The following is a 56,863-nucleotide window of genomic DNA, read 5'->3' as shown; positions in this document are numbered from 1 at the left end:
GTCAGTCAAACCGTCAGCCGGATTCAGAATGACTTTATCATCCTTTGAAAGCCCCTCTTTTATCTCCGTAAGCTGATTTGCGGTATCGCCGACTTTAACTTTCACGCGTTTGGCCTTCCCGTCTTTTACCGTAAAGACCCAGTGCTCATCTCCGTCTTTTTTGACTGCGGAGGACGGCAGCGTATCGGCTTTCCGTTTGTCGGTTTCAATGTTCATAATTAATTTAAATCCCGGTTTGCCTTCCGGAAGGTTTCCGATCAGCTTAACCTGAAACGGATACTGGACGGCTTGTTCCGTGCTTTCCCCCGAAGCAGCGCTTGACTTTTGATCAGGAACGAGGCCGACAGCCGCCACTCTCCCTTTCCACGTTTTACCTGGAATGGCGTCTGAGGTAATTGTAACGCTTTGGCCCTTTTTCACTTTCAGCGTGTCGTATTCGGACAAATTGCCGGCAACGATCAGGTGTTCCGGGTCTCCTATATGTATAACCGGTTCTTGAATATCCGATTTTTTAGAAGCCGCTTCTTGATTTACCGAGATTACCGTCCCGTCCATCTCACTCTTAACATTGAGATTCGCCACCTGATTTTCAAGAGACTGCTTTTGCAAATCAGATTGCTTTAATTCGATTTCCGCCGTTTTTTGCTGAAGCTGCAGATCAGTCCGTTCGGATTCAATTTGTTTTTTGGCTTCCGCTTCTCCCACTTGTTTTGCCAGATCTTGTTCCTTGCTGTTTAATGCTCTGAGTTTTTCTTCAACTTGTTCGATTTGCATCCGTTTTGATTGTTCTGTCAACTCATTTTGTTCTTTATCAAGATTGAGCTGCTCATTTGTATACGTGACTAACGACGACCCTTTTTTTACTTTGTCGCCTTCTTTTACTTTCACTTTATCAAGAGTTCCTTTATCCGCTTCATAAAAAACATACTGTTCTTTAGAGAATTTAAGTGTTCCCGGAACCATAACCGTAGAGGAGATTTCTCTGTTTTCCATGGTTCCGGTTTCGATTTTTTTCCCGGCGCTGCCGCCCGCGGGAGCGGCAGACTTATAAATATTGATACCGATGAATACTGCAACAATTACGGCGATGCCGATTCCGATCCAAATTTTTTTCATGTTATACACCTGCTGTCACTGAACTTAACAGTCCTCCGACTGCCGAAACTAAAAGCATAATAACAAACAGGACAATCGCGGAAGTCCAGGCCGCTTTTTTCGAAATGCCGCCTGTATAGCGAAGTCCCAAAGCGAGCAGAATATAGCTCCAGATGCTGAAAATGTCGAACGCGCTTAAAAAGACCGCGACGCCGTCTCCGGCCGGTATGACACTCGCCAAAGATGTTACGGCATACAATGAGCCCGCACCGGTAAAATAAGTAACAAGACCGTTAATAACTAAGCCGATATTGGTAATAAATGCCGTAAACAGACTGAGTGAGAGCATTTTTTTGTAAGTTGTCACGCCGCCTGAAATTTTAACGCACAGCCAGTAAATGAGCGGAACGATAAACAGAGCGATAATGCCCCCGAAGATTCCTCCGAACATCGAGCCGAATTTAGCGAAGGTTTTGGTCATTTCAATCTGATCATCCGTCAAACCGTCAAGAGATGAGCTGTTCAGCACTTCTTCATAATTCATCCCAAGCCCGCGCAAAATACTGCCGGCCGCGATAAGAATGATGACAATCAGGAGAGGAATGCCGATGACCGGCTTTTCTTTTAATCTTTTAAACTGCACAACAGGACTTGTAATGACGCCGAAAATTGACGGCTTTTCCGTTACTGCCGTATTGCTTTTTTCCAGGTTTGGTTCCATATTGCTGATGCCTCCTATGTATTATTCTGTTTATACGTACGCTTTAGGCTGAGAGAAGTTTCAATTTTTTTGCCGTTTGCGTATTTATGCTAAATTGTAACACAAATTCTCAGCTTTACGTTCCATAATTATGTAAAAAAAAGCATTGTCAGATCCGTGCGACGGGATGCTCAAAGCCTTGTGAAGGCACTGTCTTCAGCCTATTCATGCAGTCAAAACCAGCTCAATCGCAAATCCCTTTAAATCCCATTTAAATATTCTCTGGAATTCAGCGCCTATATACAAAAAAGCCGGATGGCAATGATGCACATCCGGCTCTTTTTTCACCCTCCGCTTACAGGAGGGATAAAGGCAATGGTATCACCTTCTGTTACGATGCTGTTGTCTTTTACATATGTTTCATTGATTGCGATCATGGCATTGTCAATCGTCTGAAGTCCGTACCGTTCCTTTAACAGTGTTTTTACAGCAGACGCCGCCGTCTCTTTTTCGTCAAGTTCAATGACCGGTGTTCCCGCCTGCTCCGCAAGCCCGGCAAACAATAATACTTTAATCATCGCGATTCCCCTTTATGCAAATCCGGTTTTCCGTTCGGATAGGGCGTTGTTTCCAGCTGATCGCCTATCCATTCTTCGCCGTCTTCCCAGATTTCTTTTTTCCATATCGGCACAATCTGTTTTATCCGTTCAATTGCATATTCATTCGCCTCATATGCCGCCTTTCTGTGCGGTGAAGACACGGCGATTACGACCGCTGCTTCTCCGATATCAAGGACGCCGACACGGTGAGTGATTGCAGCTTCGGCTCCTTCCCATTTCGCGCTGATTTCATCGCCGATTTGAGAAAGCATTTGAACAGCCATCGGTTCATACGCTTCATATTCGAGACGCACCGTCCGCCGTCCGGCAGTCCACTCTCTGACCGTGCCGATAAACGTTGTGATGGCGCCGGCTTCACGCTTTTCAACTTTTTTTACGATATTTTCCGCAATGATAGGTTCCCTTGTAATTTGAAAACGTTCCATTTATGCAGATTCCCCTTTCAGCTGCGAAAGCACAAACATCATGGCAGCCGGATCGTCCGCATGGAATACGGGCATGCCTGCATCTGCCGGCATATGCTCCGTATTTCTGCTGACAACCGCGATCACGCGCTCCAAATGCTTCAGCTTTTGCCAATCTTCGCTGTCTTTGATCATAATGATTTTCGGATGCGGCGCATGTTTAAATCCCTCTATGAGAAGACCGTCAATTCCCAGACATTCATACAGACTGATCAAACCCGCCAGATCCCATTTTTTTCGCGCCGTAAGCTGCAGGACGCCGTCCCCTTCTACTGCCGTAACCGCGGCTCCGGCTTTTGAAAAACGCTCCGAGTCTTTTCCGTCAGAAAAAGGTTCCGGTTCTCCGCCGTGTCCGTGATGTTTTAAACATCCAATATCGCACTCTTTCGGCGCCGCTTTCAGCACACGTTCAATAAACGTTGTTTTACCGCTGTTTTGAAAACCTACGATCTGGACGATCGGGAAAGAATTGACCACGGCCATTCACTTCCATTCTCATCACGGATGAGGAGCACGTGAACCGTCCGGCCCGCTTCATATCCCCTCGTTCCTCCCGGCAGAAGGATAAACGCGTTTGCTTCGGCTAGAGATGTGACTGAGCTTGATTTGTCGAGACCGACCGGTGACGCCATCATCTTTCCGTCCTTATGATAAACAAATGCCCTCACAAATCTCGTAAACGGATTCGGTTTCGGAAAGTCGTTTGTTAACACGGCTTCCGCCCATCCGGAATGAGGTTTTTCATTCAGAAGCCACGTCTGAATCATCGGTTTGACAAACAGGGTGAATCCGACATAACATGCGGACGGATTGCCTGAAAGGCCGAACAGCAGCATGTCATCGGCCCGGGCGACAGTTGTCACGCTTCCCGGGCGCATTGCCACTTTGTTAAAAAGAACTTCCGCTCCGAGCTTATTATAAATGTCTGGAAGAAAATCAAAATCGCCGACTGACACGCCGCCGGTCGTGATCAGAAAATCAACTTTTTTCATAGCTTCCTTCACCGCATCATAGCTGTCATCAAAATCATCGGAGATTTTCCCTAAGTTCAGCGGCACCGCGCCCGCTTCAATGACCTGGGCATACACCATCGCAGCGTTGCTGTTGCGGATTTTCCCCGGCTCAAGCGGATCGCTGACATGAAGAAGCTCGGTCCCCGTTGCGATAATGCCGACAACCGGCTTTCTGACCACGGGAACGGAAGCATAGCCGAAGGTTGCTAAAAGAGCGGTTACGCCCGGCGTGATTTTCGTCCCTTTTTTTAATAGCGAGCTGCCCTTTTTCGTATCTTCTCCTTGATATGAAATATTATCGCCCGCATGGAAAGGGCGTTTCACTGACATGTAATTCGTCCCGTTTTCAGAAAACGTTTTTGTCAGCTCAAGCATCACTACGGCATCCGCGCCTTTTGGAATCTGCGCCCCCGTCATAATGCGGACCGCTTCATAAGGGCCGAGTTTTTTTTCCGATACGGCGCCGGCTCCGATATGGTCAATGACTTCAAAGGTGACGGCATTGTCACGGGAAGCCGTTTTTGAATCGCTCGCCCTGATGGCAAACCCGTCATACGGGGAACGGTTAAAGGCCGGCACATCATGATCCGCCTTAACATCCTCCGCCAAATAGCGGTGGAGACTGTCCTCAAGCGCCACCCATTCGGTATCCCCCTGTTTTTTATACCGGCTCACCCGGCGGACTGCTTCGTCCACCTGAATCGGCGTTCTTTTTTCAAGCATAGCAATATCTCCCCTTCCTACAGTCCGATCACCCTGGCCAGAACTGAATTTGCTTCTTTTATATCGTTTGTACCGTGAATCAAAGCCCGTCCGTCCTGAAAAATAACGATTCTGAAGCGCTCATACGCCATGTGCAGCAGAAATTCATTTACTTCCACTTTACCGATCTGCTTCAGACGTTTGACAAGCTCTTCTTTATCCAGCCTCTTTAAGGCTTCCGATCTGATTTGAACGGTGTCTCTCCCGCACAGCACGCTTGCTTTCGGCCTGTTTTCAGGCTGCAGATACGGATATACGGGCTCCGCGCCGCAGGAAGGGCAATGATCCCGTTTGATCTGATCCACATTTATGCTCATATTGGTGTTATTCCACACGTCAAACGTGAAAAAGCGCCGATTTACCGCCGCATGATTTCCTGTCAGCAATTTCAGCGCCTCAGCCTGCTGATAAGCAGAGACGATATGAACCGCCGGAGGTATGATACCTGCTGTATCACATGTCGCTCCGCCCACGGGCATTTGCTCAAACAGGCAGGATAAACACGGCGTAACCCCCGGAATAATCGTCATGCACATTCCCTGACTGCTGACACAGGCCCCGTAAATCCAAGGTGTTTTCGTTTTCAGCGCCAGATCATTGATGACCATTCTCGTTTCAAAATTATCTGTCGCATCCACGATGCAATCCGCTTGTTCGATCAGCGGTTCGAGCGTTTCCGCCGTACCTTCCGCCGCGTAAGCATCGATATGTATATCACTGTTTACCGCCAAAAGACGCGCCTTGGCCGCCATTGCTTTCGGCAGGCGCTGTCTCGCGTCTTCTTCTGTATACAGCTGCTGTCTTTGTAAATTGCTCCATTCCACATAATCCCGGTCAATAATCGCCATACGGCCCGCTCCGGCTCTTGCCAGGCCCTCTGCCGCGGCTGTTCCGAGAGCTCCGGCTCCGACAATCAGGACACTGCTGTCAGCCAGCGCCTGCTGCCCTTTTTCCCCTATCGGCTTAAATCTTGTCTGCCGCGAATAGCGCTCTTCCATCTGTGTTGTCCCCTTGCATTTTTATTTCCATCATACCATGTTTCTTCCCGATCAGTCCTGATTTGAAGACTCGACATGCGCCAAAAGTCTGGTGTAATCGTCCTGTGTGTTGATATTAGCGAACTCCTCCGGACCGGCGCCGATGTCTTCAGCCTGCACATAACAGACAGACAGCCGTTTCAGCGTGTCTGTCATTTTCAGTTTGTTTTGTGTCAGCTGATCAAAAAGCACATCCTGCACCCGTTTATGGTAAACCGCCAAGAGGGGCTGCTCTCTGTTTTTACAAACCGGTATGACAGCGTCCAGATTTCCCGTCAGCTTCATTTCAAGCGCAGCCATCGTTTTTCTTGTCACGAGCGGCGTGTCACAGGATATGACCGTATATGTTTCGCCTTCCGTTTGTTTCATTGCCGTATATATGCCGGCAAGCGGGCCCATTTCCCGAAACCGCGGCTCATCGGCCAAAACATGCCGCTCTCTGTTTGATAAGAACTTTTTTATATGCTCAGGGCGGCTGATAATTACCGTTTCTCCGCCGCCGAAGGCTTTTTTCGCCTGTTCATAAAACATGCCGCCCTTCCACTTTGCAAAAGCTTTCGGTTCTCCGAATCTTCGGGAAGCTCCCCCTGCTAATATTACATTCACCCGTTTCATGTCATCTCTCTCCCATTCTATATAAAAGCATAGCAAACGCCTCAGCCGAAATACAATATTACGGTGCTTGTCTGTTTAATTAAGAGGAATAGCCGTTGATCCTTTCCCATATTGTAGTGTTAACATCATGAGGGAGATGGTTCTTATGAAAATATCCGGTCCGTTTTTCCACGACACTTCTCAAGAGAACCTTTACTTGAAATCCGAACTTTCCAGATGCAGAAAATTAATTTCAGAATTTGAAGCAAGCTACTTCCATCAAAAAAATAATAAGCTTCAGGAAGAAAACGCCAATATTAAAGAGCGGCTTCACAAGCTTTCTGACGAATTGGAAGCCATGGCTCAAAAACACAAACAGACAAGTGACACGGAACGTTCTTTGCATGAAATCAGAGCCGGGCTGCTCGATAAAATCGTCATTCTGCAAGAACTGCTTCAGCAGGAAACGTTTCGGCGGAAAAATGAGATGGAAGAAAAGCACCGTCTGCATCTTACAAATGTAAAATTTGAAGAAGAAAATAAAAACTTACATACCCGCATCCGCTCACTTGAGACCGCCATTCAAACTGAACGGACTTCTCACGAAGATATGAAACAGCGTTATCATGCCGCTGCAGACGAAAATACCCGGCTCCAAACACAAATGATAGAAAAAGAATACCAGCTTAAACATATTAAAATAGAAATTAATCATATGAGAGATCGAATACTAGAAACAAAAGAACGGCTTGTAGAAATAGAAAAAACGAAAGAAAAGTTATTTCAAGAAACCATTCTTTCGTATAAACGGCAGCTGGACGAAAGTGATGCTTGGATTGCCGGCCATTTTGCTGATATTGACAGCCGCACGGCGGAACCGGCGGAACAAGCTCTGGAAATCCCTTCTGTTTCCAAAGAGACTGTTCAGGCAGAAGACTTGCTTAAAGCCGTTACCGAACAAGTCATCTCCCTGCAAAAACAATTTGTACAATCAGAGTCCCGCGATCAGTCGTTTGATGAAAAACTGGATGCGTTGAAAGAACGTGCTGACGGCGAAAAGCCTTTCCAAAAATATGTCGTCAAGCTTGAAAAAAAGCCTGGAAAAGAGGCGTCACTTCCGCAGAATAAGCGGGAAAGCGCAAAAAAACTGCTTGAGTAACGCAAGCAGTTTTTACTGTTTTATTCAGCAGCCGTATCATTTGCCGTTTCTGCTGTTTCCTGAGAAATTTCTCCCTCAAGAATATATTGGCCGCGGTATGGTTTTTTCACTTCCGGATACATTTTAATTAAGCTTTGCATAAATGTTGTCATATTAGGAATTTCAAGGCCGCTTTCCTTTTCAATTTCCTTTTGCAGTTCGGAACTTTTAATCGCTGCATTGTGGCGTTTCAATGTTTTAATCGCTGCTTCGCGCAGTTTTGCCGCTTTTGATCCCGGTCTCGCCGTCCCTCTTCTTCTTCTTGTAGAACCGTCTGGAATGCCGGCAGGAAGAGACGTAATAGACTGCATCTGCGGCTGGGAGGATTGAGGCTGTGCCTGCGGCTTTTGATAGCTTCTCATTTCCTGTGCTGCAAGCTCTGCAAGCACCGGGAGAGAGTCACTTTTTTTCTCCGGACGAAACTCTTTTTTTGTATCGGACAGGCTGCCTGTATTGTCTAATTCTCTCAGTTTTGCATATATTTTATCACGTTCTATTTGATATTCACGAATGACTTTTACCTCTGCTTCGTTCAATTGTTCTAAACGTAAGCGCAGCGCTTCTCTTTCATTAAACATGTGTAAAACCCCCTGTCAAAAATTTAAACGCTTTTATTAAGATATTAGATTACAAAAGTAATTTTATCAACTATTATTTTATCATTTTACTATTTTATTTACTCTATGAAAAATTGCTTATTTTCTGAAAATGGTACTTTATATACAAAAATCCCTTATCATATAGGGGATTCTGGACAAAGTTCCAATTTATTCAACCATTTCAAAATATAACTTGAAATTACTTGTTTAATGAAAATTAGCGTGATATCTACAATTTTCGACTATAATATGTAAAAGATAATGATATCGATAAAACAAGCGGTACAGCGTGTTTACGGCTGTTTCTCTTATTTTAAAGCCGCACATGCCATATTGGAATTTTTTATCCAATAGGCACAAAAAAACCCTGTTACCTAAACGGCAAAGGGTTTGCAGAACCGAGACAATAGTCCGACGGAGATTGTCCCGATTACTCAGAAGCCTGCTCCGTTTCTGAAAGTACTCGGCTGACACGTTTTTCAAGCATTTTCATCCCGCCTCCTCCCGCTTGAAAATGGCGGAGCTGTCCGGTTTTATCGAAAAGGTAATAAGCCGGCACATATTCATTTTCACATGCTTCAGTCAGCGTATAATCGCTGTCGACGTAAATCGGCTGAGAGATATCGTGTTCAGCCGCTGTTTTCTTGATTTTCTCAAGGTCAAGATCGTCTTCGGAACGGGGCATGTGAACGGCCACCACATTCAGCTGATCTTTATATTTATCACGAAATTCGTTCATCTCAGGCATCGCTTCTTTACACATGCGGCAGCTGGCGGACCAGAAGTGAATCAGTGCCGGCTTTCCGCCGACCAGCTGTTCCTTCGTGACTTCTCTGTTAATCCATGCTTTAGCGCCTGTCAATTCAGGCATTTGCTGACGTAATTTCATCTTATTTCCCTCCTTATGAAAAAGGTTTTTTGCCGGGGCTTTCAGTTCCGCCGGGCAACGTTCTCCTGTTTTCCCTCCAAAGGATATGATTTGGCTGAATCACCATGTTAAAATGAGTGTGGCGATTCCTTAGTTCATATCTTCACAAAAATGATGATATTGAAACCGGGCAATATGAACAAATCATAAATGAAATAACTGGTTTCTATTAAAAGGTTTATCTTATTTTAAAAACGGGTATATCACTTTTAGCTTTTTCTGCAATAGACTTGAAAGGAAGACACACTATGATTGATTTAAAACACTTTGACTGGGCCGGGCTTCTCACATCTGCCGGGATTTTCATCATAAAGCTGGCTCTCATTATTTTAGCGTACTTTATTTTCCGGACGGCAGGAAAAAAGCTGATCAAGCATCTGTTTCAGAAATTCGAGCAACAAAACAACCTCTCCACAGGCCGCGCTTATACTTTGCGAAGCCTCGCGCTTAATGTATATGGATACATCCTGATTTTCGTTTTTATCGTAATGATTTTGGATTTATTTCACTACAATCCGAGCGCTCTCATTGCCGGCGCCGGCGTGGTCGGTCTCGCAGTCGGCTTCGGGGCTCAGGGGCTTGTCAGTGACATCGTCACCGGATTTTTTATCCTTTTGGAAAAACAGATCGACGTCGGCGATTATATTACGGTTGCCGGCTACAGCGGCATTGTCGAGCAGGTCGGTCTCCGTACGACGCAAATCCGGAGCTTTGACGGCACGCTTCACTATCTTCCCAACCGGGGCATTACGAATGTGAGCAACCATTCCCGCGGAACGATGCAGGCGCTTGTCGATATTAAAGTGCCGCTTGAAAAAAATCTTGATGAAACCATTCAAATCCTGCAAACCGCGTGTGACAAAGCAGCCGCTGAGCTCCCGCAGATTAAGGAAGGGCCAGACGTCATCGGGGTTCAGGATTTAAGCTCGTCAGAAATGGTGATCAGAATCATTGCCAAAACAGAAAATATGGAGCAATGGCGGGTTGAACGCGTACTGCGGAGAGAAATGAAAATCGCGCTCGACCGTTTTAAAAACGCCGCTTCCGCCGAATAGAAAAACCGAAGCGTAAGCTTCGGTTTTTTCTTTTTAATGAAATTTTTTTTCCACTTCGCTGCAGATTTCGTCGGCGGTCATTCCGGAAGCCGTAATGACGGGAGCCTGAGTTGACGTATCGGCAATTCCTTGGACATTGCTGTCAAGTCCGGTTACGACACAGCAGTCACAATTCTTCGCATCCTCAGGAGTCTTCATCATCACTACGTCATATCCCTTTTGTTTTAACGCCTGTTCTACATCCGATAAAGATTGTTCAATTCCAATTTTTTTCGTCATATTGAACACCTCCGTTATGTAGAATGCTCAATTTTTGTTAGATTATTCTTCTTTTCGGATTTAATTGGCATACTTCGAAAAATATCCGACCATGACATTTACCGCGGTTTCCATCGCATCTTCATCCGGGTTCAGCTTGGCGTGATGAAGCCCGTGGGATGAATCGGCCCCCAGCCAGAACATAAAGCCGGGATATTTTTTCAGCATATATCCGAAATCTTCTCCGGTCATCGCTTCTTTCGCCGTTCTCACTTCAGCAAGCTGATGATCGCTGACAAATTGCATAAATTCTTCGGTCAGGCCGCTTGTATTATAAACTTGATGATAAATGGACGGATACGTGACTTTTCCTTTGCATCGGAAGCCGATTTCAATTCCTTTGACAAGCTCTTCAATCCGCTTTTTCACCATACGCATTGATTCCTCGGAAAGCGTCCGGATAGTTCCCTCCAGATGAGCATGCTCTGCGATGATATTTTGCGCCGTGCCCCCCGTAATCGTTCCGACAGTTATCACAGCGCTGTCAAGCGGATCCGTATTTCTGGATATGACCGTTTGCAGCTGCGTGACAAGCGTGCTCGCGGCGACGACCATGTCGTCTGCTGTATGCGGATATGCCGCATGCCCGCCTTTCCCCTCAAGATCGATGACGAGTTCGCTCGTATTGGCAAACAGCAATCCGCTTTTGGTGGAAATTGTGCCTACAGGAAGCTCAGGTGCTATATGGAGAGCGGTAATCAAATCCGGCGTCCATTTTTTCAGCACATCGCTTTCAAGCATCGGTTCCGCTCCGCCCGGTCCTTCTTCAGCCGGCTGGAATAAAAAGAGCAGATCATGTTTGACGGGATGATGGACAAAATGATCAATAATGCCGAGCGCGATGGTCATGTGCATATCGTGGCCGCATGCGTGCATAAAACCGGGGTGTTCAGATGCAAACGGAAGCCCCGTCTGCTCTTCAATCGACAGAGCGTCTATATCCGCTCTGTAGGCGAGCATTTTTTCCGGAGCCGTGCCGTTGACTTTGACAAAGATGCCGGTTCTCCAAGTTTCGATTTCAATTCTTTCCTCCGGATATTGGTTCAATAGATTCAGCAGGTACTGTTGGGTTTTATATTCCTGAAAGCCGATCTCCGGAATGCGGTGCAGATCTCTTCGGATGGCAATGAGCCGCTCTTTTTCCATATGTATTCCTCCTTGAGATAAGAATAAGGCGTGGATTTTATCATCCACGCCCATTCTATCAAACCATTCCTTACAGCTGGCGTAATTCCTGTTTGATTTCTGTTTTGCCTTTTGTTTTTTCATCAATATCTTTGATTTTTTTCGCAGGTGTTCCCGCTACAACGGTATATGGCTCGACGTCATTTACAACGATGGCTCCGGCAGCGACAACCGCGCCTTTACCGATTGTTACGCCTTCAAGCACAACCGCATTTGCGCCAATCACAACGTCGTCTTCCACGACTACAGGCTTAGCGCTAGGCGGCTCAATAACGCCCGCTAATACAGAACCCGCTCCGATGTGGCAGTTTTTGCCGACAGTCGCACGTCCGCCGAGAACAACGTTCATATCAATCATCGTACCTTCGCCGATGACTGAACCGATATTAATAGACGCACCCATCATGATAACGGCATTGTCGCCGATTTCGACTTGGTCGCGGATAATAGCGCCGGGCTCGATTCTCGCTTTAACATCTTTTAAATCAAGCATCGGGATCGCAGAGTTGCGGCGGTCATTTTCAATGACGTAATCCTCAATTTTGTCTTTGTTTTCTTCGATTGCGCTTTTAATTTCAGCCCACTCGCCAAAAACGACGCCGGATTGGCCGTTCAGGAATGTTTTAGCGGAATCGCCAAAGCTGATTCCTTCAAGATCGCCTTTTACATACACTTTTACAGGCGTTGATTTTGTACTATTTTGAATAAATGAAATAATTTCATTTGCATCCATCATTTTCATATGTATTGTCCTCCTCTGATTTTCTACCTCATTACTGTAACAAAGGAAGGATACAAAGACAAGAAAAAAAGGAACAAGCCTTTATTCTGCCGGCTGGCTGCACAGCGCGGCAAACTGTCTTCCGAATTCCCGGAGCTCTTCTTCCTCACTGCCCTCAGGGTTGTTTTCAATTTTGACCGACGGCAGCACCACCCGCCCGCCGCGGGTTTTGATTACTTTTTCCAATTCGTCAACCGCCCCGCAAAAAAACTCATAGGACGTATCTCCGGAACCGAACAAAGCAAATGTTTTTCCCGTAAACTCCAGGTTTTCCATATCTTCAGCAATATCGAGCATTTCATCAGGAAGATCCCCGTCTCCCCACGTATATGTGCCTAATAAAATATACTCGTAATCATTAAAAAGTTCGGCATGAAGATCCATCGCTTCATATCTGTCTACGGATGCTTGTGCTTCGATCAGCCCTTTTTCAATTAAATCCGCCATCGCCTCGGTGTTTCCTGACATTGTAGCGTAAACAAGCAATACATTCCCCATCTTCGTCTCTCCTTTATGCATAAAAACTAATGTGCGAGCCGTACCGCCTCATACGGTCTGACAAACTTACTTTCGTAAAGGCCCGCGCAAAAAAAGTTTTCTTCCCGGTTGGCCACCCGCCATCCGTGACCGCGGATCGTATCAAACCACTTTAATTCACCGGCGGCGAGATCAGCTTGATAAATACGCGAAAATCCGTTTTCGTCCTGTGACGATGTGACATAAATAATCCCGTTATCCTCAGAAACGTCGAGAAATGATTTTTCCCGTACGGCGGGCCCGGCTGTAATGGCAAACTCCTCTTGCGTCCGCACGTTTCGGACGGCAACCTCGCCCCGTTCTCCCTTTGCCGCGCCCTTTACTGCAATGAGCCAGTCATTCTGATACATCATCATTGAAGCCGTCATGCGCTGCCTTTCGCGGCTTATACGCCGGATGCGTTCTTCCTTCAGATCATACGCCCAAATGCCGCCATGATTCATATGAATCCGGGTGCCGATATAAATCGTCTGACCGTGTAAACAAAGCGAACGGATGACAGGCGGCTCCTTTAATTGTGAAAAGGGCTTAGCCACATGCCAAGTGACGCCGAAATCATCAGATAAGTAGAGGCAGTATGTGCCGTGGGCACAGACAAACCCGTTATTCCGCCCGGCAACGGCCCATACGGAGGCGCTGGTCGGAAACCGGGACGCCGTCCAAGTCTTTCCCTGATCGGCTGATCTGAGGACGGCGCCTTTTTCTCCAGCCGCGAATATGTAGGGCCCTATGTAAGTCAGCACATGAATTCTGCTTTTCACTTGGAACAGTCTTTTCCAGCCTTCTTCCGCCGAAAAATGAAAAATACCTTCGCCTTTCACTGCGACAAAAAATCCCGAAGATACTGATGCCATGACAGCCGTCGCGCCTTTATGAAACATGGCACCGGTCTCCGTGGTGAGCGGCCCATGCAAGAAAACCGCGGACAAATTCTTTGCAGCATTCTTGATCTTCAGCCGTCTCGGGCGCCAGCTCAATTTTCAGCGTTTCCGGATATAAATTGGCTCCGGCCTGTTCAAACGCATCGCAAAACAGCGTGACCGCTTCGCAAAACTTCGGGTAGGCGTGATCGCCTGAACCGAAACAGGCCGTTTTCAGTCCGTTGAGCTGGCTGTGCAGAATATCTTCGTAAAAATCTTCCGCTTCGTAAGGAAGATCACCGTCCCCCCATGTGTACGTGCCGACAAAAACATAATCATACGCTTCGAGAGAATCCGCATCTGCTTCGTCCATGTCGAGACAGTCAACTGCTATCTGATGCCCGCTCAGTGTTTCTTTTATAATGCCGGCAATATCCTCTGTATTCCCCGACATGCTTGCGTATATCATTAATGCTTTCTGCATATGATCACCTCGTAATTGATAATGATTTTCATTAACATATATAACACTTTAAATGATAATGATTTTCATTGTCAATAAAAAATAAAAAAAAGACAGCATGATTGCTGTCTTTCTAAAATGGGCGTTCCTGCTTCAGCATATCTTTAATGACAGAAACAAAAGCCTGCACTTGTTTTAATTCAAATGCCGGCTCATATCCGAGCAGCCATGTGTCACGGCCGATCGGATGGTCCTTTGTATCAAGCAGGGGCATTTTATTTACTTTGTCTTCCTCTTCCAAGGTGACTGACGGCAGAATGGCATAACCGATCCCGTGCAGCGCCATCTGCTTGCACGTTTCAATCTGATCGACAAGGATGGTCTGTTTCGGCGAGGTTTTGAATTTTTGATGCCACCAATGCTGAATTTCCTGAAAATATGTACTGTCACTTTTGAATTGGATAAACGGCCGATCGGTATGGGCTATATCATCAATACAGGAAATTTCCGTATCAACCAAATATAAATGATCGGTCATTAAATAATCTTTCCGGCCTTTCCATTCAGGATTTCCCCGGATAATGCCGATATGTACCTGATCTTCATACAGACTTTTCAGCATTTCGCTGCTCCACCCTGTAATGAGAGAGACCTTTGCATTCGGATAACGCTCCACATATGTTTTTAACACTTTCGGAAGCCAGTGCTGCCCGATAATGGAGGCGACGGCAAGCTTTAATGTGCCGTGAATCTCACCCTCAAGTTCATCAATGTTTTCTCTGATTCTTTCTTGCCGATCCGTGACGTCATTTGCAAATTGTATGATTTTTTCTCCTGCCGGCGTTACCGTAAGTCCTTTTTGAGATCTTAGAAAGATCTTTGTTCCCCAGGCTTTTTCAATGGTCTGCAATCGCTGGGACAGAGCCGGCTGTGACACGAATAACCGTTCGGCAGCCTTCCTCATGTTTAATTCCTCAGCTAAAACTACGAGCATATGAAGCTCTTGAAGCTGCATGTCGTCCTCCTTTTCAATGCCTTTCGTATTTCTTATCTACCATTCTAATAAAATAAAGGCTGCCGAGGCAAGCGCCACTCATATGTATGCGTTTTCTTTTTCCGGCATGCAAAAGAACAAATAGGCTGATCGTGCGAGCCTACTTATTCAATGATCTGATATGACTGCTCAACTGTTTTAACACGACTCTTCTCGTGAAAATGCCTTCAAAGACGCCTTCATCATTTTCAACGCAGACAAAGCCGTTGTTAATGACCATGCTGAACCCTTTGATAATCGGATCATTGATGTGGAGACGGGGAATGTCTTTCAGCATGACTTCCTCAACCGTAATTTGGTCCAGCTTCTCAAACTCGATCCGTTCAAGTCCGAAAATGCTGTTCATAATCATATTTGTCCCGATCAAACCGTGCAGACGGTACGAAGCGTCGAGGACGGGAATGGCGGTATAGCCGGTTTTCGTCAGCACTAATAGAGCATGTTCAAGGTTGTTTCCGACTTGAACGTGCGCCACTTTATCCGCCTCGATCATAAATTGTCCGACTGTTGCATCAAGAAGCTGATCTGATTGTAAGCTAATCATGTCACTTCGACCCCTTTACATTTTTCATCAAAGCATGTATTCCCTATATTGCAATAATATAAACATTATCATTTTTTGTCGAAAAGTTTCCGTCAATAAAAAAGATACTCTTTGCAATCGAGTATCAATTTATAGGCCGCTGATTAATTTTCGTTCCGAAAACGGTCATAGAGCGTTACGAGTTTTTTATAAGTGGTTCCATCGACGCTTTTTGACCCTGCTTCTATATCGTTGATTTCGCTGGTCAAAAGCTCAATGGCATATTCTTGATTGATCAGGATATTCAGCAGAAGTTTCTGTTCTTCTTCCGTAAATCGTTCACCGATAAGACTCATACGTAATCAGGCCCCCTATTTTTAACTGAATACCTCCGAAAGCAATGTGAAATTTGCTTTCAGCTCTACCGCTAGAATAAGTAAACAGAAAAAAATCGTCAACCGCATAATTCGACATTTTGCGGATTCTGTATGAAATATTATTTTGTGTAACGATTGGCATAACTGAATGCTGTGCAGGAATCGGGCTTGATTTTCGCTTCAATGCCCATCGAGGTAATGCGGCCGGTCATTTCTTGTATCAATTCTTTTGTCAGCCCTTTTTGACCGATATCCAGATGCACTTCAAATGAAAGATCCGCCCCTTCGTCCGCAAAAGGCAAGAGCAAATCTGTCAGTTCCATAAGACGGCCGTCGAGGATATGCGCAGCCATCTCCTGGCTGAACGCGGTTTCCAGCGAAATTTTTTCGTGAAGGCTATGTATCGGTCTTGCAAGATCATGATTTTTCAAACAGCCCCAAGCTCCCTTGCCTGTACGGTGCAAGTGTATAGCCGTAATAAACTTTGTGAAGTCGCGGTAAACTTGTGAATCAGTCCCTACAGACAGCACGTATGCTGAACGGGGGTCTTTATTGACAAAGCGTTTCAGCCGCTCCGTCACGTCTTGAAAGGTCATCTGTGCCTCAGAAAGATTATAAAACAGAAAAGAATCAGCCATGTACGGACACTCCTCTTTCCAGAGTCTACAACCAAACGAACAAGCACGTTCCTTTGCATAATTTAATAAAGCTCCGCTTGCGGAAGACCGGAAGCTTGGTCAGCCTGAAAAATCAAATCAAATTACTGAAGGAGCTCAAAAATTTCAATAGAAATCATGTCAATGTTATCAAACGGATATGTGTTAGGTTTTTCACCTTTTTGGAAAACCGTCAGTTCAAACGTTTGATTTTTTTCGAAATATTTAACACTGCAAATTTTTTCGCCGTTAACTTCAAAATAACGCTGCATCGGCTCGTTAGCCGCTTCCGCTGTTTCTTGCAGACTTTGCAGCCGCGTGATGATACCCATTAATTGTGACATTCTAAAAAAAGACTCCTTTCAAAAAACAACTTCAAATCAACAAGTATTTATTATAATACAAGTTCTACAGAGCATCATACCATAAAGTAGACCGGGATGGCATTTTCCCGCTGGATTTTCAAAAAGAAATAAACGGGAAAACCGTGTTTTCGAATAGTTTGAAGCTTTTTTCGGAATGTCATACACCTTTCAAAAATAATTTTTCGCTTTTTGAGCCGCCATTATCAGATGTATGTAAGGAGAAGCCCTTTTATGAGGAGACAGCATAAAAAAACTTGGCGGGGGTAGCGCCAAGTTTTTTCGGATCTTGATCTGATAGAGGGGTTGGGGAACAGAGAGTAACTTCTCTCTATAACTAAATGATAATGATTATCAGTATCATTGTCAATCGTTTTTTAAAACTTTTTTCAAATGAACAAAAAAAGCGGCATACAGCAGCCGCTTTAAAGTAACCCGTCCTGTTCATATAAATAAGAGTAAGGCAGATCGATAAATAAATACATATTGTCATCCATCGGGTATGAAAAGGTTCTGATCATCTCACCTGTCTCAATATCACTGTACAGGTCACTGAAAAAGCCTTTTCTTGAATTCCGCATCTTCATGATATTTTCTAAAAAGTACGGACGCCAGCTCCAGTTTTTCTCCATGTATTCAGGCTGATAAAGCCATTCGCCGGACTGCTTGAACACATTTCCCGTCAGCTGATAGCCTTCTTCATCACACATATAAATTCTGAAACAGCAGTCCGTCAGGTTTTCCGCCAGTTTTTTAATAAACTCATCGTCCGCCTGATGGGTTTTCTTCAGCTCGGAAACTGCCTGATTGACCCGCTTATAAAAATTCTCAGAGTGTTCATATACCGTTTCCAGCTTCTTTTTTTCTCTCGTAATAAATCGCTGAAACTCCGTTTTCAAGCGTGCTTTTAACAGGCTCCGGTCTATAAAATCCCCGCTCGGCGCCTGCAGATAATAGCCTTGAAAAAATCGGCCTCCGTTTCTCCATGCGTACTGGAGCTGGAAATCAGCTTCTATATCTTCATACAGCAGCGCGGCGCCGATTTTTCTCGCCAGCAATGAAATGCTGTACAGCACATGCTCATATGATGGTGACGGCTGAGATACCTTCAGCGCCTGCAAATCTATTTTCAGAAGGTCCGGTGAAAGGAGCGCGATTCTGTCCAGGTTGCTGCTCTCCTTACCTATATTGTCCACCGCTATTTTAATGCCGTATGTACGATAGTAGGCAAGCATATGGTACAGCTGTTCAATGTCGCCTTCGAAATTGTGCTCGGTGATCTCAAGCACAATACGGTTCAATTCAATGCCCTGCTCTTCGTATTCTTTCAAAAGCTCAAGAAAGCTTTCGCCGTGGTCAAGCATCAATACATTCGCATCCTGATTGATAAAAATCAACAGATCACGGTCAGCTTCTTTAAACCGCTCCAGCGCCTGCCTGATGACTCTGTCATCGACCTCAAGCTTATATTCTTCCGGAATGCCGGAATCTAAGAAAAACGGCCCGAGGCTCTCAATCTCCGCATCTGCCAAAATCCGCCCAAGCACTTCGTAGCCTACGACTCTTTGTTCCTCAGCGTTAAAAATCGCTTGGTAATACGGAATGACATCATCAATATTCGTCAGTATATCAAGTGGGTCCAACATGTTATCACCTGCTTCTCTATCTTTGTCTGATTATACACAATTATATCAGCACCACAAATGTTTAGATTAGGGGAAAAGGAGGCAGTATGGCCGCAGCTTAAAATAAAAGGGGGACATTTTTAAGATCACTCTTCAGACCGGTTAATTAAGGACGTTATTCATTTGTTTCACAATCACAAATAAAAGGATAAATATAAGAGCATTATAACCGGCAGCTGTCCAAAAATAATGGCTCCAATCAGTTCTGTTATATATCCAATCATCCTCATGTTCCAACTGAAAGAAAGTTCCTTTTTTATCTAAAGTGCCAAATGTAAGAGTTGTTAACCCGCCAACACTCTCGGAAACGTCAACTCCATACATTGAACCGGCATGATCAGTATGATGTATTGGCATATACGTATAATCAGATAAAATTGTTTCCGCCAGCTTAGTTGGCAGAGACACATATAATACAGCCGATGTATCGCCTCCGAGCCCACTCAAATACTCCCTGGCTTTAATAAATTTCGTTTCATCAGGAAAATCGATGTGATATAGCTTTTCAAATCTGATTATTTCATCAGATGTAAGATTGGTATTTTGATAATACTCCGGAGTAAAAGCACAAATAATAAAGTACCAAATATTAAAGATGATAACGAAACTGCTTACAAATAGTACAACGAACCATTTTAATAATTTCTTCAATTAATCGCCCCTTAATCTTTCAAAATTATATCATAATTTTGAATAGAAAATAAAACAAGCGAACGGCGGCTTTAACGTTCGCTTGTTTTGCAAAATAATCAATATATGAAAAATTAAAACGGATAAGGATTCAGCCATTGACCCCCGTCCATTGTGATACAATCCCCGTTTATATAGGACGCTTCATCAGATAGCAAAAACGCTGCCAACGCGGCGATTTCTTCCGGTGTGCCCAGCCGGCCGAGCGGCACACTGTTCATAGTGCGGGACACCGCTTTTTCCGATTCAAACAGCTTCTCCGCACCCCCTGTCCGTTCAATCGGGCCTGGGGCTATCGCGTTTGTGCGGATGCCGTATTTGCTCCCCCATTCAACGGCCAGCGTTCTTGTCAGTGACAATACCCCCGCTTTGGCTGCAGCGGAATGAACGACACCCGCTCCCGCTCCCCATGCGTATGTAGCGGCCATATTTAAGATGACGCCCTTCTGCTCCTGCTCGATCCAATGCCTTGCCGCTGCTTGGCTGCAGAAAAATGTGCCGTTTAAAACAATCTCAATAACAGCTTTCCATCCATTGGGTGTCAGCTTCTCTGCCGGGCAAATAAAGTTGCCGGCCGCATTGTTAATCAGCGCATCGAGCCGGCCAAAGACTTTTTTCGCTTCTGTAATCATGTCTGAAGCGGCGGAATCAGAACGGACATCCATTTGAAAACAGGCGACCTGCCCCTCAAAGGTCTCAATTTCTTTTTTTGTTTCCTCAAGTGCTTCATGGTTCCTCCCTGTCACCATGACGTGCCATCCTAATTCAGCCTGTTTTTTCGCCATTGCTTTTCCCATGCCGCTTGAACCGCCTGTAATGATTACCGCTTTCTTATCCATAACAAACCCACCCCTTTTTATTGAATGAATAATCATTCATAATTTTATCACAGATGTCTTTCCGCGTCATTACATGCTGAGAAGGGATTTTTCAGCCAAGCTGATGATATAATAGAACAACTCTGACAAAGGTTGGTTTTACATATGGAGAAAATGACCAGAAGAACATTTTTAAAAAGAGGATTCGGCATTTTGGGTACAGCTCTCGCAATGGCTTGCGGAGGTTACGGCTATGCCCGGTATATTGAACCGCGCATGATTGAGATCACCCGGCATACAATCACCAGCCGCCTGATCCCCCGCGGTTTTGACAATTTTAAAATCGTTCAATTCAGCGATACGCATCTCAGTGATGTGTTTACATCCGGTGACTTGAATAAAGCAGCGGAAAAGATCAATCAGCTGAAACCCGATCTGCTCATCTTTACGGGAGATTTAATTGATAAGCCGCATTTATTTAATGATCACCAGCATGCACTCGCCGTGCTGCAAAATCTTGAAGCTCCCTTCGGCAAACTTTGTGTTTACGGAAACCATGACCACGGAGGCTACGGTACGAACACGTACAAGGCTCTGATGGAAGCGGCTGATTTTCAAGTGCTTCGAAACGGCTACCGTCAGGTGCAGCTGACAGATGGAAGCCGGATTGAATTCGCGTTTTTGGATGATGTAATGCTCGGAAAACCCGATTATGAAGGCACCCTGTCACGCCTTTCCGAAGATGCGTTTTCCATTTTAATCGTCCACGAGCCTGATGCCGCTCTCAAGATAGGCGGATATCCCGTAAACCTCCAGCTGTCGGGACACACTCACGGCGGCCAGGTCCAGCTCCCGTTTTTCGGCCCTCTTATTACGCCTCCTTACGGAAAAACGTATACCGACGGCATGTATACGCTGCATGACACAGGCGTTTACGTCAATCGCGGGCTCGGTACGACAAGACTGCCGTATCGATTTTTAGCCAGACCGGAAATCACGCTGTTCACATTGAAAACCGAGCAAAAATAAGACTTTTATCCTGATGCACAGACACCCCCTCCGTAATATGTATATGGAAAAGAGCAAAAAGGAGGGTGATGAAACTGCTGACATATCAAGTGAAACAAGGAGAAACCATCTCAAGCATTGCGCAAGACTTCAGAATAAGCACTGCTGCTCTCCTTCAGGCAAATCCCTCAATCCAATCGGTCATATACGCGGGACAGCATATTATCATACCGAATCTTCCCGACCCATCCACCATTCCCTACTCCATCATCGTGTATATCGGAGCGAAGAAACTGGAGTTATACCGCCTTGGCAGGCTCATCCGTACGTATCCCATCGCAGTCGGAAAAATATTGACGACCACGCCGACCGGAGAATTTTACATCGTGAACCGCCAGCCTAAGCCCGGCGGCCCGTTCGGCGCTTATTGGCTCAGCCTCTCTAAAATTCATTACGGCATTCACGGAACAAATAATCCTTCCTCCATCGGCAAAGCGGTATCAAAAGGATGCATCCGGATGTATAATCAGGACGTCACTGAACTTGCCGCTGCCGTTCCTAATGGAACAAGGGTGACTATTATAAGATAGAAAGATCTTATTTGTTAATGGAACGAGCTGATGATAATATATTACAGTGGGACCTTTAGGGTAAGGAGCGTGTTTATGGATATATTTAAAAATCGCAATTTTGTCCGTCTCTTTTTCGCAGCACTCGCTTCTCAAATGGGAACGACTGTAGGTAATATGGCTTTCGCTTTTTACTTGCTGGACCATTTTTCAAACCAGCCGGCATACACGACTTTGGCTGAGCTGATGTATTCACTGCCGACAGTTTTCGTATTTCTGATTGTCGGTGTCGCAGCTGACCGGCTTGACAGGAAAAAGGTCGCAGAGAATTGTGACTGGATCAGAGCCGGACTGACGATCGTATTGTTTGCCGCATTATACACCGGGAGCATCCCTCTCGTGTTCTGTATTTTGTTCATCAGAAGCGCCGTGACCAAGTTCTTTTTCCCGGCGGAAGCCAGCCTTGTACAAGCTATTCTGCCTAAGGAGCATTACGCGAAAGCGGCGGGACTTAACCAGATCCTGTTCAGCATCTTCATGGTTTTCGGCGTCGGTATAGGCGCGTTTATGTATAAAACGATCGGTATTCACGGAGCCATTATCCTTGATTTTGTCAGCTTTATTGTATCAGGCTTTCTGATCCGCGCGTGCCGCATTCCGAAAGAAGCCCGTCAGCCGAACGGCCCTTTTAAATGGGGAGATTCGTTTCTGAAAGACTCGGTCGCTGATTTTAAGGAAGGGATCGTATATATTGTTAAAAACAAATTGCTTGCTTCCCTTATTTTCGGCTTTTTTATCTTTGGTTTTGTCAACGGCGGCTTTGCCGTACTGCCGATGTTTACGATGAAATACGGACTTGCGCCTGATCATTACGAATCACATACTTCCATCTTCACCGTCGCACTCGGCTTCGGCCTGCTTGCAGGAAGTGTGATCGGAACGATGATCGCAAAAAAAGTCAAACCGCATCATTTGATGTCGATTCCTATTTTGGCAGCCGGACTGCTCATTTTTGTCCTCGGCTATACGGATAAGCTGTGGATTTATTATATGGCGGCTTTCGTCCTCGGCATGTGCATCGGCCCTGTCAATATCGCCATCGGCGGCTGGATGCCGAAAATCGTTCATCCGAAAATAATGGGCCGGGTCAGCGGCTGGCAGGACCCTTTTATGATGTTTGCCCAATCGATTACACTCGGACTGGTCGCCCTGTTATTTCCGAAATTCGTTACCAATATTGATTACCTTTATTACGGCATGGGAATCGTGATTTTAGCGGTATTTGTGTTCTATTTTATCGCTCTTCCGAAATACAGCGCCGAGGCAGCAGAGATCGATGTGCAACAATCATTAAAGGCTGATTCTGAAAAACATGCAAAACCTGTCTAATAAAGGAAAAAGATGCGCCCTTTTCATCAGAAAAAGGCGTATTTTTATAATCAATATTTGCATTTCAACGCTAAAAAAGTATAATCTATATATGAACTTGATCAATGCAAAGGAGAGAAATAATGGACGACCACGCTTATTCGAAAGAGCTGCAGCCAACCATCGAGAATCTTTCAAAAGCTGTTTATACTGTGAACCGCCATGCAAAAACCGCCCCCAACCCTAAATACCTTTATCTGCTGAAAAAACGGGCATTACAAAAGCTTGTGAAAGAAGGCAAAGGGAAAAAAATAGGGCTTCACTTTTCAAATAATCCCAGGTTTAGCCAACAGCAGTCAGACGTACTTATCTCTATCGGAGACTACTATTTTCACATGCCTCCAACAAAAGAAGACTTCCAGCATCTTCCGCATTTAGGTACGTTAAATCAATCGTACCGCAATCCTAAAGCACAAATGTCTTTGACAAAAGCGAAAAACGTATTGCAAAAATATGTGGGCTTAAAGGAAAAACCGCTTGCCGCCAACAGGCAGCAGCCCGCTTATCATAAACCCGTATTTAAAAAACTTGGTGAGAGTTATTTTTAATTCCGCCGCAAAAAAAGCCGATGCGTCATGCATCGGCTTTTTTCTATTCAATCACGTACGTATCCACTTTTTTAATGAGCTCGCTGATTTCAGGCTTGCTGATCTGTTCATCCGCTCCGACTACTTCGCCCCGGTGGCGCAGGTCGTCCGTAATCAGGGACGAGAAAATCATAATCGGCACATCAGAGCTTTGCGGGTTATCCTTAAGGAGCTTCGTCAAACGATGCCCGTCCATTTTCGGCATCTCAATGTCACTGATAATCATGTCAATATGGTCTGACAGGTTTGCTCCGTTATCCGTCAGTTCCACGACGTAATCATACGCTTCTTTTCCGTTTTCAAACGTAACGATTTCACTGTACCCCGCCTCAGTCAGCTCATCCGTCAAAAGACGCATCAGAAGCGGAGAATCTTCAACGATGATCAGTTTTTTACCCGCCCGTCTTTCATCAAATCCTTCCTGATGGACATGATAAGTCTCAACTCCGGATGCCGATTCAATATCATAAATGATCTTTTCATAATCAGGCAGAAAGATCATCGTCTCTTCCAGTTTGATGATTCCCGTTAAATGCCGCTCCATCCCCTGGTTCAAGGAAGTCGGCTTTTCAATCGCCTCCCAGGACACCCTGTGGATTTGTGAAACGGAACCGACGTGAAAGACGATTTTCCGCTTGTTGAATTCCGTTACGATATATTTATCGTCTTTTGCTCCTTCGGCATCAACGCCGAAAAAGGTATACAGACTGATGACGGGAAGAATTTCGCCTCTCAGCTTAATCATCCCTTCTACGTCTTTATGAGACTGAGGCACAGATGTGACAACTACCGGCTGAATGATTTCCCGGACTTTCATCACATTTATGCCAAATGTATTGACGCCTACTTCAAATTTGACGATTTCTAATTCGTTTGTGCCTGAATCCAATAAAATATCGTATTGTTGTAAAGACAATTCAATCCCTCGCTATCCGCATTCAGTATTGTACTGTATATATCGGCTGGAAACGGAAAAAGTGAATGTATTCGGTCCAACTGGCCATGAACTCTTTATAAAAAAATGCTTTTTTCTGATATCCCATTGACTTTTTGACATCGAGTGGTAAAATAGTCAAGGATTTTTCAGGAAGAAGGGTGTAATAAATGGGTACAGTAGTCATATTCGACCAAGATCAAATGACGGTGTTAGAAGATATCAGCAAAACGGCTTACCTGCAAATGAAAAAAGAGGCGAAAGAGCGTCCCGACAAGCCCGCTCCATACATCTTATGGCGGGAAGACGTCAGCTTTGAATACGGGTATTAATGACATTCGCCACATATCACAATAGATAGATCATGATACAATGAAGACAATCATTTCAGCTGGTTGTCTTATTTTTTTCTGAAAGAAGGTATGTTTTCACATATCGGACATATACTCGGGATAGTTCAATAAAAAGATGACAAATGCTCAGCTAGTGGTAAAATAGGAGAAACTCAATATATAGTATAAGGTGATGAATTATGGAACATTTGCTTAATCCGAATGTAAAAGAAATTGAAATTTCAGGAATTCGCAAATTCTCAAATCTTGTAGCTCAGCACGACAATGTCATTTCGCTTACGATCGGTCAGCCGGATTTCTTCACGCCGCACCATGTCAAAGCGGCTGCCAAAAAGGCAATCGACGATAACGCAACGGCATATACTCCGAATGCGGGCGGCCTTGAGCTGAGACAGGCCGTACAGCTTTATATGAAGAAAAAAGCTGATTTGAATTATGAAGCTGAAACTGAAATCATCGTCACAACCGGGGCAAGCCAAGCGATTGACGCGTCTTTGCGGACGATTTTATCTCCGGGCGATGAAGTTATTCTCCCCGGACCGATATATCCGGGCTACGAACCGATCATCCGCATGTCGGGCGCCGTTCCGGTCCATGTGGATACGACGACACACGGATTTAAGCTGACGGCGCGGCTCATTGAAGAATCGCTGACACCAAAAACAAAATGCGTCATTCTTCCTTATCCGTCAAATCCGACCGGAGTGACATTGTCTGAGGAAGAGCTGCAAAACATCGCAGCCGTCCTGAAGGGCAGAAATGTTTTTGTCCTGTCTGATGAGATTTACAGCGAATTAACCTATGACAGACCGCATTATTCGATCGCGTCTTATTTGAGAGACCAGACGATCGTCATCAACGGCCTGTCAAAATCACACAGCATGACGGGCTGGAGAATCGGTTTCATTTTCGCACCGAAAGAAATTGCCAAGCACATCTTAAAAGTTCACCAATACAGTGTGACATGCGCGTCTTCAATCTCTCAGAAAGCGGCTCTTGAAGCGGTGACAAACGGTGTTGATGATGCGCTTATTATGAGAGAACAGTATAAAAAGCGGCTTGACTATGTATATGACCGTCTTGTTTCAATGGGGCTTGACGTCGTAAAGCCGTCAGGCGCATTTTATATCTTCCCTTCCATTAAGTCATTCGGAATGTCATCGTTTGATTTTAGTATGGCTCTTTTAGAGGATGCAGGTGTGGCTCTTGTGCCCGGCAGCTCGTTTTCAAAGTTGGGTGAAGGGTATGTGAGGCTGTCATTCGCATATTCACTGGATACATTGAGAGAAGGCTTGGACCGGCTGGAAGCATTTATTTTAAAAACGAGAGAATCCATGCAGACTATTTAAACAACGGCATAACGCCGTTGTTTTTTATTGTTTCGGGAATGTAATATGAAAGGCCGTGCCTCTATCCGGTTTGCTGTCTACTTGGATAGCTCCCTGGTGGTTTTTAATAAGGTTGAATGTGACCATCAGCCCCAGGCCGGTTCCTTTTTCTTTCGTTGTCAAAAACGGTTCGCCTATTCGTTTCAGCACGTTTTCCGGTATCCCGTCACCCTCGTCTTTCACCGTCACATTAACGGAATACTCATCTTCTGTCATGATGATGTGAACCGTTCCCCCATCCGGCATCGACTCAACGGCATTTTTAATCAGATTGATAAACACCTGTTTCAGCTGATTTTGATCACCGTTAATATACATGCTGTCATTTTCGTAATCCGTTTTGATAAAAATCCCTTTAAGATTTGCCTGCGTCTCTAAAAGAGCGGTCACTTCACTTATAATTTTCTTTAAGTTTACACGCTCTTTCACGGCGTTTTGCTGAGGTTTGGCAAGCATTAAAAGCTCACTTAAAATTAATTCAATTCTGCTCAATTCAGAAAACACAATTTCAAAGTAATGTTCGTTTTCCTCCATCGTCGGCTTCATGAGCTGTAAAAATCCTTTGATCGCCGTCAGCGGATTGCGGATTTCGTGAGCGATTCCCGCCGCCAGCTGCCCTGCAATAGACAGCTTTTCTGATTTCAGCATTAATTCCTCCGTCTGCTTCCGCTCAGAAATGTCACGCAGAATGACCTGCACGGCCGTTTCTCCGAAAAACGTCGTCGGAATGCAGACCATTTCCGTGTAGATCAGCCGGTTTTTAAAGGTAAACCACGACTGCTTAATGATTTCTGACTCGGTCTTTCGGTTGATAATATTTTGGATCCGCTGTTTCACGCCGTCATGATCGCAGGGATGAAGCTGATCATAGACGTTTTTCCCGATTAAATCTTCATAGGTTTCAGCCTCAAACAGCGAAATGCCCGACTCATTCATGAATACCCATTTATCATTGTGAATCACGGCGATCGTATCAATTGAATTCTGAATGAGGAGCTGATAACGCTCTCTGCTTTTTTGCAGAATCGTTTGGAATTTTTTCCGTGAAGAAATATCAATCAGAAGCAGCAATTCCGCCCGCTGATTTTTATATGTCGTCGGTGCCGCCTTTACTTCTAAATGAACGGGCGTGCCGTCGAGCCTTCTCCACGTCTGTTCGATCATTCCGACTTCCATTCCTTTTTGCATCCGCACAATTCGGTTTTTCACAATGTCGTGATACTCTTCTTCAATAAACTCATAAGAGCGCCTGCCGATTACCTCGTCTTTGCTTTCGGCTCCCAGCATGGCAAGCATCGCGTTGTTGGCGTAGGCGATTGTGCCGTTGATGCTGACATATAAAGGATTCGGCAGCATTTCGACAAGACGCTCGAATTCGCCGTTTCCAGCCGCATCTTCCGACTGTTGTTCTGCCTTTTGCTTCTTTTGTTCATACATATAAGGCCGGCGGGGCGTCTTCTCCTCAAGCACCTTGATTTTGAGGATGATTTCCCGATCCGTCCCCTCCATTTGCGGTGTGACAATTTCCACACCCGCTTCAAGCCATACGATGGTATGATCTTTTTTAATAAGACGAAAGGTGCAAGGCATCAAATGATGCTCATTATAGAAGTAACTTTCAACCAAAAATTGATCTTCTTCATGCAGGAACGTTTTGAGAAATGACCCGATCATCTCTTCCTGAGAATAACTGAAGTACGACTTGCAGTTTGCAGAAATATACATAATACGCCCGTTAGACGTCAAAACGGCATGAAGATCGGTTTTCGATTGAAACTGTTTGACATGCTGAGTATCCTGTTCCACAGAATCCCTCCTTTGCATTATACTCGCACTGCAGGCTGGACACGGACTGATATAAAAAGAAATTCCACTAGATTGATTCGCTAAAAAATGAGCATTCTCCTTCTATTCTTATTGTGAACGTCAATTTTCCTGAATGAAAGAAAGGGCGCACGAAATGTTCGGCCGCCCTTTCATTTGTTATTTTTTATTGTATTTCTTTTCAAGTTCTTTGTAAGCGTCAATTGCTCCCTTGGCAATGTTTTTGCTTACATGATCTTTATCATTTCGAACAGACGGAACGACGACGCTGAATGCCACTCTTGGATGTTCTGACGGATAATAGCCAACAAAGGTCAGGTTATACGTGTACTTCCCCCACCAGTTTTTGTTCGTGCCGTAATAGTGCGTCTCCGCGGTTCCCGTTTTTCCGGAAACATCAGCGCCGGAACCTTGGAATGTTGAATAAGCCGTTCCTTGAGGTGAGCTTGTGACCAATTTCATTCCTTTATGAACCTGATCAAAATCGCTCGGACTGTTATTTACTTTGTTCAAAATTTTAATATCTCGCTGTTCAATCGCTTTTCCAATCTTGTTTTTGCTGTCCGGTTCATGAATGCTTGTGACGATCCGCGGCTGGACGCGATACCCGCCGTTTGCGATGGCTGAAATATATTGAGCCATTTGAAGCGGCGTATACGTATCAAACTGTCCGATCGCAAAGTCAAGCAGCAATCCCCCGACCATTTGCGGATTTGACTGCATGCCCGCTGATTCCTGCGGAAGATCAATCCCGGTCTTCACACCCAAACCGAATTGGGCGTAGTAGTTGCGCATTTTCTTAATATCGTCTAATCCGGCCGGCAGCGTGCCGTACGGCCTGTAGGTAATGCCGGCGATATGCATGGCCACATGAAACATATATACGTTTGAACTTCTTTGCAGCGCGGTCAGCTCAGTAATGGCTCCCATTTGTGTCCACGATTGTTTTCTCGTTTTGCCTTTAAATACAAGCGGTGCATCGACAAACGTTTTATAATGCGGGAGGCCGCTTTGGTAACCCGCGAGAACAGTCGCTCCTTTAACAGAAGAGCCCATCTCATATTGGGTCGTAAATGCTCCGATCGCAAAATCCTGTGTTTTATTTGTTTCGAGATCGATGCGTTTCCCCGCCATTGAGAGAATATCCCCGTTGTTCGGATCCATCATGACGGCAAATCCTCTGTCAACCATAAAGTTGCCTGCGGCGCGGCTTCTTCTCAGCTCTTTTTCAATGACTTTTTCGACTTTCGACTGTAATTCCATATCGAGCGAGAGCTGCAGATCGTAGCCTCTGCTGCCTTCATCGACGGGCTTTTGGCTGACGACTTCACCTTTGCTGTTTTCCACATACTCAACTTTTTCTTTATGCGCGTTTAAATAGTCTTCATACTGATATTCAATGTAGCTTTTTCCCACTCGGTCATTCAGTGAATAGCCTCTTGTGACATAGTAATCTTTCCGTTCGCCCAACAATCCCTGTTCCGGTGTCGTCACACCGCCGAACAGAGAGTACAGTGTTTTGTCGTACGGATATTTCCGCGTCCAGTCATTGATTACGTCAATGCCGGGGAGCTCTTTCAGGTGCTCGGATACGACGGAAACTTCTTCATATGTCAGGTCGCTTTTCGGTTTTTGCTTGTTGTTTTCATGCTCGTCAAGCAGTGAACCGCTGTTTCCGTTTCCGTTCAGCTTATTCGGGTCCATTGATTTGACGACTTGCGGCTGATAGGCGTTGCCGCTTGAAAAACGCGTATAAATCGCCGCGATTTCCAGCTCTTTTTTATTTTGTTTGATCGCGTCAATCTCCTGCTTCGGGACGCGTTCAATCTGGCGTTTGTATACTTCTTGGGATTTCAGGCTGTTTTCTGAATCCTTCATAAGCTTTTCCGCCTTCTTTGGATGTGCGGCAAGCCAGTAATCAATGATATTTCGATCCTTCATAAATTCAGTATCAATATGAATCAGTGCGGCGAGATTTTTTGCCGTTTTCAATTTGTCCTTTGCCGAGGTTTTTGAGGTAGAAACGTATACAATTTCAGGCACAGCCTGGTTATCAACCGCCACTCTGTTCCGCTTGTCATACATCTTTCCCCGCGGTGTCGGATAATAGGCGGTTTTTGCATTTGCCTTCTCCGCATCCTGGCGGTGTTTATCCCCTTCGACAATCTGGACGATGCCGAGTTTAAAAATCAGTGCCGTAAAGAGAAGGAAAACAACTAAAAAATAGAGATTCATTCTCAGCGCTCTGTAACGTTTCGTTTTTTTCTTTGGTTCGCGCGCGACTTCAGCCACTTTCTGTTACACCTCTCAAATCATTGAATATATTTACATAAACAGATTTTAATTGTAACATTTTTGTAAAAGTTGTTACAGCGAAAACGGGTAAAAAAAACTGTCAAGATCAAATTATCTTAAAATATATCTAACACTTCAAATAATTTGAAGAGATGTAACGGATTTTAAAAAATAAATACAGATCGTTTTTCCTGATATAAAGCCATTTTTCTGTGCTCAATTACAATTATGACAAACGTTTGTTGTCAAAGGAAATGGCTGCCTGCATTATGACAAAAAAGCTGTGATAAGATTTTTCATGTAGAAAAAAACTTCTCTGGGAGGCTATTAACTATGAAAAAAGCATTTCTCTTATCTGCCGCCGCGGCAGTCAGTTTAATTACATTCGGAGGCATTCAGCAGGCATCTGCCAAAGAGCTGTCATGCCAGCACGTCGTTACCGTGAAAAAAGGAAACACTGTACAGCATCTGACTCTTCAAGAGGCTGTTGAAAAACTACATATGAAAACGAGCGTGAAAAAGCTGAACGTTAAAAATGAGAAAGAACTGAAACAGCAGCTGCAAAAACACGCAAAGCATTCTGATATGACAGTTAAAGACGTTCAAAAAGGAACACCGGCAAAAACGGCACCGGCAGCTGCTGAAAAACCGAAAGCCGATCAAAACCAGCAAAACCAGGCTGCTGACAATGCAAAGCAGACAGATAACACAAACAACAGCAGCGAGAAAACTCCTTCTTCTGTCAGTGCGTACGAAAAGAAAGTCGTTGAATTGACAAACGCAGAGAGACAAAAGCAAGGTTTAAAACCTCTGCAGATTGATGATAAACTAAGCAAATCCGCTCACGCAAAATCACAAGATATGAAAGACAAAAACTATTTCGATCACCAAAGCCCTACTTACGGCTCACCTTTCGATATGATGAAGTCTTTCGGAATCACTTATAAAACCGCCGGTGAAAATATCGCCAAAGGACAGCCGACTCCTGAAGCTGTCGTTAAAGCTTGGATGAACAGTGAAGGCCACAGAAAGAACATCATGAATCCTGAGTTCACTCAAATCGGTGTCGGTTACGTAGAATCAGGAAACATCTGGACACAGCAATTTATCGGAAAATAAATAATAAAAAAGATTGCCCCTGCGGGCAATCTTTTTTATTTCACCCAAAGCTTATAAATACTTTGAGTTCCGCTGTTTTCTTCACCTTGCGCGGAAAGCTTGTCGTATAATGATTTGGCAAGCGCTAATCCGGGCATTTCTTCTCCCATGAGCTCCGCTTCTTCAAGGGCGATTCCCATGTCTTTAATAAAGTGTTTCACGTAGAATCCGGGCGCAAAATCACCTTTCAGCATACGGGGAGCAAGATTTGACAATGACCAGCTTCCGGCAGCTCCGGTTGTAATGCTTTTCAGCACTTGTTCCGGGTTCAGACCGGATTTTTCAGCGTAAGCCATCGCTTCAGCCACTCCGACCATTCCCGCTGCAATCGCGATCTGATTGCACATTTTCGTATGCTGGCCGCTGCCGGCCGGACCTTGATACTGAATGTTTTCCCCCATAACGGAGAAAAGCGGCAGGCATGCTTCAAACGCTTCTTTTTCTCCTCCGGCCATAATGGCAAGCGTTCCGTTCCTCGCGCCGATGTCTCCGCCGGAAACGGGTGCATCCAAGGCAAGAATGGACTTTTCTTTGGCCTGCTCCGCAATCTTTTTCGCCAGAGACGGTTTTGATGTCGTCATATCAATGACAAACGCCCCTTCTTTTGCGTGCCGGAGAATGCCGTTTTCGCCGAGATAGATGTCCTCGACATCACTCGGATAGCCGACCATAGTAATAATAATGTCAGCTTTCTCTGAAAGGTCTTTGACCGTCTCCTGCCAGACCGCTCCCTTATTCAGAATCTCTTCCGCTTTTTGTTTCGTCCGCGTGTAGACTAAAACAGGATAGCCCGCTTCTAAAATGTGCGCTGCCATACTGTTTCCCATGACGCCCAAACCGATAAATCCGACCGTTTTGTTCACTGCGCTTTCCTCCCCTGATGCGATTCATATATCACTCTTTCATGTCTATATTACCATATTATAGGCTGGTAGAGACCGCATTACAAAGTGAATTTAGAAATGGCGCTGATCAGTTCTTCGCTTGAGCTCTTTAACATATCAGTCGATTGCTTCACTTTTTCAAGCGTAACGAGCTGTTCATCAGTAGAAGCATTCACTTCTTCCGCCGCTGCCGCAGATTCTTGAGAAATGGCAGAGATGCTTTGAATCGCTTCTTGAATCGCGGCTTGTTCTTCACTCATTTTTTGAATGTCATTGTAAATATGATCTATACCTTGAACGAGAGACTGCATTTCCGTCGTAATCAGATTGAGGACCTCACCCGTTTCATGAATGGCGCTGTTTTGTTCATCATTCATTCTGCTTGCCTCAATCATCGCGTGTGACGCTTCTTTTGTCTCAGATTGAATCAGACGGACCGTCTCACTGATATGGCCGGAAGAAAGAGCTGATTGTTCAGCAAGCTTGCGGACTTCTTCCGCGACGACGGCAAAGCCCCGGCCGCTTTCTCCCGCTCTTGCGGCTTCAATGCTCGCATTCAGCGCCAAGAGGTTCGTCTGGTCTGAAATTGCGGATATTGCCGTCACGACTTCTTCTATGTTTTTCGTTTGTTCTTCCAGGTCATTCAGCATTGCCTCTACTTTTTTCGTTTCTGAATTGGCTTCGTTTGACTTCATCAGCAGCTGCCCGAGCGCGTCCAATCCTTTGTAGCTGGCATCCTCTGAAGATTTTGAGAGTTGTTTTATGCTGCCTGCGCGATCTGCGATTCCTTTTATTTTGACCGAGAGATTTTCTGATTTTTCATTGATCGTCTCAACCTCTGACGCTTGCTCTGTCGCTCCGGCGGCGACTTCCTCTATCGCTTTTGCGATTTGTCCGCTCGTTTCATTTGTTTCTTGTGAAATGACGGTTAGCTGGTCAGATGTATCAGACACATTTTCTGAGGAGGCCTTAACCTGTTCGACCATCTCTTTCATATTTTCAACCATTTGGTTAAAGTCTTTTGTTAACTCGCCTACTTCATCTTTTGATTTCGTCTGAGCGCGGACGGTTAAATCTCCCGCTGAGACTGAATTTGTTTTGGCAATCAGCTGCTGAATCGGCCCGGTTATCGTTTTTGCGAGGAAATAACTGAGGCCGATCGTAATCACAAGAGCAATCAGTGACATAAAAATGCTCACCGTGTTCATTTTATCGGCTACTCCCATCAGCTGATCTTTTTCAAACTGCGTTCCGACTTTCCACCCTGTTTCTTTTACCGTTTGGTAGACGACCATGTTCCCCTGCAGCTCTTTGATGCCTTCTTTATCCGCAGTGAGGTCTTTTAACGTCTGATCTTCCGAAATATTTTTTCCCTGTTTTTCCGGATGCGCCAGAAGAGAGCCGTTTTCATCCGCCAAAAACGCAAATCCTTTATACGGTACCTTTTGCTCGTTGACCATGCTCTGAATGGAGGACAGCTTCAGATCTAAGCTCACCACTCCGACGACGGTTCCGCTGTTTTGAATGGCTTTTGACGCCGTCACGATCATGTCTCCCGTCACTGCATCTTTGTAAGGGTCAGTCCAGACAACCTTATCGGGTTTTTCGGCCGCCATCTTATACCACGTTCTATTTGTCGGATCATAGTCTTTGGCAAAGTCGGCCTTTGGATATGTAAACATTTGTTTGTTTGCGGTTCCGACATACGCAAGCGCGACATATTTGTCATTCTGTCCGATCTGTTTTAACTCATCATTAAAAAGCCGCGCGGTTTCTTTGTTCCCATCTGATAAAAAAGACCGGGACAATTCACCGCCTGCTAATCTCATTAATACGGTCTCATCATTTTTCAGCTGAAGCTCAATGTTCTGACCGAGTGAATTGGTGACATTCTCTGTCGTACGTTTTGCTTCCTCCGTCATCATCGGCTTTAATGTCAAATATGAAGAAACCGTTAAAAAAACAACCGTTACGATAAGCATTGCCGATACAAACACAGCAATTTTGATGTGCATTTTTTTAAACATAACCATCCCCTCCTGAGAGTTATATCGGTCTTTCGGCCAAGAAAATGAATAAACCTTGAAATAAATATCAAAAATTTCCGTCATTTGGCGCAGCAAAAAAAGAGCCGTCGTACCGACAGCTCCGCCTTACGTAAAATATTCGATTTTCGCTTTCGGGAAATAGGTTTCGATATAAGATTCCAGTGTTTCCCTTAAAGCATGCTCTTCGTCTTTTTGGTATATATACTTGCCGATTCCGTAGCGTCCCCATTTGTATCTGCGCTTTTCTTCATCAAGCTCAAGCTTTGTTTTCGGATAGTTCTTCTCAATCACCCGCTTGGCCGGTTTTGTAAAACGGTGCTGGATCAGTTCAAATGTGATGTCATGCCGAACGTCTTCATCAAGCGCCGCATCAAGTTTCTCAAACAGTTCCTTATAGCCTTCCTCCCAGCCATCGTGAATATAAATCGGCGCCACGATGAAACCGAGCGGATAGCCCGCTTTAGCGACTTTGACGGCGGCTTCTATCCGTTTGTCGAGCGGAGAAGTTCCCGGTTCAAAGTTTTTAATGACATAATCCGCATTGATGCTGAATCTGAACCTAGTCTTTCCGTTATGTTTTGCATCAAGCAAATGATCGACGTGGTGAAATTTAGTCACGAATCTGAGCTGTCCCAATTCGCTTTGTCCGAAATGTTCAATGGCTCTTTTTAATGTATGTGTCAGATGATCGATTCCTACGATATCAGACGTACAAGAGGCTTCAAATCTTGTAAATTCCGGCGCCCGTTCTTTCATATACTCATCAGCCTGATCCAGAATCTCTTCCACATTGACATATGTCCGGATGTAGGGCTTTGACCCCATCGTCGTCTGCAGGTAGCAATAGTGGCAATGCCCCATACAGCCCGTCGCAAATGGAATGGCATATTCGGCGGACGGCTTTGAAGAATCGAATTTCAGTGTTTTCCGGACGCCGATTACCAATGTTGATTTCGCGTTCCGGTATTGCTGCAAATGATTTTTTCCCGGAATATTCCGGACTTGATTATGCGATGTCGTTTCTCTGATCTCAAGCCCCATGTTTTCAAACTTATTCTTCAGCTCTTTTCCTAACGGGTATTCGAGCGCTCTCGGTTCAATATAAACAAGCTGGGGCACAAACGGCTTCAACATAGACAGACACTCCCTTTACATATTCTCATGTTGTTACTTTCCGTTTAAAAGAGAGTGAATATGCGTTGTAAACATTTCCTTTGATCAATGATACCGGTCTTCTTCAAAAAGCTCGCTGTAAAGCGCTTCCGCTTCCTCATATGTCGAAAAGACCGCGTCATCTTCGGCCAGCGGATGATAGGTTTCGTATAAAAACAGAGACAGTTCTCCCTCATGATACGGATGATGGACGATCTCCGCCTCTTTAATATGGGCAACATTGGCCGCATGCGGATTGCGGTAAATCACATAGACCGTATCCCCCGCTGCAAATGATTTTGTCATAATAATCCCTCCTGTTGAAAGTTATTGTTCCCCCCTTTTTTCCGAATATGAAAAAAACCAGACGGCTTACACCGTCTGGCTTTTGTATTACTTATTGAATGTTTCTTTAACGAATGCGACAACCTCTTCTGTCGTGCTCATAGACAAGATTGTTTCTTTGAATGATTCAGCTTCTTTTTTAGAAAGCTTGCTGATCTGCGTTCTTGCCGGAAGGATGGATGTAGCGCTCATCGAGAACTCATCTAAGCCTAAGCCGAGAAGAATCGGAATCGCAATTTCGTCTCCCGCCATTTCTCCGCACATGCCGACCCATTTGCCCTCTTTGTGAGCGGCTTCAATAACAAGGGTGATCAGACGGAGAATCGCCGGATTGTATGGCTGATACAGATAAGCTACGCGCTCGTTCATGCGGTCAGCAGCCATCGTGTATTGGATCAAGTCATTTGTTCCGATACTGAAGAAGTCAACTTCTGCGGCAAACTGATCTGCGATCACGGCTGTAGACGGAATCTCTACCATCATACCGACTTCAATATCGTCAGAAACCGCTACGCCGGCTTCGACGAGTTTTTCTTTTTCTTCGAGAAGAATCGCTTTCGCCTGTTTAAACTCGTTTACTGTCGCAATCATCGGGAACATGATTTTTAAGTTTCCGTATGTACTTGCACGAAGCAGCGCACGAAGCTGAGTTCTGAAGATTTCTTGCTCTTCAAGGCAAAGGCGGATGGCTCTGTAGCCTAAGAACGGGTTCATTTCTTTAGGGAGCTGCAGGTAAGGAAGCTCTTTGTCGCCGCCGATATCCAATGTCCGCACGACAACTGATTTTCCTTCCATACGCTCAAGAACCGTTTTATAAGCGTCAAACTGCTCGTCTTCCGTCGGAAGCTGGTCGCGTCCCATGTAAAGGAATTCCGTACGGTAAAGCCCTACAGCTTCTCCTCCGTTTTCAAGAACGCCTTTTACATCGTCAGGTGTGCCGATATTTGCGGCAAGCTCTACATGATGGCCGTCTTTAGAAACAGTCGGTTCATTGACGAGCTTCGCCCACTCAGCTTTTTGCGCCAGGTAAGCACTGTGCTTTTCTTCATATTTCTTTAACGTTTCACTGGAAGGATCGATGATCACATCACCATCGATGCCGTCTACGATTACCGTAACACCGTTTTCAATTGTCCCTGTAGCCGCTTTTGTGCCGACAACAGCCGGAATTTCAAGCGAACGGGCCATGATCGCGGAGTGTGAAGTGCGTCCGCCGATATCAGTTGTAAAACCTTTTACAAACTGGCGGTTTAATTGCGCCGTATCAGACGGTGTCAAATCTTCAGCCACGATAACAACCTCTTCTGAGATCATGCTCGGGTTCGGAATTTCCACGCCCAGCAGGTGCCCCGTCACACGTTTTGTTACGTCACGGATATCCGCCGCACGCTCTTTCATGTATTCGTTATCCATTGATTCAAACATAGTAACGAACATGGAAGCTGTTTCTTTCAAAGCGAATTCAGCATTGACTGAATCTGTGCTGATTTTCTCCTTTACCGGGTTCAACAGCTCAGGATCACTCAGAACTAAAAGGTGCGCGGAGAAAATGTCAGCTTTGTCTTGTCCCAGTTCTTTTAAAGCATGCTCTTTAATTTTTTCAAGCTCTTCTTTAGAACGTACAATCGCTTCATCAAAACGGCTTACTTCAGCCGCAGCATCAGCAATGTTTTTCTTTTCAACCGTTAAGTCCGGCTCTTCAAGCCGGTATGCTTTCGCAATCGCAATTCCGGCTGAAGCGCCTATTCCTTTTAATTCTTGCATTACTCGCCGAGTCCTTCGCTTTTCATTGTTTCTTCTAAAGCGTTAAGAGCATCGTTTTCGTCAGCGCCTGAAGCGGAAATTGTGATTTCAGCGCCTTTAGCGATACCTAGAGACATAACGCCCATGATTGACTTAAGGTTTACTGTTTTGCCGTTATATTCTAAGTTTACGTCAGCATCGTATTTGCTTGCAGTCTGTACAAGAACTGTCGCAGGACGAGCGTGGATTCCGGAATCTGCTGTTACTTTAAATGTTTTTTGTGCCATGATTATCATTCTCCTTTAAATTAAAGCTATTTTACTACACAATATTATATCATACAGCCGTACTTGTCATCTGACAAGCACGGCGTATTTATATGCTTATTTTCCGATTTTCACAATATCTTTTTGTTCCCGTTTTACGGTACCTTCGGCCGAAAGGGAAATCGCTTCACCCTCGGCAAGATTTGTAAAGACAATCGGTGTCATTAATGAAGGAACATGAGGTTTAACCGCTTCAAGATCAACTTCAAGCAGCTTTTGCCCCGGTTCAACCCGGTCACCCTCAGAAACAAAAGAAGTGAATCCTTCGCCTTTCAGACTGACTGTGTCGATTCCGAAATGAATCAGGATCTCTCTTCCGCCGTCAGACTGAAGGCCGATCGCATGTTTTGTCGGGAAAACATTCAGCACTTTTCCGCGGACAGGCGATACGACGATTCCTTCTTCAGGAAGAATCGCAAAACCGTCACCCATCATTTTTCCTGAGAACACCTGATCAGGCACATCGGTAATCGGATGGATTTCGCCGGTGATCGGAGAAGCGAACACTTCTTCACCCTGCTCGTTTCGGAGCGGATCTGCGATAACCTCTTCAACCTGCTGGCTGACTTCTTCTTGCGCGGATACTTTCGGTTCAGGGCGCGGCGTGCGTCCGGCGATAATATCCTGCATCTGTGTTTTTAAACCGTCAGAACGCGGGCCGAAAATGGCCTGAATGTTGTTTCCGACTTCAAGAACGCCTGAGGCGCCAAGCTGTTTCAGACGGGCCTTATCCACTTTCTTCTGGTCGTTGACCGTAACGCGAAGTCTCGTGATACAAGCGTCAAGGTGCTTAATGTTTTCCTGATCACCCATTGCCTGCAGGATTTCATAAGGAAGGTCGCCGGCTTCGCCTGAGGCGCCCGCACCTTCATCCGCAGCCTCTTCTTCACGGCCCGGCGTTTTCAGATTGAACTTTCTGATCGCAAACCGGAAACCGAAGTAGTAAATGACGGCTAATCCTAAGCCGACCGGAATGACAAGCCACCAAGCCGTCCGGTTAGGCAGAATTCCGAACAGGAAGTAGTCAATCAGACCGCCTGAGAAGGTCATACCGATTTTTACATGCAGCAGCTGCATAACCATAAAGGAAAGCCCCGCGAATACGCAGTGAATCGCAAACAGGATTGGAGCCACAAACAAGAATGAGAATTCAAGCGGCTCGGTAATTCCCGTTAAGAAACTTGTCAGAGCGGCAGAACCCATGATTCCGGCTACAAGTTTTTTCTTTTCAGGCTTCGCTTCATGATAGATTGCAAGCGCTGCCGCCGGAAGACCGAACATCATAAACGGATATTTCCCCGTCATAAATGTTCCCGCCGTCAGCTGTACGCCGTCTTTGATCTGAGCCATGAAAATCCGCTGATCTCCGCGGATGATGTCTCCGGCCGCATCTTTATAGCTGAAAAATTCATACCAGAACGGCGAGTAGAAAATGTGATGAAGACCGAACGGAATCAATGACCGCTCAATCATCCCGAAAATAAAGGCCGCCAAGGTTGGATTCGCTTCCACAAGACCCGTGGAGAAGGAATTCAGACCGTGCTGGATCGGAGGCCAGATCACTAACATAATAAGACCGAGAATTAATGCGGAAATTGATGTGATAATCGGGACGAACCGCTTCCCCGCAAAGAATCCGAGGTACTGCGGAAGTTCAATTTTATAAAACTTGTTAAACAATAACGCGGCCAGAACCCCGACGATAATACCGCCGAACACGCCCGTCGCCAAAGTGGGTATCCCCAGCATGTTAATATAGGCCGGATGGTTTTCCGCAAAAAACTTTGCCCGTTCAATTTTGTCAGACGGAATACTGCCGTTTGCCATAAGCACGGCGCTCATGGATACGTTCATGACCAAGTATCCGATAATAGCCGCGATTCCGGCAACACCGTCTCCGTTGGCAAGACCGATCGCAACCCCTACTGCAAAAAGAAGCGGCAGGTTGTCAAATACGATTTGGCCGGCGCTTTCCATGACATTCGCCACAAGCTGAACGTTATCATTGCTTAAGAAATGCATGACTTGAATCATATCTTTGTTCTGCATGGCATTCCCTAACGCAAGCAAGATCCCCGCAGCCGGTAAAATCGCAACCGGAAGCATAAGAGCACGGCCGATTTTCTGGAGAACGCCGAATAATGCTTTAAACATAAAAGATGTACCTCCTCTGTTAGCTAGTGTGACCTTACAGCGAAAATTCATGACAACGAATTCACTGGCGCAAGTCTTCAGTTTAACCGTTTACATTTGCCCTTTTACACAACAAAAAAGGCATGAGTAAAAAGGGTGTGCAAAATAACGGGACCGTTCTTCCCGTTTTTTACCCTCAATCACTCATGCCTGATCGAATCAGTGACACGTTTTTAAGGTTTCAACTGAAATTATGAAATTTTATTGGTTAATCGGTACAAATGAAGCGTGAGATAAACCGCTTCCGCCTCATGAACTGGTTTTTTCAGTATTTGCTGCAAGATTTTTATCAGTTTCCAAGCAGTATTGTAGCATAGCGGGTATTCATTTTTCAATAATAACATTAACTTTTCTGGTTCTTTTGTCTGCTCTTCCCGATTAATCCTGTCTATGGTAAATCTGATATGCCGGATCAGCCGCAAATAGTGGACGCTTTCTTTATTCACTTTCATCTGGAAAGATTCCTCAATCACCTGAACGAGCCGGGACATCAGCTGTGAATGCTGATTGACCTCTGAAAGGGGCCGATTCGTCAGGGCGGAGTGGATATGCAGAGCGATAAAGCCGATCTCCCCTTCCGGAAGGCAGATTCCCGTCTTTTCATTAATCATGCCGACGACTTCACGGGCAATTTGGAATTCTTCCGGATAAAGCGTTTCGGTTTCCATGAGAAACGGGTTTTTAATGTCAAAACCCTGCTGCAGCCGCTTTACCGCAAAGGCGATATGGTCAGTCAGCGCAATATGGATATGCTCATTTAACGGTTGGCTTGTCCGCTTCTTGATATGATAAATGACGTCATTGGAGATGTCGACAAGTGTCTCGTCCACATAACCGAGGAGCTTTTTAAATTGTTTTTGTTCTTTTTCATCCTTTAAGATGAACATCTTGTCATACCCTTTATCTTCAATGACATCCGCTTGTTTTTTTCCAAAGCCGATCCCTTTTCCGATTAAGACGACCTCACTGTATCTATCATGTGTTGCGATGAGCACATTGTTATTTAATACCTTTTCAACTGTAAAGGACCCCTTCATGATCCTCAGCTCCTTTGTCATTCAATACCTCATATCGTACAAAACGAACGGAAAGCGCGTCAATTCTTTTTTTAGACGGTTGATCGTTCAATAAGGCGGTAATCAAGAACTTTCCTTACCGGAGGCCCGCCGCTGATCCGGTTCTCAAGCATGTGAAAAGCCTGCTTTCCCATTTCTTTTGTTTGTATATCTATTGTGGAAATACCTAACATCTTGCTGATATCATGATTGTCGATGCTCAAAATCGCAAGCTCTTCCGGGATGCGCGTCCCGTTTGCCTTGGCTTCAAGGTAAAGACCTGCGGATACTTGATCATTCGCCGCAAACAGCGCAGTCGGTCTGTCATCCCAGCTCTTCCATCTATGAAAAAGGGCTTTCCCGTCAAGCAGCGTCAGCGCCTTTTCTACAACCAGCTCTTCCCTGTAAGGCTGCCCGATCTTCTTGAGCGCCTCTTTGTATGCGGCAATGCGGACTTGACTGTTTTTTCCCTTTTTTCTGGCCAGGCTGATCGCTATTTTCCGGTGTCCCTTTTCTATCAGATAATCCAGACCGTGCCGAAATGCTTCCCGATGCGGATTACTGATGGAGGAAAGCCCTGCCGCATCAGTGTACTGGCAGAGGATGAGCGGTTCTTTCACGGTAAGCAGATGTTCATCAGGAATTGCTTTGGAGCAGATAATCAGGCCGTCCACTTGGCGCTCCTGTAACTGTGATAAGGCAAAACGTTCTTTTTGCTGCTGATAATCTGTCTGGTATAAAGAAAGATGCACGCCTGACGCTTCGGCAGCCTCGGCAATACCTGCAACAAGGTCCGCAAAATACGGCAGATTCACCGACGGAAGCACAACGCCGATCATATCGGAGAAACCTTTGGATAAATGCACAGCATGAATGTTGCGCGTATATCCGAGCGATTGCATCGCTTTTTTCACTCTTTCTCTTTTGTCCTTACTTACATAAGGATGATCGTTTAATACTCTTGAAACCGTTGTAACGGAAACCCCGGCAGCGCCGGCAATGTCTCTGATCGTAGCCATGGCGTCCCCCTTTCTTTTTTCCCTTGATCTGGAATGCGTTTCATACAGTAAGCTAGAAACAGAAACAGCCTATTCGTTTGAAAGGAGAAGAACAGCGATGGGGATTCTTTGCTTAATCGGTTTGTGTCTCGCCATAGTCGGCGGCAGTTATCTTGCCATGCGGCCCCTGAATGAAAAGCATGACATCAAACCATTTCAGCATTTTGATGATTTTTTCATTTAAAAGGTGATAAAAAAGGACGCTGCGTTCCAGAACCGTCCTTTTTTATCACAAAGCTTTTTATTTCAGAATCGTTAATTCTTTCGGATACTGCGTTAATGCTTCGGCGCCGTCTTTTGTGACGAACACATCGTCTTCAATGCGCACGCCGCCGACATCCGGCACGTAAATCCCCGGTTCTATCGTGTACACCATGCCTTCTTTGAGGAGTGTGTCGTTCGCGCTGCTCATTGATGGATATTCGTGAACCGAAATCCCGAGTCCGTGGCCGAGGCGGTGCGGGAAATAGTCTCCGTATCCGGCTTTTTCAATAATGCCGCGGGCTTTTAAATCGAGATCGCCGATTCTGACGCCTGGTTTGCTTAATTGAAGCGCCGCCTGTTCAGCTTTAAGCACCGTTTCGTAAATCTCTTCCTGTTTCGGGCTGATTGATTGGTATGCGAATGTTCTCGTAATGTCTGAACAGTAGCCGTCAAGAATAACGCCCAGATCAAACAGAACAAAATCGCCTTTTTTCAACCGGTCTGCACCCGGATTCCCATGGGGCTGGCCTGATTTTTCCCCGAACAGCACCATCGTTGAAAATGACATGCCCTGCACGCCTTTTTTCTTCAGCTCAAACTCAATCTGCGCGAGTACTTCGGTTTCACTCACACCCTCTTTGAGCGCCGCGACACCGACTTCAACTCCGTAATCCGCGAGCTTTGCCGCTTCCCTGAGAATGCTGATTTCCTTCTCATCTTTCACGAGACGGAATTGGTTGAGCGTTTCTTCTGCCGAAACAAATGCCGCGCCCCCTGAAGCTTGTTTGAGCTGTTCTGAGCGGGAAAGAGAGATCGAATCCTTTTCAACCGCGATGGAATCAAGCCGCATATTTCGTTTTGTGAGCTCGGCTTTGATCAGCTCCCACGGATCTTCGTGATCGCCGTAGCCGATAATATCATGCTCCCACCCGGCGTTGCGGGCTTGTCCGGCTTCCATTCCCGGACAAACGAAAAACGGCTCCTGTTCCTGAAACAGGAACAATCCCATTAACCGCTCATGCGGATCCGTGTAAAAATCAGTTAAATAAAATACGTTTTCCTTTGTATGTATAAACGCCGCATCATGTCCTTCTTTTTTCAGCCAAGATGAAACACGTTCTAATCTGTTCATTTTTTGCTTTTCCTCCTTACCAAAGTGACTCTTTATTCATTCTATCAGTTTTCCGGCGTTTATGCTGTGAACGAACATTTAAAAAACAGCCGCCCGATGTGCGGCTGTCATGTTTATTTTAATAATCTCAGTCCGTTCAGAATGACCAGAATCGTGCTCCCCTCATGCCCGATCACGCCAAACGGCAGTTCCATCACCTGCAGAAAGTTAGCGCAGATCAAAAGGCAGATGACCGAGAGCGAGAAAACAATATTCTGCTTAATAATCCGGTTCATTTTCCTTGAGAGTCTGCACATTTTCACAAGCTTGTGAAGATCATTTTTCATAAGGACTAAGTCAGCCGTTTCAAGGGCCACGTCCGTTCCCCCGCCCATCGCAATACCGACGTCAGCGGTTTTCAGAGCGGGCGCGTCATTAATGCCGTCCCCCACCATGGCGATTGTGCCGTACGTTTCTTTCAGCTTCTTCACTTCTTTTGCCTTTTGGTCCGGCAGACAATCGGCAACAACCGTCGTCATGCCCGCCTCTTTTGCAATGGCAGCCGCAGTTTCAGACTGATCGCCGGTGAGCATGGCTGTTTTAATGCCCAGTGATTCAAGCTCAGCCATCACGGCTTTGGCTTCAGGGCGGATTTGATCCTTTAAGGCAAAGCAGCCCGCAATCCGGTCATCTTTTTTAACAAAGACCAGTGTAAAACCTTCATCCTTTAATTCTTTTCCCGATGTTTGCAAAAAAGCATCTGCCGCATCTTCACCTGCAAACCCCGCTTTTCCGACCATCCATTTGACGCCTTCTATTTCAGCCTGAACACCGAATCCGGACGTCTCGTCAATCGATAGATGTCCTGCGGGCGCGGCGCCCCGGCTTTCGGCAAATTCAGCTATCGCTTTTGCAAGCGGGTGGCTTGATTGCTTTTCCATCGCATACACCGCCTGCATGATCTCATCTTCACTCACATGTTCCGCAGCTTGAAATGCCGCGACTGCCGGCTGTCCCTTAGTGACCGTGCCGGTTTTGTCAAATGCGATCATCCGTACGCTTCCCAGCTGCTCTAAAAACACACTTCCTTTAACCAATAATCCGTTGCGGGCCCCATTTGAGATAAGGGAAAGCGCAGCGGGCATAATAGAAGCGACAAGTGCGCACGGGGAGGCGACCACCATAAACACCATCGCCCGGTAAAAGGTTTCACTCCAGCTCCAGCCTAAAGCGAAATGAGGAATGAATAAAAGCAAAGCCACGGCTAACAGCACGCCTTTGACATAGACACTTTCGAACCGCTCAATAAATGCCTGAGCCGGTGACACGCTGTTTTGGGCTGATTCCACCAGCCGGATGATTTTTCTGAATAAAGACTGTTCATTTGTTTTCGTCACACGAACCATTAAGGAGCCGTTTCCGTTTACCGTTCCTGTAAACACAGAATCTCCGGCTGTTTTTTCCGCCGGCATCGCTTCACCCGTAAGCGCCGATTCATCGAGGCTCGTCACGCCAGACTCAATGATCCCGTCTGCTGCTACGCGTTCGCCCGGCTTAATGACGATCATGTCACCGATCTTAAGTTCAGCAGCTGGCACCCGCTTTTCCCGTCCGTCCGCAAGCAGTGTCGCTTCCTCCGGTTCCAGTTTCATTAAAGATGTTAAATCACGGCTGCTTTTATTCATCGTATATGTTTCAAGCGCGCCGCTTAACGAAAAAATAAAGATAAGAACAGCGCCTTCAGCCCAATAACCGATCAGGGCGGAGCCGACAGCCGCAAAAATCATCAGCAGTTCCACATTTAACGCCTTCGTCTCAATGGTATCCTCAATTCCCTCTTTCGCTTTTGCAAATCCCCCGATCAGGAAGGCAAGGATATACAAAGTGACGGACAGGCCTTTTGTTTCGGTAAAAAACCAGGCCGCAAGAATAAGGACGCCGGATACGAGCGCCGCAATGAGTTCTGCATGCTGGAGCCACTTTTTTCCGGCCCGCTCTTCTTGTATGTGCTGTTGTGAATGGGTTTGTGTCATCACTTGTTCGTTCATTATGAATTCTCCTCTCTAATTGAGAACGCAAATCATCTTCAATTCCCCGATAAAAGCAAAACAGCCGCCTGACAGGCAGCATTTTCACAGTGTTATCGCAGTGTTTTCTTTATTATAGCATGCCGGCGGAAGATTTCAATTATAATTGTTTTAATTTCTTTTTGATAATAATTATCATTAGCGTTTCTTCAGCTGTTCATTATATGCAAAAAAGGTGCTGGAGGAATTCCTCCAGCACCTTTTTATTTCTCTGACCATTCTTTTAATTGTGAGGCGGTCATCGGACCGACGATCTTTTTTTCGATTTCTCCTTTTTCATTCAGCAGAAATGACGTGGGAATCGTCATGACATCGTATTCCTTCATAAGCTCGCCTTTCGTGTCAAGAACAATCGGGAAAGTGAGATGGTGCTGACTGACAAAGTTTTGAACGGTATTTTTGTTTCGCTCGGCATTCATCAAATTTACCGTTACAAGGCTTACATCATCGGACTGATGCTGTTCATAATACGTTTGGAACTGAGGCAGTTCTTTTTTGCACGGCGGACACCACGATGTCCAAAAATGCAAAATCGTTTTCTGCCCTTTATTCGGAATCGATATCTCGTCTCCTTCAATCGTCTTCATCAGAAACACGGCGGGAACTGCCTGTTTTTCTGATGAGGCTTTTGCTTCAGGCATCCAGACGGCGGCAGCTATCAAAAGGACTGCACATACAATTAGGCGGTTTTTATGCATATGATCTTCCTTTCACGCGTTTCGGATAGCTTGCCCTTCCTTATTGAAATGTATCAGCCTTTTCAGCTTTCGATCCGGGGCGCTGTTCTTCCGCCGCCCGTCAAAAACACGGAGACACCGAGGTCTTTGCAGATCGTCGCGTAATGTAAACTTGTCAGAAGAATCATGCCGGTATTCATGCCGAGTATAATGCCGAGCATTTGCAATTCCGGCATAGAACCGAGCACATACATCATCGAAAGCCCTACAATGCTGCTCCATACGTTATGATAAAACGCCGTTTTCACGTGGCCGATACCGATCAGACAGGCCTGAAGCGGCATCACAAACAGATGAAAAAGAAAAAACGGCCACAAAAGCTGCAAATAATACTGCGCTTCCGGAGACTGAAAAAACAAATGGGTCAGCGGTCCCGCGAACTGAAACATGACCCAGACTGCTGGAATGCCGTAGCCGAATGTAATAAAAATCGCTTGTCTCAGCCGTTTCAGCACAATATCATATTGGGACAGCGCATACGCTTCTGAAATGCTGGGAATCATGACGACCATCAGCGAATGAGCGATAAACGCGGGAAACGAACCGATTGTCATCGCTACACCGGCAAGCATGCCGTATTGATCAATCGCGGCTGTCCCGGCTGCCCCGGACGCCAGCAGCGCTCCTTTCACTAAAAAGGGTTCAATGGCGTTCGTCACCGCATGAAATATACGAAGTCCCGTTGTCGGGATCGATACGGCCAGGAGGCGTTTCCGCACGTCTTTCCCGCGAAGATGAATGTGCTGATGGCCGGAAAGCGCCCTCCTCGCCAAAATAAACTGCGTATACAAGTAAACGAACACCACGACATCGCTTGCGACCAGCACAAATAATGAAATGAGCACGGCCATATCAATTTCAAAAGAGTACCATTGAAAAAAGATAAACAGACAAAGCACTTGAATGATTTTTTTCATGACATTCGCAACCGCGATTTTTCCCATTTGCTGCACACCCATAAAATAACCTCTGGCGATGGATGTAAAAGCGACGACTGGAATCAGCCCGATGACAATCCCTTTAATAAACGGGTGATACGTATCGAATACAGGAATGAACGGCAGCGCGATGCTTGCGGCCGCGGTTGAAAACGCGGTAAAAACGGCGGTCATTCTGAAGGCATGCCGGAGCATGCTTTCATGCAGCTTCTGATTGGATTCCGCGATGAATTTTGAAATGGAGATCGGAAGCTCCAGACTGGCGATGACGATAATTAAAAAAATGGTGGGCAGAATGCTCATGTAAAGTCCCATCCCATGCTCGCCAAGCTCCCGCGCCAGTATCATATTCACGACAAATTCCAGACATTCCGCGAAAAAGGCGGCGATGGATAAAAGAATGATCCCTTTCACAAATCGATTCATGGTGTCTCTCCTTGTCTCTCGTTCTTCCATCATCATATGAGACAAGTTCTGAAAATATTTTCGATTTCTCAAAATTGAAAAAAGCATAGCCGGGATATTTTTGATCCCGCTATGCTTACATCGCAAATACGTGTCTGCCGATCCGTTCGATAATTTTTCGGGAACGGATCCAGTGGTCAGATGCCGTTTTCGGATTGTAGAAAAACAACGCGTCCGTTTCTCTTCCCGGATGGTCAAGCGCCTCATTTGCGGCGGCGATGGAATCCTTATCCGGCTTTTGATTAATGCTTCCGTTTGCTACCGGTTCAAATGCATTCCTTTGATAGATCACACCCCGAATGGTATCCGGGAAGCCGTTTTTTTCAGTGCGGTTCAACACTACGCTGGCTACCGCAACCTTCCCTTTATAAGATTCACCTTTCGCTTCTGCGTGAACGAGACGTGACAGAAGTTGTCTGTCAGCGCGGGAATACGTTTTTTTCGGCGGCTGATAAGCCGTCTCTTCCGGTTTTGCCTTCTTCTCTTGGTGAGATGACAGCTTTATCGGTCGGATAGAATGCTTATGATCCGTTTTTGAAAGCTTCGGAACCGAGCTTTTTTTATTTAAATCAGCAACCAGTGTGCTGGGTTCTTGCTTTGGCTTCTTCGCAAAAGTAAACAGAGCTTCTGTATGTTCAATTTTTGATGCAGGCATAAAACATAGAAAAAAGACAGCCAAGGCAGCAAATTTTGTCGTCATACGATTTCCTCCTTAAATACTTCACTACCTTAACAAGAGCTGTGCGCAAATTCACGGTTAAAGATTTTCCAGTGCTCCCAATCAGCTTTTATGATGGAAGAAGTTCGTTAACAGCCTTGTTATTGGCAGGAAAACAGCCGTCATTTTCACAACATTAACCAAATAGCAGTAAAAGTATCCATCGGAGGGATTTTACATTTTGTTTACATCTGTTACAACAAGATGAAATGAGAAACCAAAAAACAAAAAAAAGACTCCTCAAGTGCGAGGAGCCGTCAGCTTCTTGGCTGTTCTAAATACTGAAATACAACATCTCCGCCCTGCTGTGCAATACCGCGGAAATGCTTAAAATCTTCCTGCTTCGATAAAACTGCTCGAAATGCAAGAAAATGTTCTTTCTGCACCCTGAATTCTTTGATTTCACCGGTGCGCATTTGGTTAATACATTCTGAAATTTCCTCAGGCAGCAACGAACACAGCCTCCTTTTCTCGGCTTTTTCCCGAAAATCAATATACCATCTTTCCCCCGCCGGGACAATGATTGAGCGGGCTGATACCCATATCGCTTTACTTCTTAAAGAAAATACTGCAAAATATTTTCAAACAGGATTTATGATAAAGGAGAGGAAGCTCGTGAAAATTGCTAAGGTTGGAAACGTCATTGAATTTAAAAACGGATTAACCGGTATTGTTGAAAAAGTAAATGAAAACTCCGTCATCGTTGATGTAACCATCATGGATAATTATCGTGACCTTGAATTAGATTCCCTCACTGTCGTCAACCATAAGAATTATAAAATCATCAGAGACTCCTATTAAACCCCCCGAACAATCCGAACCATTTACATATCCCGCACAAAAGCTGCCGCCCGGCAGCTTTTTCAAATGAATTCAGATCTCGGTCATTTCTACAAAAAAATCATCGGTCTCATCTTTATTGTAAAGATTAGTGACGGATGTATAGTAGTTGGTTATTTTACCGCGGAATTCAAGCCCACGCTCGGGCGCCTTGATGTCAAATGTTTTTTCATACAAAAGGACGGCAATATCATGATACGTTTCAGAGGTCACCTTCAATATAAATGAAATCATGCGGCCGTTTTCACCCGCACTTTCTTTACAATCATACATTTTCAGTCTTACACCGTTTAACTCTAACGGCTCCATAACGAACACTCCTTCTTTTTACAGGACATGCTATCATGCTGACCATTCCTTTACAATTGATCCGCTCCGAATGAGAAAAAACTGCGCAGGCCTTTACAAACGTATGTTCCCTATTTTATAATGAAACAGACGAGCTGCCATCCAGCACCCGTCACGTATTGAAGCGGCGAGTACACTCCCCCCGGGTTTACTCGTCTTTTTAATACTGAACTTTCATGTACTATTTATTCTTTGGCAGGAAAATCATGCATGGAAAAGGAAAAGTGGAAACTTAATTTAAATATCGTTTTTGTTATACAATGATTACAACTCACCCACTCTAGAAAAACCGCTAGTCAATTTCAATACTTATCTTTCGATGTCATTACCCAAATTCGATATCACATCAATTCAACTCCAAAAAATCTCCTTTTCGATATCAATATCCCCTTTATAGATATTTAACATTAATAATACTCACAAAACCAAACAAGGGGTATATTATAATAACTCTGATCTACTCTTATTTTCTTAAATAGAAGCGACTTTAAATCACAATACTCTTACATGTGGAATACACTCAACTTATATTTCTAACCAATACATTTCACTCGATATTGTTCAATTCAAACGACCCTCACAAAAACAAACTTATGGATATACTGTAATTAATTTGATATTGTTATTAACGACTAATTAAAATTGAAAAGAGTGAGAATTTTGAGTAACCAATTGACTTTATTAAATGTTCATTTAGATGATTATATAAATAAAAATGGCAACCAATTTCAAACAAAAGATAAAGCATTTGAGGTGTTCTCAACCGAACAAATATTTAAAAATCAAGACATTGCATTTGACGAAGCATTACTTGGTTTAGTTGGTGATAGTAAGGATTACGGGGTTGACGGAGTCTATATTTATTTGAATGATGAATTAATCAATAACCTAGAAGAGATTGAAATCCAAAGTAAAATGAAACTAGACCTCCATTTTCTTCAATATAAAAATACTAACACCATTAATGAATCTGTGATTGATAAATTTATTGTAGCAACGAACATTATATTTGATTTAGACAAAGATTTAGAATCAATAAAAAAAGCTGTTTCTGAAAATCTTATCGAAAAAATTTATTTAATACATAATATAATTAAGAAAATAGCAATAAAGCATCCTACATTGAACATTAATTTTTATCATGTTTGCAAAGGAGATAAACAAAAGATATATGGCCCCAAGTATAAGAACCATTCATATCTAAATAAAATCAGTATTTTAAGAGAAAAGACACTTCAATCAAATCTAGGCAAAATGAATTTTAATTATAAACTTATTGATGCTGAATACATATTAAACCTTTTACGTAAAGAACCAGACTATTCGCTTGCATTAAAACTAAATGAAAACCCAATTGCTATAGATTACAGAGAATCCGATCAAAGGGGTTATATTGCTTCTGTAAATGTGAAAGAATATTATAAATTTCTATGTGATGGAGATAATACTTTAAGAAAATATCTGTTTGAATCTAACATTCGGGATTTTCAAAACAATACATCTGTAAATAACGACATAGCAGAAACTCTTAGGGAAAAAAATGAATTTGATTTTTGGTGGTTAAATAACGGGATAACTATTATTGCAGAAAATGGGACATTGATTGGAAAAACACTACAATTAGAAAATATCCAGATTGTAAATGGTTTACAGACTTCACATACTCTTTATAACGCCTTCAGCGTTGATCTTCCTAAAAATGATACCCGTTCGATATTATTAAAAATTATAATAACAAATAAAAAAGAAACAATGGACACTATTATCAAGTCAAATAACTCTCATAACCCTGTACCTCCAGCCTTATTAAGAGCTACTCATAAGGTGCAAAGAGACATCGAAGATTACTTCTTAGCGAACGGCTACTTTTATGATAGAAGAAAAAATTATTATAGAAATCAAAACAAGCCGATAAAAAAAATAATTTCTATAAATTATCTATCTCAATGTATAACATCAATTGTTGAAAAAAACCCATCAAAAGCAAGATCAAACCCAACAATTCTTACTAAAAAGGAGAGTGATTATAATAGACTTTTCCCAGATAATAGACCGATGGAAACTTACCTTCAATCAATAAAATTGATGAAACGAGTTGAACAATTTATAAAGCAAGTGTTTGCACCAAATGACGATATAGATATTGCTCTATCAACACATTACAATTTCCATATATCTAGAGTGCTTGCTTCTGTAGTATTAGATAAAGCTCGGTTCAATGGCGATAGAGATTTATGTAACATAGACGTAGAACATATAACTGATGAAATAATCTTTACAGCGTATAGCTTTACAAAAGAATTAGTTTTAAAATATTCTGAGGAAATCTCCCAAACAAACTTAACCTACGTTTCAAAACAAATCGCATTAAGTGACTTTATAAATGAAAATATTTCAGACCTAATTACGAAATGAATAACAACATCTTAAGTGTTTAAGGGGTAACTTGAAATTTTACCCCTTTTTTATCTCTGAGTTTTATCGAAGACTACAAATTAAAAATGACAGTCCCACACTAGATATAGAAGACATGATCTAAAAAACCGGTAATTGTGACCCTGTCCAGTCTAAATTGAAATGTAATTTCTTGGCTAACCTCACCGAATAGTCTCCCTTCTCGTTTATGAACCGATTATCGAATATGTACATCTTCTTTTGAATAGTCTTATTTTTATACAAGTTTAATGGGATTGCTGATTTTAATTGACTCCAGTACCTTCTATCCATTTACCCGTGTTTTAACTTGTATTTTTAGATTTTCATCTCCAATATGCTACAAAATCTTTTTTCAAGCTGGCTGGCTCAAATTCAAAATGACGATCTCTGAAATAGCAAATCTGCTCCGACTGGTCTTTCTGAAGCTTATCCGATCACTCCTCTACTATTTATGCGGACCCCTCTTTTGACACACCTGCTTTTAATCTACGGAAAGTTTCGATAACCATCAAAGAACTGCCGCCCGTTTTCTCCTATGTATCGATTTTCACATTGTGTTTGCGTATACCTTAAAAGCGACTGGATGTGCTTGAATATGCTAGGCCGAATTTAACCATTGGAAATCTTCGGATCGAGCACTCTTCACTTTAATGCAAACAAATTTCCATTTTGAATGACTGTAATATAACACTCCGTATTGCCTATCTTAGGGTACGTAAATCTCTAATCGGCAGGTCGCCTTTTACAAAAAGCTCGACGGCCGCTCGAATTAATTTGCGGTAACCCCGCCCCCTTTTTCTGGTCGTTATCTATCGGCTTAGAATCTGTTTGCCTTTGTATAATGGGTAAGTGTTGAATGATTTTTCGACAAGGTCGATGAAACTTTTTTCATCCGTTATTTATTAATTGTTAATATACACTTCGGAAAATGGACAAAAAAATAACCCCGCCTAAAAAGACGAGGTTACTTCAGTCACACTTACGTTCATTATCGACTCTATTTTATTCTAATTACGGGTCACACTGCGCTGTGACTCGGTCACATTTCCGTCTAAAACTGACGCTAAATGTTCGGGTTTTACCGTGACCTCACTCCGTTTCACACTTCGTATCACAACCGGGGGTATTTAGGTTATATTCCGAGACCGTACCCCGTCTGAAAATTAACGGTTGACAATCGTCTCCGGATACATATCATGATTCATCATCCGTTGTTCGGCCATTTTTCATATTTTGTTCCCGGTCTGCCGTAGTTTGTATACGGGTCAATGGAGATTCCGCCTCTAGGCGTGAATTTGTCCCATACTTCAATGTAACGGGGGTCCATTAATTCGATCAAATCATTCATGATGATGTTCATGCAGTCCTCGTGGAAGAAAAGGCAGGTCAAAGTCTTGTCCCATAAGTACTTGCTCTAGCATTAATCATGAAGTCACACCAATTTCACACCTTACCAAACGATTGATTTTAACCTTTTTTGGGGACTATTTGTAATCTCTGCGCAGTGAAATTATACCTGTGCTAGCCCGCCATCTACGAACAATTCAACACCCGTCAAGTAACTGCTTTCGTCTGAAGCAAGGAAAGATACAGCGTTTGCTACTTCTTCAGGTGTCCCAACTTTTCCAGCCGGAACAGTATTTCTGGCATTTTCCATTGCTCCTTCAAGTGCATCACCAAAAAGCTCATCGTATGCAGGTGTAAGAATAGCTCCTGGACTCACCACATTTACACGGATTTCAGTACCTTTTAGGTCAAGAATCCAGTTGCGAACCAGTGCTCTTAATGCTGCTTTAGAAGCTCCATATACACTAAACGCTGGGTTGCCAATTGATCCAGCAGTAGAGCCCGTTACAATAATAGAACCTACTTTGTCCGGGAATAGTGATAACGCTTTTTGAACAGTAAAGATGGTTCCTTTAACGTTAATGTCGAACGTTCTATCAACCTGCTCTTCAGTAATTTCACCTAATGGAAGGAAGTTGCCGATGCCTGCATTAGCAAAAAGAATGTCCAACTTACCTTTTTCCTGCTTTATCATGTCATATAGTTTGTCTAAGTCTTCAAGCTTAGAAATATCACCTTGAACACCGGTTACGTTCTTGCCAATTTGGTTAACAGCTTTATCAAGTTCGTTTTGTCTGCGTCCCGTGATATAAACATATGCACCTTCGTTTACAAATTTTTGTGCTGCAGCAAGACCAATCCCACTTGTTCCACCCGTTACAAGCGCTATTTTACCTTCAAATTTACCCATACTTAACACTCCTTTAGAATTCATATTATTTTATGTCTAGTACCTTTAAGTACTTGAAGAACAACTTACAAGATATAGTATCCTTCAGTAAGCACATTATCGGAAGTACCCACTTTTTTGTGATATAGTAACTAAAAAGTAATAAATGTGGAATGGAGAGCTTTAGACATGAAAAAATTTAGCTGTGGGTTTGAAGTGACAAAGGAAGTCATTGGCGGAAAATGGAAAGGACTTGTATTATACTTTTTAATGAATGGACCAAAGAGAACGAGTGAATTAAAGCGCATGATCCCAAATATAACTCAGAAAATGCTGATTCAAACACTTAGAGAGCTTGAAGCCAGTGGACTTGTGAGCAGAAAGATGTATAATCAAGTACCGCCGAAGGTTGAATATTCATCCACTGAACTTGGAGAATCTCTTAAACCTATCTTGCAGGAGCTCTGTCAATGGGGAAGCCATTATGCGGAGCAAGAGTATGCAGAAGGTGAATATGAAATTGTACAACCAGAACAACTAAAGTGAGGATTGATGTAGCTGCTGAAGTAAATGCTAAACAACTTCAATACCCTCACCTAACAGATGAAGAACAGTCAGAAATAAATGAGATATTCAATTTTGAAAGTGAAGTTCTAATAAGAAGTGTCACGGACTATATTCAGGAAAACTTTGATGAAATTCAAAAAAGAGCTGTTTCAAATGTTAAAGAGAAGGTTCAGAAACTTAGCCAAAAAATAAATGAAGATATTGATAATAATATTTAATGCCTATGATCTCTAGATAGGCATTTTTTCTTTCGGATAAAAAAGAAAAGACGTACAAATTGTACGCCTTAATCTGCTTCTGTACTATCAATTTTCCACTGCATAAAAGTCACAGTTCAGGTTGCACCTCAGGTCACACTTTTATTGAGCTTAGTGCGGGTCACACTCCGTATCACACAACGGAATAATTACCGATTATCAATCGTCTCCGGGTACATATCATGATTCATCATCCGATGTTCGGCCATTTTTTCATATTTTGTTCCCGGTCTGCCGTAGTTTGTATACGGGTCAATCGAGATTCCGCCTCTAGGCGTGAATTTGCCCCATACTTCGATGTAGCGGGGGTCCATTAATTCGATCAAATCATTCATGATGATGTTCATGCAGTCCTCGTGGAAATCTCCGTGGTTACGGAAGCTGAAAAGATACAGCTTCAGCGATTTGCTTTCCACCATTTTTTCGTCCGGAATATAGCTGATGTAGATGGTTGCAAAATCCGGCTGTCCCGTTTTGGGGCAAAGCGACGTAAATTCCGGGCAGTTGAATTTAACGAAATAATCACGGTTCACGTGTTTATTCGGAAATGATTCCAAAACCTCCGGCGCATATTCAAATAAATAGTTTGTCCCTTGATTCCCCAGGAGCGTAACTCCTTCTAATTCTGATTCTTTTCTTGTCATATAAATCTCCCTTTCTATTAAACTCCCCGTTTATTGCCCCAAAGCAATGTATGCAGCTGAGGCAGGACTCTGACGAGATTCAGATCCGAATCGGCTGAAACCTTATCAACGAGTGTTTCGTATTTTCCGAGCAGATGTGCGATCAATGCCCGGTCGTCCGTCGTATGGACGTTATCGTTTCCGACCTGAAGATAAAACGGGATATTCGGATACCGCTTGTGCACGGTTTTCGCGAATTGCAGATCTTCATCATTAAAAATGACGACCTTTAAGCTGACCGCGTTAAGCCTTTCTGCCGCATCAAGCGAAGACACAATGTGATCGAGCTTTGCAAAATCGGTTGTCATCCCCGAACTTGGCGGCTTCGGTGAAATCGTCAGGTCGTTAATCATTGTGAACCAATCCTGATAGACCGTTCCCTGCGTTTCTAAAGCGGCGCGCACCCCGTTCTCTTTCAGCAGCAGAATCAGCGCGTCAAGCTGCTTTAACAGCGCCGGGTTTCCTCCTGAGATGGTGACATGGGAAAAGGCGTCTCCGCCGATTTCTCTCAGCT

60 protein-coding genes and 1 pseudogene (2 of these 61 running past the window's edge) are annotated in these 56,863 nt (G+C 44.3%); 14 read left to right on the top strand and 47 right to left on the bottom strand.

All coding sequences use genetic code 11. The features are described from left to right. The 8 genes from NYE36_RS07650 to NYE36_RS07615 all read right to left on the bottom strand — a co-directional run. Positions 1-1,116 carry the 5' portion of an efflux RND transporter periplasmic adaptor subunit gene (locus tag NYE36_RS07650; RefSeq protein WP_012117453.1) on the bottom strand. The gene continues 21 nt to the left of window position 1, outside the view, so the window shows 1,116 of its 1,137 coding nt (coding positions 1-1,116); it begins with the start codon at positions 1,114-1,116; its stop codon lies off the left edge, out of view. A gap of 1 nt (position 1,117) precedes the next feature. Then, positions 1,118-1,816 (bottom strand): Yip1 family protein, encoded by a 699-nt coding sequence (locus tag NYE36_RS07645; protein ID WP_015417378.1) that lies wholly within the window; start codon positions 1,814-1,816, stop codon positions 1,118-1,120. Positions 1,817-2,139: 323 nt separating this feature from the next. Then, positions 2,140-2,373, bottom strand: coding sequence for a molybdopterin converting factor subunit 1 (gene moaD / locus NYE36_RS07640; RefSeq protein WP_007409633.1), 234 nt, complete (start codon positions 2,371-2,373; stop codon positions 2,140-2,142). Further along, positions 2,370-2,840, bottom strand: a complete 471-nt coding sequence (locus NYE36_RS07635) for a molybdenum cofactor biosynthesis protein MoaE (protein WP_007409632.1) — start codon at positions 2,838-2,840, stop codon at positions 2,370-2,372. The genes moaD and NYE36_RS07635 overlap by 4 nt, the downstream gene beginning before the upstream one ends. Beyond that, complete coding sequence (gene mobB, locus NYE36_RS07630) at positions 2,841-3,362, bottom strand: molybdopterin-guanine dinucleotide biosynthesis protein B (protein ID WP_007409631.1); 522 nt, start codon at positions 3,360-3,362, stop codon at positions 2,841-2,843. Next, on the bottom strand, positions 3,323-4,615 hold the full coding sequence (gene glp / locus NYE36_RS07625; protein ID WP_033574615.1) for a gephyrin-like molybdotransferase Glp: 1,293 nt from the start codon (positions 4,613-4,615) through the stop codon (positions 3,323-3,325). The genes mobB and glp overlap by 40 nt, the downstream gene beginning before the upstream one ends. Before the next feature lie 17 nt (positions 4,616-4,632). Then, positions 4,633-5,652: a molybdopterin-synthase adenylyltransferase MoeB gene (locus NYE36_RS07620; protein WP_094032403.1), complete on the bottom strand. Its 1,020-nt coding sequence runs from the start codon at positions 5,650-5,652 to the stop codon at positions 4,633-4,635. A 51-nt stretch (positions 5,653-5,703) separates the two neighbouring features. After that, complete coding sequence (locus tag NYE36_RS07615; protein WP_094032402.1) at positions 5,704-6,306, bottom strand: molybdenum cofactor guanylyltransferase; 603 nt, start codon at positions 6,304-6,306, stop codon at positions 5,704-5,706. A 145-nt stretch (positions 6,307-6,451) separates the two neighbouring features. On the opposite strand from NYE36_RS07615, the gene NYE36_RS07610 reads away from it, so the two are divergent. Further along, the gene (locus NYE36_RS07610) at positions 6,452-7,444 is read left to right on the top strand and encodes a hypothetical protein (RefSeq protein WP_012117448.1); all 993 of its coding nucleotides are present in this window, start codon (positions 6,452-6,454) and stop codon (positions 7,442-7,444) included. Positions 7,445-7,464: 20 nt separating this feature from the next. On the opposite strand, the gene rok is transcribed toward NYE36_RS07610, so the two are convergent. Then, positions 7,465-8,061 carry a transcriptional regulator Rok gene (gene rok / locus NYE36_RS07605; RefSeq protein WP_012117447.1) on the bottom strand — a complete coding sequence of 199 codons (597 nt, stop codon included), beginning with the start codon at positions 8,059-8,061 and terminating at the stop codon, positions 7,465-7,467. Positions 8,062-8,512: 451 nt separating this feature from the next. Continuing rightward, positions 8,513-8,971: a redoxin domain-containing protein gene (locus NYE36_RS07600; protein WP_094032401.1), complete on the bottom strand. Its 459-nt coding sequence runs from the start codon at positions 8,969-8,971 to the stop codon at positions 8,513-8,515. A gap of 287 nt (positions 8,972-9,258) precedes the next feature. Here NYE36_RS07600 and NYE36_RS07595 point away from each other — a divergent pair, with 287 nt between their 5' ends. After that, positions 9,259-10,065, top strand: coding sequence for a mechanosensitive ion channel family protein (locus tag NYE36_RS07595; protein WP_025649509.1), 807 nt, complete (start codon positions 9,259-9,261; stop codon positions 10,063-10,065). 33 nt (positions 10,066-10,098) lie between these two features. On the opposite strand, the gene NYE36_RS07590 is transcribed toward NYE36_RS07595, so the two are convergent. From NYE36_RS07590 to fadH, 14 genes are all read right to left on the bottom strand, one after another. Next, positions 10,099-10,344: a YkuS family protein gene (locus NYE36_RS07590; protein ID WP_003154596.1), complete on the bottom strand. Its 246-nt coding sequence runs from the start codon at positions 10,342-10,344 to the stop codon at positions 10,099-10,101. Positions 10,345-10,404: 60 nt separating this feature from the next. Beyond that, positions 10,405-11,529: an N-acetyldiaminopimelate deacetylase gene (locus NYE36_RS07585; RefSeq protein WP_094032400.1), complete on the bottom strand. Its 1,125-nt coding sequence runs from the start codon at positions 11,527-11,529 to the stop codon at positions 10,405-10,407. 70 nt (positions 11,530-11,599) lie between these two features. Then, on the bottom strand, positions 11,600-12,310 hold the full coding sequence (gene dapD / locus NYE36_RS07580; protein WP_007409623.1) for a 2,3,4,5-tetrahydropyridine-2,6-dicarboxylate N-acetyltransferase: 711 nt from the start codon (positions 12,308-12,310) through the stop codon (positions 11,600-11,602). A gap of 81 nt (positions 12,311-12,391) precedes the next feature. After that, a complete protein-coding gene (locus NYE36_RS07575) occupies positions 12,392-12,847 on the bottom strand; it encodes a flavodoxin (protein ID WP_033574618.1) in 456 nt (151 codons plus the stop codon). A 26-nt stretch (positions 12,848-12,873) separates the two neighbouring features. Then, positions 12,874-13,767 (bottom strand): sialidase family protein, encoded by an 894-nt coding sequence (locus tag NYE36_RS07570; RefSeq protein WP_094032399.1) that lies wholly within the window; start codon positions 13,765-13,767, stop codon positions 12,874-12,876. After that, positions 13,757-14,230, bottom strand: coding sequence for a flavodoxin (locus NYE36_RS07565; RefSeq protein ID WP_012117440.1), 474 nt, complete (start codon positions 14,228-14,230; stop codon positions 13,757-13,759). The genes NYE36_RS07570 and NYE36_RS07565 overlap by 11 nt, the downstream gene beginning before the upstream one ends. Positions 14,231-14,342: 112 nt before the next feature. Beyond that, positions 14,343-15,224: a transcriptional regulator CcpC gene (gene ccpC / locus NYE36_RS07560; protein ID WP_007611101.1), complete on the bottom strand. Its 882-nt coding sequence runs from the start codon at positions 15,222-15,224 to the stop codon at positions 14,343-14,345. Positions 15,225-15,363: 139 nt separating this feature from the next. Further along, positions 15,364-15,807, bottom strand: a complete 444-nt coding sequence (gene cbpB / locus NYE36_RS07555; RefSeq protein ID WP_003154608.1) for a cyclic-di-AMP-binding protein CbpB — start codon at positions 15,805-15,807, stop codon at positions 15,364-15,366. 143 nt (positions 15,808-15,950) lie between these two features. Next, the gene (gene abbA / locus NYE36_RS07550) at positions 15,951-16,142 is read right to left on the bottom strand and encodes an antirepressor AbbA (protein ID WP_007409618.1); all 192 of its coding nucleotides are present in this window, start codon (positions 16,140-16,142) and stop codon (positions 15,951-15,953) included. A gap of 140 nt (positions 16,143-16,282) precedes the next feature. Next, on the bottom strand, positions 16,283-16,801 hold the full coding sequence (locus NYE36_RS07545; protein ID WP_144463978.1) for a ribonuclease H-like YkuK family protein: 519 nt from the start codon (positions 16,799-16,801) through the stop codon (positions 16,283-16,285). A gap of 122 nt (positions 16,802-16,923) precedes the next feature. Continuing rightward, positions 16,924-17,163, bottom strand: coding sequence for a DUF1797 family protein (locus NYE36_RS07540; protein ID WP_003154613.1), 240 nt, complete (start codon positions 17,161-17,163; stop codon positions 16,924-16,926). 443 nt (positions 17,164-17,606) lie between these two features. Next, entirely contained in the window at positions 17,607-18,827 is a 1,221-nt protein-coding gene (locus tag NYE36_RS07535; RefSeq protein ID WP_122503879.1) for an EAL-associated domain-containing protein, read from the bottom strand. Between the two features lie 141 nt (positions 18,828-18,968). Beyond that, positions 18,969-19,517 carry a hypothetical protein gene (locus NYE36_RS07530; RefSeq protein ID WP_031378778.1) on the bottom strand — a complete coding sequence of 183 codons (549 nt, stop codon included), beginning with the start codon at positions 19,515-19,517 and terminating at the stop codon, positions 18,969-18,971. A 113-nt stretch (positions 19,518-19,630) separates the two neighbouring features. Beyond that, the gene (fadH, locus tag NYE36_RS07525) at positions 19,631-20,395 is read right to left on the bottom strand and encodes a 2,4-dienoyl-CoA reductase (protein ID WP_003154618.1); all 765 of its coding nucleotides are present in this window, start codon (positions 20,393-20,395) and stop codon (positions 19,631-19,633) included. A 144-nt stretch (positions 20,396-20,539) separates the two neighbouring features. Here fadH and NYE36_RS07520 point away from each other — a divergent pair, with 144 nt between their 5' ends. From NYE36_RS07520 to NYE36_RS07505, 4 genes are all read left to right on the top strand, one after another. Beyond that, positions 20,540-21,403 carry a metallophosphoesterase gene (locus NYE36_RS07520; RefSeq protein ID WP_007409612.1) on the top strand — a complete coding sequence of 288 codons (864 nt, stop codon included), beginning with the start codon at positions 20,540-20,542 and terminating at the stop codon, positions 21,401-21,403. A gap of 74 nt (positions 21,404-21,477) precedes the next feature. Next, positions 21,478-21,972, top strand: coding sequence for a L,D-transpeptidase family protein (locus tag NYE36_RS07515; RefSeq protein ID WP_095284082.1), 495 nt, complete (start codon positions 21,478-21,480; stop codon positions 21,970-21,972). 75 nt (positions 21,973-22,047) lie between these two features. Next, positions 22,048-23,340 carry an MFS transporter gene (locus NYE36_RS07510; RefSeq protein ID WP_032868138.1) on the top strand — a complete coding sequence of 431 codons (1,293 nt, stop codon included), beginning with the start codon at positions 22,048-22,050 and terminating at the stop codon, positions 23,338-23,340. A 122-nt stretch (positions 23,341-23,462) separates the two neighbouring features. Beyond that, entirely contained in the window at positions 23,463-23,927 is a 465-nt protein-coding gene (locus NYE36_RS07505; RefSeq protein WP_003154622.1) for a YkyB family protein, read from the top strand. Between the two features lie 43 nt (positions 23,928-23,970). On the opposite strand, the gene cheV is transcribed toward NYE36_RS07505, so the two are convergent. Then, a complete protein-coding gene (cheV, locus tag NYE36_RS07500; protein WP_015417365.1) occupies positions 23,971-24,882 on the bottom strand; it encodes a chemotaxis protein CheV in 912 nt (303 codons plus the stop codon). A 188-nt stretch (positions 24,883-25,070) separates the two neighbouring features. On the opposite strand from cheV, the gene NYE36_RS07495 reads away from it, so the two are divergent. Next, positions 25,071-25,232, top strand: a complete 162-nt coding sequence (locus NYE36_RS07495; RefSeq protein WP_007409608.1) for a hypothetical protein — start codon at positions 25,071-25,073, stop codon at positions 25,230-25,232. Positions 25,233-25,432: 200 nt separating this feature from the next. Beyond that, positions 25,433-26,602 (top strand): aminotransferase A, encoded by a 1,170-nt coding sequence (locus tag NYE36_RS07490; protein ID WP_015417364.1) that lies wholly within the window; start codon positions 25,433-25,435, stop codon positions 26,600-26,602. A 24-nt stretch (positions 26,603-26,626) separates the two neighbouring features. On the opposite strand, the gene NYE36_RS07485 is transcribed toward NYE36_RS07490, so the two are convergent. Beyond that, positions 26,627-28,447: a PAS domain-containing protein gene (locus tag NYE36_RS07485; protein WP_094032395.1), complete on the bottom strand. Its 1,821-nt coding sequence runs from the start codon at positions 28,445-28,447 to the stop codon at positions 26,627-26,629. A gap of 177 nt (positions 28,448-28,624) precedes the next feature. Beyond that, entirely contained in the window at positions 28,625-30,757 is a 2,133-nt protein-coding gene (locus NYE36_RS07480; RefSeq protein WP_076424033.1) for a penicillin-binding protein 2, read from the bottom strand. 336 nt (positions 30,758-31,093) lie between these two features. Here NYE36_RS07480 and NYE36_RS07475 point away from each other — a divergent pair, with 336 nt between their 5' ends. Further along, positions 31,094-31,879 carry a CAP domain-containing protein gene (locus tag NYE36_RS07475; protein ID WP_043867048.1) on the top strand — a complete coding sequence of 262 codons (786 nt, stop codon included), beginning with the start codon at positions 31,094-31,096 and terminating at the stop codon, positions 31,877-31,879. Between the two features lie 35 nt (positions 31,880-31,914). Here the strand turns inward: NYE36_RS07475 and NYE36_RS07470 are convergent, their stop codons facing one another. From NYE36_RS07470 to NYE36_RS07430, 9 genes are all read right to left on the bottom strand, one after another. Further along, the gene (locus NYE36_RS07470) at positions 31,915-32,781 is read right to left on the bottom strand and encodes an NAD(P)-dependent oxidoreductase (RefSeq protein WP_094032394.1); all 867 of its coding nucleotides are present in this window, start codon (positions 32,779-32,781) and stop codon (positions 31,915-31,917) included. An 80-nt stretch (positions 32,782-32,861) separates the two neighbouring features. After that, the gene (locus NYE36_RS07465) at positions 32,862-34,829 is read right to left on the bottom strand and encodes a methyl-accepting chemotaxis protein (RefSeq protein ID WP_094032393.1); all 1,968 of its coding nucleotides are present in this window, start codon (positions 34,827-34,829) and stop codon (positions 32,862-32,864) included. A gap of 126 nt (positions 34,830-34,955) precedes the next feature. Next, positions 34,956-35,984: a spore photoproduct lyase gene (gene splB / locus NYE36_RS07460; RefSeq protein ID WP_007409601.1), complete on the bottom strand. Its 1,029-nt coding sequence runs from the start codon at positions 35,982-35,984 to the stop codon at positions 34,956-34,958. Positions 35,985-36,068: 84 nt separating this feature from the next. Further along, positions 36,069-36,308 (bottom strand): transcriptional regulator SplA domain-containing protein, encoded by a 240-nt coding sequence (locus NYE36_RS07455; RefSeq protein WP_003154646.1) that lies wholly within the window; start codon positions 36,306-36,308, stop codon positions 36,069-36,071. An 87-nt stretch (positions 36,309-36,395) separates the two neighbouring features. Next, positions 36,396-38,111, bottom strand: a complete 1,716-nt coding sequence (gene ptsP / locus NYE36_RS07450) for a phosphoenolpyruvate--protein phosphotransferase (RefSeq protein WP_015417356.1) — start codon at positions 38,109-38,111, stop codon at positions 36,396-36,398. Continuing rightward, positions 38,111-38,377 (bottom strand): phosphocarrier protein HPr, encoded by a 267-nt coding sequence (locus tag NYE36_RS07445; RefSeq protein WP_003154654.1) that lies wholly within the window; start codon positions 38,375-38,377, stop codon positions 38,111-38,113. The genes ptsP and NYE36_RS07445 overlap by 1 nt, the downstream gene beginning before the upstream one ends. Before the next feature lie 96 nt (positions 38,378-38,473). Then, a complete protein-coding gene (ptsG, locus tag NYE36_RS07440) occupies positions 38,474-40,570 on the bottom strand; it encodes a glucose-specific PTS transporter subunit IIBC (RefSeq protein WP_007409599.1) in 2,097 nt (698 codons plus the stop codon). Positions 40,571-40,800: 230 nt separating this feature from the next. After that, positions 40,801-41,667, bottom strand: coding sequence for a ptsGHI operon transcription antiterminator GlcT (gene glcT, locus NYE36_RS07435; RefSeq protein WP_012117426.1), 867 nt, complete (start codon positions 41,665-41,667; stop codon positions 40,801-40,803). 50 nt (positions 41,668-41,717) lie between these two features. Beyond that, positions 41,718-42,683, bottom strand: coding sequence for a LacI family DNA-binding transcriptional regulator (locus NYE36_RS07430; RefSeq protein ID WP_094032392.1), 966 nt, complete (start codon positions 42,681-42,683; stop codon positions 41,718-41,720). A gap of 97 nt (positions 42,684-42,780) precedes the next feature. On the opposite strand from NYE36_RS07430, the gene NYE36_RS07425 reads away from it, so the two are divergent. Further along, entirely contained in the window at positions 42,781-42,906 is a 126-nt protein-coding gene (locus tag NYE36_RS07425) for a hypothetical protein (RefSeq protein ID WP_014721086.1), read from the top strand. Positions 42,907-42,963: 57 nt separating this feature from the next. Here the strand turns inward: NYE36_RS07425 and NYE36_RS07420 are convergent, their stop codons facing one another. The 6 genes from NYE36_RS07420 to NYE36_RS07395 all read right to left on the bottom strand — a co-directional run bounded on the left by NYE36_RS07420 (position 42,964) and on the right by NYE36_RS07395 (position 49,434). Beyond that, positions 42,964-44,058: a Xaa-Pro peptidase family protein gene (locus NYE36_RS07420; protein WP_015417353.1), complete on the bottom strand. Its 1,095-nt coding sequence runs from the start codon at positions 44,056-44,058 to the stop codon at positions 42,964-42,966. Positions 44,059-44,171: 113 nt separating this feature from the next. Further along, the gene (locus NYE36_RS07415) at positions 44,172-46,085 is read right to left on the bottom strand and encodes a heavy metal translocating P-type ATPase (protein ID WP_113766315.1); all 1,914 of its coding nucleotides are present in this window, start codon (positions 46,083-46,085) and stop codon (positions 44,172-44,174) included. A gap of 242 nt (positions 46,086-46,327) precedes the next feature. After that, the gene (gene stoA, locus NYE36_RS07410; RefSeq protein WP_007409594.1) at positions 46,328-46,822 is read right to left on the bottom strand and encodes an endospore biogenesis thiol-disulfide oxidoreductase StoA; all 495 of its coding nucleotides are present in this window, start codon (positions 46,820-46,822) and stop codon (positions 46,328-46,330) included. A gap of 62 nt (positions 46,823-46,884) precedes the next feature. Beyond that, on the bottom strand, positions 46,885-48,225 hold the full coding sequence (locus NYE36_RS07405) for a polysaccharide biosynthesis protein (RefSeq protein ID WP_007409593.1): 1,341 nt from the start codon (positions 48,223-48,225) through the stop codon (positions 46,885-46,887). A gap of 115 nt (positions 48,226-48,340) precedes the next feature. Beyond that, complete coding sequence (locus tag NYE36_RS07400) at positions 48,341-48,964, bottom strand: cell wall hydrolase (protein WP_033574622.1); 624 nt, start codon at positions 48,962-48,964, stop codon at positions 48,341-48,343. A gap of 275 nt (positions 48,965-49,239) precedes the next feature. Continuing rightward, complete coding sequence (locus tag NYE36_RS07395) at positions 49,240-49,434, bottom strand: hypothetical protein (RefSeq protein WP_007409591.1); 195 nt, start codon at positions 49,432-49,434, stop codon at positions 49,240-49,242. Positions 49,435-49,597: 163 nt separating this feature from the next. Between NYE36_RS07395 and NYE36_RS07390 the strand changes: the two genes are divergently transcribed. Then, a complete protein-coding gene (locus NYE36_RS07390; RefSeq protein ID WP_003154669.1) occupies positions 49,598-49,783 on the top strand; it encodes a YkvS family protein in 186 nt (61 codons plus the stop codon). Positions 49,784-49,855: 72 nt separating this feature from the next. Here NYE36_RS07390 and NYE36_RS07385 read toward each other — a convergent pair whose 3' ends face one another. Continuing rightward, positions 49,856-50,131 carry a DUF3219 family protein gene (locus NYE36_RS07385; protein WP_064108125.1) on the bottom strand — a complete coding sequence of 92 codons (276 nt, stop codon included), beginning with the start codon at positions 50,129-50,131 and terminating at the stop codon, positions 49,856-49,858. Positions 50,132-50,830: 699 nt separating this feature from the next. Here NYE36_RS07385 and NYE36_RS07380 point away from each other — a divergent pair. Then, positions 50,831-52,585 carry an AIPR family protein gene (locus tag NYE36_RS07380; RefSeq protein WP_113766316.1) on the top strand — a complete coding sequence of 585 codons (1,755 nt, stop codon included), beginning with the start codon at positions 50,831-50,833 and terminating at the stop codon, positions 52,583-52,585. Positions 52,586-53,769: 1,184 nt separating this feature from the next. On the opposite strand, the pseudogene NYE36_RS07375 reads toward NYE36_RS07380, so the two are convergent. Together NYE36_RS07375 and NYE36_RS07370 are read right to left on the bottom strand one after the other, a co-directional pair. Next, positions 53,770-53,981, bottom strand: a pseudogene (locus NYE36_RS07375) (NADPH-dependent 7-cyano-7-deazaguanine reductase QueF); the annotation flags it as partial. A 135-nt stretch (positions 53,982-54,116) separates the two neighbouring features. Beyond that, positions 54,117-54,863, bottom strand: coding sequence for a glucose 1-dehydrogenase (locus NYE36_RS07370; RefSeq protein ID WP_015417347.1), 747 nt, complete (start codon positions 54,861-54,863; stop codon positions 54,117-54,119). Positions 54,864-55,031: 168 nt separating this feature from the next. Here NYE36_RS07370 and NYE36_RS07365 point away from each other — a divergent pair, with 168 nt between their 5' ends. Next, positions 55,032-55,388, top strand: coding sequence for a winged helix-turn-helix transcriptional regulator (locus NYE36_RS07365; protein ID WP_015417346.1), 357 nt, complete (start codon positions 55,032-55,034; stop codon positions 55,386-55,388). Then, positions 55,385-55,627 carry a hypothetical protein gene (locus NYE36_RS07360; protein ID WP_122503871.1) on the top strand — a complete coding sequence of 81 codons (243 nt, stop codon included), beginning with the start codon at positions 55,385-55,387 and terminating at the stop codon, positions 55,625-55,627. Before NYE36_RS07365 ends, NYE36_RS07360 begins: the two co-directional genes overlap by 4 nt. A gap of 188 nt (positions 55,628-55,815) precedes the next feature. Here the strand turns inward: NYE36_RS07360 and queF are convergent, their stop codons facing one another. Both queF and queE read right to left on the bottom strand, forming a co-directional pair. After that, positions 55,816-56,310, bottom strand: coding sequence for a preQ(1) synthase (queF, locus tag NYE36_RS07355; protein ID WP_003154673.1), 495 nt, complete (start codon positions 56,308-56,310; stop codon positions 55,816-55,818). Between the two features lie 17 nt (positions 56,311-56,327). Continuing rightward, on the bottom strand, positions 56,328-56,863 hold the 3' portion of the coding sequence (gene queE / locus NYE36_RS07350) for a 7-carboxy-7-deazaguanine synthase QueE (protein WP_015239741.1). 196 nt of this gene lie beyond the right edge of the window; only the last 536 of its 732 coding nucleotides appear in the window; its start codon lies beyond the right edge, outside the window; the stop codon is at positions 56,328-56,330.

The organism is Bacillus sp. FSL R5-0593 (assembly GCF_038603755.1).
Lineage (GTDB): Bacteria > Bacillota > Bacilli > Bacillales > Bacillaceae > Bacillus > Bacillus velezensis.
This window is presented reverse-complemented; position numbering and strand designations above follow the sequence as displayed.

Excerpts from the sequence above, each read along its gene's own strand:
- NYE36_RS07645 (WP_015417378.1), bottom strand. The coding sequence starts at position 1,816 with ATGGAACCAAACCTGGAAAAAAGCAATACGGCAGTAACGGAAAAGCCG.
- moaD (WP_007409633.1), bottom strand. The coding sequence starts at position 2,373 with ATGATTAAAGTATTATTGTTTGCCGGGCTTGCGGAGCAGGCGGGAACA.
- NYE36_RS07635 (WP_007409632.1), bottom strand. The coding sequence starts at position 2,840 with ATGGAACGTTTTCAAATTACAAGGGAACCTATCATTGCGGAAAATATC.
- mobB (WP_007409631.1), bottom strand. The coding sequence starts at position 3,362 with ATGGCCGTGGTCAATTCTTTCCCGATCGTCCAGATCGTAGGTTTTCAA.
- glp (WP_033574615.1), bottom strand. The coding sequence starts at position 4,615 with ATGCTTGAAAAAAGAACGCCGATTCAGGTGGACGAAGCAGTCCGCCGG.
- NYE36_RS07620 (WP_094032403.1), bottom strand. The coding sequence starts at position 5,652 with ATGGAAGAGCGCTATTCGCGGCAGACAAGATTTAAGCCGATAGGGGAA.
- NYE36_RS07615 (WP_094032402.1), bottom strand. The coding sequence starts at position 6,306 with ATGAAACGGGTGAATGTAATATTAGCAGGGGGAGCTTCCCGAAGATTC.
- NYE36_RS07610 (WP_012117448.1), top strand. The coding sequence starts at position 6,452 with ATGAAAATATCCGGTCCGTTTTTCCACGACACTTCTCAAGAGAACCTT.
- rok (WP_012117447.1), bottom strand. The coding sequence starts at position 8,061 with ATGTTTAATGAAAGAGAAGCGCTGCGCTTACGTTTAGAACAATTGAAC.
- NYE36_RS07600 (WP_094032401.1), bottom strand. The coding sequence starts at position 8,971 with ATGAAATTACGTCAGCAAATGCCTGAATTGACAGGCGCTAAAGCATGG.
- NYE36_RS07595 (WP_025649509.1), top strand. The coding sequence starts at position 9,259 with ATGATTGATTTAAAACACTTTGACTGGGCCGGGCTTCTCACATCTGCC.
- NYE36_RS07590 (WP_003154596.1), bottom strand. The coding sequence starts at position 10,344 with ATGACGAAAAAAATTGGAATTGAACAATCTTTATCGGATGTAGAACAG.
- NYE36_RS07585 (WP_094032400.1), bottom strand. The coding sequence starts at position 11,529 with ATGGAAAAAGAGCGGCTCATTGCCATCCGAAGAGATCTGCACCGCATT.
- dapD (WP_007409623.1), bottom strand. The coding sequence starts at position 12,310 with ATGAAAATGATGGATGCAAATGAAATTATTTCATTTATTCAAAATAGT.
- NYE36_RS07575 (WP_033574618.1), bottom strand. The coding sequence starts at position 12,847 with ATGGGGAATGTATTGCTTGTTTACGCTACAATGTCAGGAAACACCGAG.
- NYE36_RS07570 (WP_094032399.1), bottom strand. The coding sequence starts at position 13,767 with ATGTTTCATAAAGGCGCGACGGCTGTCATGGCATCAGTATCTTCGGGA.
- NYE36_RS07565 (WP_012117440.1), bottom strand. The coding sequence starts at position 14,230 with ATGCAGAAAGCATTAATGATATACGCAAGCATGTCGGGGAATACAGAG.
- ccpC (WP_007611101.1), bottom strand. The coding sequence starts at position 15,224 with ATGCAGCTTCAAGAGCTTCATATGCTCGTAGTTTTAGCTGAGGAATTA.
- cbpB (WP_003154608.1), bottom strand. The coding sequence starts at position 15,807 with ATGATTAGCTTACAATCAGATCAGCTTCTTGATGCAACAGTCGGACAA.
- abbA (WP_007409618.1), bottom strand. The coding sequence starts at position 16,142 with ATGAGTCTTATCGGTGAACGATTTACGGAAGAAGAACAGAAACTTCTG.
- NYE36_RS07545 (WP_144463978.1), bottom strand. The coding sequence starts at position 16,801 with ATGGCTGATTCTTTTCTGTTTTATAATCTTTCTGAGGCACAGATGACC.
- NYE36_RS07540 (WP_003154613.1), bottom strand. The coding sequence starts at position 17,163 with ATGTCACAATTAATGGGTATCATCACGCGGCTGCAAAGTCTGCAAGAA.
- NYE36_RS07535 (WP_122503879.1), bottom strand. The coding sequence starts at position 18,827 with ATGTTGGACCCACTTGATATACTGACGAATATTGATGATGTCATTCCG.
- fadH (WP_003154618.1), bottom strand. The coding sequence starts at position 20,395 with ATGGATAAGAAAGCGGTAATCATTACAGGCGGTTCAAGCGGCATGGGA.
- NYE36_RS07520 (WP_007409612.1), top strand. The coding sequence starts at position 20,540 with ATGGAGAAAATGACCAGAAGAACATTTTTAAAAAGAGGATTCGGCATT.
- NYE36_RS07510 (WP_032868138.1), top strand. The coding sequence starts at position 22,048 with ATGGATATATTTAAAAATCGCAATTTTGTCCGTCTCTTTTTCGCAGCA.
- NYE36_RS07505 (WP_003154622.1), top strand. The coding sequence starts at position 23,463 with ATGGACGACCACGCTTATTCGAAAGAGCTGCAGCCAACCATCGAGAAT.
- NYE36_RS07495 (WP_007409608.1), top strand. The coding sequence starts at position 25,071 with ATGGGTACAGTAGTCATATTCGACCAAGATCAAATGACGGTGTTAGAA.
- NYE36_RS07490 (WP_015417364.1), top strand. The coding sequence starts at position 25,433 with ATGGAACATTTGCTTAATCCGAATGTAAAAGAAATTGAAATTTCAGGA.
- NYE36_RS07475 (WP_043867048.1), top strand. The coding sequence starts at position 31,094 with ATGAAAAAAGCATTTCTCTTATCTGCCGCCGCGGCAGTCAGTTTAATT.
- NYE36_RS07465 (WP_094032393.1), bottom strand. The coding sequence starts at position 34,829 with ATGTTTAAAAAAATGCACATCAAAATTGCTGTGTTTGTATCGGCAATG.
- splB (WP_007409601.1), bottom strand. The coding sequence starts at position 35,984 with ATGTTGAAGCCGTTTGTGCCCCAGCTTGTTTATATTGAACCGAGAGCG.
- NYE36_RS07455 (WP_003154646.1), bottom strand. The coding sequence starts at position 36,308 with ATGACAAAATCATTTGCAGCGGGGGATACGGTCTATGTGATTTACCGC.
- ptsP (WP_015417356.1), bottom strand. The coding sequence starts at position 38,111 with ATGCAAGAATTAAAAGGAATAGGCGCTTCAGCCGGAATTGCGATTGCG.
- NYE36_RS07445 (WP_003154654.1), bottom strand. The coding sequence starts at position 38,377 with ATGGCACAAAAAACATTTAAAGTAACAGCAGATTCCGGAATCCACGCT.
- ptsG (WP_007409599.1), bottom strand. The coding sequence starts at position 40,570 with ATGTTTAAAGCATTATTCGGCGTTCTCCAGAAAATCGGCCGTGCTCTT.
- glcT (WP_012117426.1), bottom strand. The coding sequence starts at position 41,667 with ATGACAAAGGAGCTGAGGATCATGAAGGGGTCCTTTACAGTTGAAAAG.
- NYE36_RS07430 (WP_094032392.1), bottom strand. The coding sequence starts at position 42,683 with ATGGCTACGATCAGAGACATTGCCGGCGCTGCCGGGGTTTCCGTTACA.
- NYE36_RS07425 (WP_014721086.1), top strand. The coding sequence starts at position 42,781 with ATGGGGATTCTTTGCTTAATCGGTTTGTGTCTCGCCATAGTCGGCGGC.
- NYE36_RS07420 (WP_015417353.1), bottom strand. The coding sequence starts at position 44,058 with ATGAACAGATTAGAACGTGTTTCATCTTGGCTGAAAAAAGAAGGACAT.
- NYE36_RS07415 (WP_113766315.1), bottom strand. The coding sequence starts at position 46,085 with ATGAACGAACAAGTGATGACACAAACCCATTCACAACAGCACATACAA.
- stoA (WP_007409594.1), bottom strand. The coding sequence starts at position 46,822 with ATGCATAAAAACCGCCTAATTGTATGTGCAGTCCTTTTGATAGCTGCC.
- NYE36_RS07405 (WP_007409593.1), bottom strand. The coding sequence starts at position 48,225 with ATGAATCGATTTGTGAAAGGGATCATTCTTTTATCCATCGCCGCCTTT.
- NYE36_RS07400 (WP_033574622.1), bottom strand. The coding sequence starts at position 48,964 with ATGACGACAAAATTTGCTGCCTTGGCTGTCTTTTTTCTATGTTTTATG.
- NYE36_RS07385 (WP_064108125.1), bottom strand. The coding sequence starts at position 50,131 with ATGGAGCCGTTAGAGTTAAACGGTGTAAGACTGAAAATGTATGATTGT.
- NYE36_RS07370 (WP_015417347.1), bottom strand. The coding sequence starts at position 54,863 with ATGGGTAAATTTGAAGGTAAAATAGCGCTTGTAACGGGTGGAACAAGT.
- NYE36_RS07365 (WP_015417346.1), top strand. The coding sequence starts at position 55,032 with ATGAAAAAATTTAGCTGTGGGTTTGAAGTGACAAAGGAAGTCATTGGC.
- queF (WP_003154673.1), bottom strand. The coding sequence starts at position 56,310 with ATGACAAGAAAAGAATCAGAATTAGAAGGAGTTACGCTCCTGGGGAAT.